Below are 57,671 nucleotides of genomic sequence, written 5' to 3'. Positions count from 1 at the left end.
CAGGGGTAGCTGGACTTGTAATGGGAGGCATTCAAGCTTTATCTCGTTCTACGTACTCTAAATTATTGCCAGAAACGCAGGATACAGCTTCATTTTTTAGTTTTTATGACGTTGCTGAAAAAATTGGTATTGTAATAGGGATGCTAGTATATGGAATTATTGATCAAATTACAGGTAGTCCGAGGTTAGCCATTGTCTTTCTGGGCATATTTTTTGTATTAGCCGTTATTTTATTGAGGAGAGTTCCAAAAAAAGAAGTTCTAAATTAATCAAAGATCTTAGTTGTAATAATGATAATTTCAAAATTGCGACTTTGAGATGGTATAGTAAGCATCCGCTTTTATTTCTTCTTTGTAGGTTTTATTTTGTATCGGATAGTCTTAGAACCTAAATATCTACTATAAATTTTGGTTGTAAATAATTATATTATCACTTTAGTTCCAGCAGCAGTCTTAACATTTTTGTGTTTTAAATTATCAGTATCATGTTATCAATAGTTTTATTTAAACAGATTTGCAGTATCTGTAATGTCTATTTTTGACGAAAAGTAGGATAAAAAAGTATATTTTGGCACAGAGATTGCCACTTTTTACGGTTATGCACATATTGAGGATTAAACATCTCTTTTCTATAAAAAGAGTGCTTTGAAACCTTATATTTGCTATGAGAATGAATTTTTTAATGACAAAAAGACTTAAATAATATATGTCAAATCATAAAATACTTACTATTGACAATCTGTCACTTCAAGAATTTGATTCGGAAGCAGATTTAATTCCATTATTGACTCCCGAAGACGAGGAGGAAATGAATAACGAGGCTTTACCAGAGTTACTGACTATTTTACCTCTGCGAAATATGGTTTTATTTCCTGGAGTTGTAATACCAATTACTGCTGGTCGTGATAAATCGATTAAATTGATTAATGACGCAAATGCTGCAGGTAAAACTATTGGAGTTGTGGCTCAAATTAATGAGGAAGATGAAGACCCAACTAAAGATGACATTCATAAAATAGGAACCGTTGCTCGCATTTTGCGGGTACTGAAAATGCCTGATGGTAATATAACCGTTATCCTTCAGGGAAAAAAGCGTTTCGAAATTGATGCTGTTATTTCAGAATCACCTTATTTAACAGCTAAAATTAAGGAAGTTCCTGAAAAGAGACCTAAGAAAAATGATACTGAATTTGTTGCAATTCTAGATTCTATCAAAGAATTAGCAATCCAGATTATCAAAGAAAGTCCAAACATTCCTAGTGAAGCTACTTTTGCCATCAAGAATATTGAAAGTCAATCGTTTTTAGTCAATTTTGTTACTTCGAATATGAATCTTTCTGTGAAAGAGAAACAAGATTTATTAGCTATTAATGAGTTGAAAGAAAGAGCTTTAGAGACGCTTCGGTATATGAATATTGAGCTTCAAAAACTCGAATTGAAAAATGACATTCAATCCAAAGTTCGTTTTGATTTAGACCAGCAACAACGAGAATATTTTTTGCATCAACAAATGAAAACTATCCAAGAAGAATTGGGTGGCGTTTCCCAAGAAGAGGAAATGGACGAAATGCTGCAGAAGTCTTTGACCAAGAAATGGGATGAAAAAACCAAAAAACATTTCGATAAGGAATTATCTAAAATGCGTCGCATGAATCCACAAGCGCCTGATTTTGGTATTCAAAGAAACTATCTGGAGTTGTTCTTGGAATTGCCTTGGAACGAATATTCGAAAGATATCTTTGATTTAAAAAGAGCTCAGAAAATTCTCGATAGAGATCATTTTGGTCTTGAAGATGTTAAGAAAAGAATGATAGAACATTTAGCAGTTTTAAAATTGCGAAATGATATGAAATCACCCATTATTTGTTTGACTGGACCTCCGGGAGTTGGAAAAACTTCAATTGGACGCTCAATTGCAGAAGCTTTGGGCAGAAAATATGTTAGAATTTCTCTGGGTGGTTTGCGTGATGAAGCGGAAATTCGAGGACATAGAAAAACCTACATTGGCGCCATGCCGGGAAGAATTATCCAAAGCTTGAAAAAAGCAGGAACATCAAATCCAGTTTTTGTTTTAGATGAAATTGATAAATTGTCAAACAGCAATCAGGGAGATCCATCTTCTGCATTATTGGAAGTTTTAGATCCGGAACAAAATAATTCTTTTTATGACAATTTCCTTGAAATGGGTTATGATTTGTCTAAAGTGATGTTTATTGCTACATCTAATAATATGGCTGCAATTCAACCTGCGTTGAAAGATAGAATGGAAATCATCAAAATGTCTGGTTACACGATTGAAGAAAAGGTAGAAATAGCACGTCAGCATTTGTTTCCAAGACAACTGAAAGAACACGGCCTGACAAGCAAACATCTAACTATTGGAAAAAAACAATTAGAAAAAATCGTTGAAGGTTACACCCGTGAATCTGGAGTTCGTGGTCTGGAAGCTAAAATTGCTCAAGTAATCCGTAATGCAGCTAAATCAGTGGCAATGGAAGAGGAGTATAACAAAAAAGTAACAGACGAAGATATCATAAAATCACTAGGTGTTGCAAGGTTAGAAAGAGACAAATACGAGAACAATGATGTGGCTGGTGTGGTGACCGGTTTGGCTTGGACTTCTGTTGGCGGTGATATACTGTTTATAGAATCCTTGCTTTCTCCGGGAAAAGGAACCATGACTATTACCGGAAATTTAGGTACGGTGATGAAAGAATCTGCGACAATTGCTCTAGAGTATATTAAGGCAAATGCAAAACTTTTAGGATTGGACTCAGAGCTGCTTTCTAAATATAATATTCACTTGCACGTCCCAGAGGGAGCCACGCCAAAAGATGGTCCAAGTGCGGGAATTGCAATGTTGACATCATTAGTTTCGTTGTACACACAAAAACGAGTGAAGAAAAATTTAGCAATGACCGGCGAGATTACTTTACGGGGAAAAGTGTTGCCTGTAGGAGGAATCAAAGAAAAAATATTGGCAGCAAAAAGAGCGAACATCAAAGAAATAATTCTGTGTCATGAAAATAAAAGTGATATTGATGAAATAAAACCAGAATATCTGGAAGGACTTTCTTTTCACTATGTGAAGGAAATGAGCGAAGTATTAAAATATGCTTTGACAGATCAAAAGGTTAAAAATGCTAAGGATTTGTAATAAAAACAAGTTCTAAATTTTAAAAATCCAACTTCTAAAACTTGATTTTCAAGCTAAGGAATTTGGATTTTTTTATTTGTAATAAGCACTTTTGAAGGTACAATATTGTATTTATAATTTTATCTTTGCAGCTGCGTTTTACTTATTTAAACTCCTATTTAAAGCATGTTAAAAAAACGATATCTGTTCTTTATACTTTTTGTTTGTGCTGCGTCTTACAGTCAAATAGGAGGGAAGTACACCTATCAGTTTTTGAATTTAGTGACCTCACCAAGGCAAGCAGCTTTAGGAGGAAAAGTGATTACCATTTATGATGAAGATGTCAATCAAGCTCATTTTAATCCGGCTACTATAAATGCGGAAATGGACAACCATTTGGCTTTGAATTACGGGAGTTACTTTAATGAAGTGACATATGGAACTGCTTCGTATGCTTACACATACGATAGACATTTGCAAACTTTTCAGGCTGGTGTCAATTATGTTAATTATGGTAATTTTGAAGGATTTGATGAAAATGGTCAACCTACGGCAGCATTTACCGGAAGTGAAATAGCGCTTTCTTTTGGATATGCCTACAATATTCCTTATACGAATATTCATGTTGGTGCGAGTGCTAAATTGATTTCTTCAAATTTAGAGATTTATAATTCTTTTGGTGGAGCTTTAGATATAGGAGCTCTTTTTATTGATGAAAAAAATGATGTCAATTGGGCTTTGGCCATTCGAAATATAGGAACACAATTTTCAACTTATAATGGTACAAACGAAAAATTACCATTAGAAATTATTGCTGGAGTATCGCAGGAATTAGAAAATGTCCCCATTCGCTGGCATCTCACTTTAGAGAATTTGCAACAATGGAATATTGCATTTTCGAATCCAGAAAGGGCAGAATCAACATTTGATGGAGAATCGACCCAAGAAAAAGTATCTTTTGTAAATAATGCATTGCGACACGTAATTATGGGAGTAGAACTTTTTCCTAAAAGAGCTCTAAACATACGATTAGGATATAATTTTAGAAGAGCCGAGGAATTACGTATTGTAGAGCAACGTAATTTTTCTGGAATTTCGTTAGGTTTTGGACTTAAATTAAATAAACTAAAATTTAATTATTCGTATTCAAGGTATACGTTGGCTGGAAATACAAGCCTTTTTGGTTTGACAATAAATTTTAAAGAATAAAAGATAAAGTTTATAAATAAGTAGTTCTGAATAGTATTTTGAAATATAATTCAGCTGAATTTTAATACAGAAAATGATGAAAAAGATAGTTTTTATTTTGGTTTTGACAGGATTTATTTTTCAGAGTTTTACCAGGTCTCCTGAGAATATTTCAGTTGAAGAAAAGCTTATTATTCAAATTGATGCTGTAAGAAAAGTTATTGATACCAATGCAAAGTACAATAGAGAGATTGCTTTTTTTATTGATATGGAAATTGTATCAGGCAAAAACAGGTTTTTTATTTATGACCTTAAAAATAAAGTAATTATTGATCAGGGTCTTGTTGCTCATGGAATAGGGTCAGAAACAAGAGGTAGTGGAAAACTAAAATTTAGTAATTCATATAATTCTTTTTGTACCTCTTTAGGGAAATATTCGGTAGGGAAATATTATACGGGAGATTATGGTAAATCATATAAATTGTATGGCTTAGACGAAACAAATAGCAATGCTCTGACCAGAAATATAGTTTTGCATTCCTATAAAAAGGTACCCTATATGGAGCAAGAAAAAAAAATTGTAAATAGTTTAGGATGTCCAATGGTAAACGAATTGTATTTCAAAAAAATAGAAAAGATTATTGACACTTCAAAAACAAACATTATTTTAAGTATTTACAACTAAAAATAGTAGATCGAAATCTTGGATTAAAAATTGATTATATCATTTCATAAAAACAATAAATTGAAAAAAATTACTATCGCAATTGACGGATTTTCATCCACTGGCAAGAGTACTTTGGCTAAACAACTGGCCAATCATCTAGGATATGTTTACGTGGATACCGGCGCTATGTATCGTGCAGTTGCATTTTTTGCAATGCAAAACGGATATATAAATGCAGATTCCTTTGATAAACAAACGCTGATAAATAGTTTACCTAATATAAAATTACAATTTAAATTCAATGCTAGTTTGGGTTTTGCTGAAATGTATTTGAATGATGTGAATGTTGAAGACGAAATCAGAACGATTGAAGTATCTAGTTTTGTCAGTAAAGTAGCCGAAGTTTCTGAGGTTCGTGCTAAATTAGTGGAACAGCAAAAAGAAATGGGAATCAACAAAGGTATTGTCATGGACGGCAGAGATATTGGTACCGTTGTTTTTCCAGATGCAGAGCTAAAAATATTCATGACCGCCAGTGCAACTACAAGAGCGAAAAGGCGTTATGACGAATTGGTTGCAAAAGGGGACAGTGTCACTTATGAAGAAGTCCTCAAAAATGTAGAAGAGCGCGATTATATTGATACACACCGTGAAGATTCTCCGTTGATCATGGCGGAAGATGCAATAGAAATTGACAATTCACATTTGAATCGGAAGGAACAATTCGAGCTTGTTGTAGAATTGGTAAATGAACTCACTAAAACGATATAATTAGTTGCAGATTTCATTTTTAATAGTAGATTTACGCCTTGTAAATTTTTTAAAATAAAAAAAAACAATTCATCTCATGGGAATTAAGAATAGATTGGTAATAATGAGTTTTCTTCAGTTTTTTGTTTGGGGAGCTTGGTTGATTACCATTGCAAATTACTGGTTTGGTACCAAGAATTGGGAAGGAACTCAATTTGGATTGGTTTTTGGAACCATGGGAATTGCCTCTTTATTTATGCCAACACTAACCGGAATTATTGCTGACAGATGGGTAAATGCTGAAAAATTATACGGAATTCTTCATATTTTGTATGCTGCAGTATTATTTTATATACCACAAGTTACCACTCCGGAAACCTTTATTTATGTTATGCTTTTGGCAATGTGTTTTTATATGCCAACGATTGCTCTGAGTAACTCTATTTCTTACACGGCACTTAAACTAAACAATAAGGATGTAATTAAAAATTTTCCACCTATTCGGGTTTGGGGAACAATAGGATTTATTGTTGCAATGTGGATTACAAATTTAACGGGAAATAAAGCGACGGAATATCAATTTTACATTGCAGGATTAGCAGCGGTTTTGTTAGGAATTTACTCTTTTTCGTTACCAGAGTGTAAACCGCAACGCTTGTCTAAAGAGAATGCCACGGTCATGGAAACATTAGGATTAGAATCTTTTAAGCTATTTGCTGACTATAAAATGGCCTTATTCTTTATTTTTTCTATGTTTTTGGGTGGTGCTTTGCAGTTGACAAATGCTTACGGAGATGTTTTCTTGGATGAATTCAAACATTTTCCAAAATATGCAGATTCTTTTGTTGTTGAATATTCAACGATTATAATGTCAATCTCTCAAATTTCAGAGACTTTATTTATTCTTGCAATTCCTTTTTTTCTAAGACGTTTTGGTATCAAACAAGTGATGTTAATCAGTATGTTGGCTTGGGTTCTTCGTTTTGGATTGTTTGCTTATGGCAATCCTGTAGATGGTTTATGGATGATTGTTATGTCTTGTGTCGTTTACGGAATGGCATTTGATTTCTTTAATATTTCTGGTTCATTATTTGTTGAAACCAATACTGATCCTAAAAATCGTTCCTCAGCGCAAGGATTGTTTATGATGATGACTAATGGTTTTGGTGCTGTTTTAGGAAGTTTTACTTCGGGATGGGCTATTGATAAATATTTCACAAAATCATTTGACAATACTACTGACTTAGCGGGTTTCTTAGAAACTGAAACGACAAATTCAAAAATGTTAGAATTTATTACTAGTCAAGGAAATACAATTACAGCTGATGGATTATTTAGTCAAGTTGTTTTTATGAAAGATTGGCATACGATTTGGCTGGCTTTTGCGACTTATGCTTTGATAATTGCAATTGCATTTGCTGTTTTATTTAAACACAAGCACAATCCATTAGATGTAGAAAATGTAAGCCATTAAAAAGTGGTAGGAAATTAAATACAACCCGATATTTTTCATTAAATATCGGGTTTTTTAATGCTGAAAAAAAACCAATTCAAGCTAATTAGCCCCGAGTGAAGCGGTATCCTTTTATAGAGCTTCCAGCCTTCAAAAGGCTGGAAGCTCTATAAAAGATAGAGCGGAAAGCGGGAACAATACCTGCAAAAAAAGCCAATTAGTTCGCTCCTGATTCTCAATCGATTATCACAACATAAATATTTTGCTAATTAAGATAAATGTGTTACTTTTGCAGACCTTTTGGTGAATAAGAGTTTCCTTTAGGTAGTAATTAATTATACAAACAACTTCTGTTGTTTTCTAGCACTTTAAGAAACTCGAGAAAATACAGAATACAAATTTTTAATCAGCATGTCTGAACAAGTAAAATCACAAGAAGAGTTTTTAGCAAATTTTAACTGGCATAACTTTGAAGAAGGTATTGATGTAGTTGATCAAAAAAACTTACAAGAATTCGAAGAGCTAGTTTCAAAAACATTTATCGCTACAGATCAAGAAGAAGTGGTTGATGGTACAGTTGTTAGAATCACAGATAGAGACGTTATCGTTGATATCAACGCAAAATCGGAAGGTGTCATTTCATTGAATGAATTCCGTTACAACCCAAGTTTGAAAGTAGGTGATACTGTAGAAGTATTAATTGACATCCGTGAGGATAAAACAGGTCAATTAGTATTATCTCACAGAAAAGCACGTACTATCAAATCATGGGATAGAGTTATTTCGGCGAACGAAACAGGAGAAATCGTTAATGGTTTTGTGAAATGCAGAACTAAAGGTGGTATGATCGTTGATGTTTTCGGAATTGAAGCGTTTTTACCAGGATCTCAAATTGATGTTAAGCCAATTAGAGATTATGATGTGTATGTAAACAAAATGATGGAATTCAAAGTTGTGAAAATTAACCACGAATTTAAAAACGTTGTTGTTTCTCATAAAGCGCTTATTGAAGCTGATATTGAAATCCAGAAAAAAGAAATCATCGGTCAATTGCAAAAAGGACAAGTATTAGAAGGTGTTGTTAAAAACATTACTTCTTATGGTGTCTTTATTGACTTAGGTGGTGTTGATGGATTGATTCACATTACTGACCTTTCTTGGAGTCGTATTAACCACCCAAGTGAAGTATTGGAATTAGATCAAAAATTAAATGTTGTAATTCTTGATTTCGATGATGAAAAAACAAGAATACAATTAGGATTGAAACAATTAAACGCTCACCCTTGGGATGCTCTAGATGCTAAATTAGCAATTGGAGACAAAGTAAAAGGTAAAGTAGTTGTAATCGCTGATTACGGTGCATTTATTGAAGTAGCTGAAGGTGTTGAAGGTTTGATCCACGTTTCTGAAATGTCTTGGTCTACTCATTTACGTTCTGCTCAAGATTTCGTAAAAGTAGGGGATATTGTTGAAGCTCAAATCTTAACTTTAGACAGAGATGACCGTAAAATGTCATTAGGTATCAAGCAATTGTCTCAAGATCCATGGACTGATATCACTGCTAAATATCCTGTGGGTTCTAAACATTCAGGAATCGTTAGAAACTTTACAAACTTTGGAATTTTCGTAGAATTAGAAGAAGGAATTGATGGATTAATTTACATCTCTGACTTATCTTGGACTAAGAAAATTAAACATCCTTCTGAATTTGTAAACGTTGGTGAAAAACTTGACGTAGTAGTATTAGAATTAGATGTTGACGGACGTAAATTATCTTTAGGTCACAAACAAACTACTGCTAATCCATGGGATCAGTATGAAGATTCATTCGCAGTTGGAACAATCCACAACGGTGAAATTTCTGAAATTGTTGACAAAGGAGCTACTGTAGAATTTGGAGATGATATCGTTGCTTTCATTCCTACACGTCACCTTGAAAAAGAAGACGGTAAGAAATTGAAAAAAGGCGAAACAGCTGATTTCAAAGTAATCGAATTCAACAAAGAATTTAAAAGAGTTGTAGCATCTCACACAGCTATCTTCCGTGAAGAAGAAGAGAAAAATGTGAAAGCAGCTACTGAAAACACATCATCTTCTGCACCTGCAAGTAGTAATAATGCTTCGGCATCTACTTTAGGAGATAGTAATGATGTATTAGCAGCATTGAAAGCTAAAATGGAAAAGTCTGAGAAAAAATAATTCTTGATTTTTTGAATATAGAAAGCTCCACAGAAATGTGGGGCTTTTTTTTTGCTTTTTTTTTTACGAGCATACCATCTAAGTTTACCATCCGCAATCGTCCCGCTGTACGGAGTCTCTTTTTATTGTGCAGTACTATAATTTTAAAAACAACATTTTGGTAACACCATAAAAGGGATATTTGCTGCCATCGGGGCTATTTTACTTCATTTTATTTTCTAAATACTATAAAAAATTAATTTCAATTATTTGAAAATTAATTTTTTGTAAATTATTTTCGTTTTTTTAAAACCAAAACTACTTATAGTGCGTAAATGCTTTTATATAACTTAAAAAAAAAATATGAAAACTAGAAAATTATTATCAGTTGCATTTATGGCATTATTATTTGGAGCTACATCATTTGCTCAAAAAAGTGTAATGGTTGGAGGTGCAGCGATGTATCCTACCAAAAATATTGTTGAAAATGCTGTTAACTCTAAAGACCATACGACATTAGTTGCTGCAGTACAAACGGCAGGATTAGTGGAAACGTTACAAAGTAAAGGTCCATTCACCGTTTTTGCCCCAACAAATGCGGCATTTGATAAATTGCCAATGGGTACCGTAGAAACTTTATTAATGCCTGAAAACTTAAAAATGTTGCAAACAATCCTTACCTATCACGTTGTATCTGGAAAGATGAATGCGATGGATATTGCTAAAGCAATCAAAATGGGAAAAGGAAAAGCAACTCTAAATACAGTTAGCGGCGGAACCTTGACTGCTTGGATGAAAGGAAAAAATTTATATATTACAGATGAAAATGGTGGTAAATCGAAAGTTACTATCGCTGATGTGAATCAATCTAACGGCGTTATTCATGTGATTGATGCGGTTGTATTACCAAAAAAATAGTTCGTAAGATTAAAGGTTAATTGTTGGTTGAAAAGGGGCCCTCCAAATTTGGAGGGCTCTTTTGTAAATAAGAAAATCCCAATACTAGACTGGGATTTATCTTAAATTATAATGCTAAAGCAGTACATCAAATAGGAGTTTTATTTAATGGTCTTTCGTATTTACTTAGTAACTATCTTAAAACAGCTCCAAGCTCTGTTTCAAAATTATGTTGCAGTTTACTCATTATTTTGTCAATTTGAGCATCAGTAAGTGTTTTTGAATTATCTTGAATGATGAAACTCAATGCGTATGATTTTTTTCCTTCAGGAAGATTTTGACCTTCATAAACATCAAATAAATTAATGTCTTTTAAAAGTGTTTTTTCTGTCTGACGTGCAACACTATAAATGCTGTCGTAGGTTACGCTTTGGTCAACAAGTAAAGCCAAATCCCTACGGACTTCTGGATATTTTGGAATATCAGTATATTTTATCTTTGCAGAAATTAATTTTAAAATTAAAGCCCAATTAAAATCAGCAAAAAATACTTCTTGTTTTATTCCAAAATGTTTTACTATTGATTTTTTTACCACCCCAAATTCTACCAAAGTATCTTTGTGGCACCCAATTGCAATTCCTTCGGAAAAAATATCAGATGACATCGGTAAATTTTGTGTTTTTTGAATTCCTAATCGTGAAAGAATCCCATTGACATAGCCTTTGAACAAAAAGAAATCAGAAGGTTTTTGATCATTAGTCCAATTTTCCTGATTTCTATTTCCGGAAACAAATAAAGTCAAATGCTTTTTCTCTTCATAGCCAGCAAGATAATTATGGTATGATTTTCCAAATTCAAATAATTTTAAATCGGAATTTTTACGGTTTATATTGTATGATATAGCCTCTAATCCAGAGAATAAAAGTGATTGTCGCATTGTTGACAAATCAGCACTTAGCGGATTCAGCATTGTTACGTTGTGCTCTTGTTTGAGTAATTCGGAAAGTTCTACATAAGAAGCCGTTGTTAGCGAATTAGCCATCATCTCATTAAATCCTTGAGAATTTAATTGTGTGGCAATCAGGTTTTGTATTTTATAGTCTTCGTTTCTCGGAGAATTAGAAACTGTAGCATTCAATTTTTTTGAAAATTTAATGTTATTGTACCCGTAAACTCTCAATATTTCTTCAATTACATCAATCTCTCTTTGTACATCAACCCGATATGCCGGAATTGTTAATCCTAATCCTGCATCAGAAACACTATTAATTTTAATTTCTAATGAAGCTAAAATTTGTTTAATCGTATCTTTTGGTAATTCCTGACCAATGATTTTAGCCGCTTTACTAAAGTTTAAAAACACTGAAAAATCTTCTAATTTTTTAGGATACATATCCACAACATCAGATGTAATTTCACCTCCGGCTACTTCTTGTATTAATAATGCTGCTCTTTTTAGTGCGTATGCGGTAATTGTAGGATCAATTCCTCTTTCGAAACGAAAAGAAGCATCCGTGTTCAATTGATGTCTTTTTGCTGTTTTACGAATACTAACCGGATTAAAATAGGCACTTTCCAGAAAAATGGAGTTGGTATGCTCCGCTACTGCTGATTTTTTTCCTCCAAAGATACCAGCAATGCACAAAGGTCCTTTCTCATCACAAATCATTAAATCTTCTTCGTGTAAAGTTCTTTCTACGTCATCAAGAGTAATAAATTTAGTTCCGGCAGGAAGCGTTTGCACGAATATTTTTCCATTTATTTTTGCAGCGTCAAAGGCGTGAAGTGGTTGCCCTAGTTCATGTAAAACATAATTGGTTACATCAACAATATTATTTTTAGGATTGATTCCAATAGCTTTTAATCGGTTTTGCAACCAAGCCGGTGATGGTTTTACCTCTATACCAGAAATGGTTACCCCGCAATACCTAGGAGCCAGTTTAGACTCTTTGACATCAATATCAATTTTTAATGTTCTTTTATCTACTCTAAAATTACTTACAGATGGTGTGATTAGTTCTACATTAACACCACTTTGTAACATTCCTGCTCTCAAATCTCGAGCAGTTCCCAAATGGCTCATGGCATCAGCACGATTGGGTGTTAATCCAATTTCGAATACTTCGTCATTTTCAATTTTAAAAACGGTTGCTGCTGGAGTTCCTGCAATTAAAGCATCATCCAGAATCATAATTCCGTCATGACCTTCGCCCAGTCCTAATTCATCTTCGGCGCAAATCATTCCGAAACTCTCTTGTCCGCGAATTTTTCCTTTTTTTATTATAAAAGCAACTCCAGCAGCATCATATAGTGTAGTACCAATCGTAGCAACGGGTACTTTTTGTCCTGCGGCAACATTTGTGGCGCCACAAACAATCTGTACTGGTAAACCGGTACCTAAATCGACTGTAGTTATTTTTAATCGGTCAGCATCAGGATGTTGGATGCACGTAAGTACATGTCCTACAACGATGCCTTCTAGTCCGCCTTTAACCGATTGGTATTTGTCAACAATTTCTACTTCCAGACCCAAGTCAGTCAGTAATGCTGCAGTTTCCTCCGATTTCCAGTCTATTTTTATAAATTGTTTTAACCAGTTGTAAGATATTTTCATCCTTTATTTTTAATAAGACTGCAAATATAAGGATTGCAGTTTGGAGTAAGAAACAATTTTTTTGGTTTTTTACAACTCATTTTATTGTTTAATACGGATCATAAATACAGATAATAAAATGTAATTATAAATTTATGTGAATTAAACAATAAAATTAGGTTAAAAAAACACATATTCAAATTTAAAGCTACTACTTGAATGAATTGTGCTATTCTAAGATGAAATAGAAAGCTATATTTGAGAAAATATAAAAATATAGCAATATGGATAACGTAGCACAAAGACCTGAATTTAAGGCAAAATATGATAATTATATCGGAGGAGAATTTGTTGCACCAATTAAAGGTAAGTACTTTGATGTCGTTTCTCCTATTGATGGAAAAGTATTTACACAAGCTGCACATTCCAGCAAAGAAGATTTAGACCTTGCGGTCGACAAGGCTCATGAAGCTTTTCAGACTTGGGGTAAAACATCGGCCACAGAACGCAGCAATTTATTGAATAAAATCGCTCAGGTTATGGAAGATAATCTGGAATATCTTGCTACTGTTGAAACTATTGATAATGGAAAAGCCATTCGAGAAACATTAGCAGCCGATATGCCTTTAGCAATTGATCACTTTCGTTATTTTGCAGGCGTAATTCGAGCAGAGGAAAGTTCAATAGCCGAATTAGATTCGCAAACTGTTTCTATAGCTTTAAGTGAACCTTTAGGTGTAATTGCACAAATCATTCCTTGGAATTTCCCTATTTTAATGGCTATCTGGAAATTAGCTCCAGCATTGGCCGCAGGAAATACTGTAGTTTTAAAACCAGCAGAAAGCACTCCAATTTCGATTCTTGTTTTGATGGAATTAATAGGGGATTTACTTCCTCCGGGTGTAATTAATATTGTAAATGGTTTTGGCGCCGAGTTGGGAAGGGCTTTAGTAACCAATAAAAAAGTATCAAAAGCAGCCTTTACCGGATCAACTACAACAGGGCGTTTAGTGATGCAATATGCCACCGAAAATATTATTCCTGTAACGCTGGAATTAGGTGGGAAATCACCAAATATTTTTATGAAATCAGTAGGTGATGCTGATGATGATTTCTTCGACAAAGCCATTGAAGGAGCTGTTATGTTCGCTTTAAATAACGGTGAAATTTGTACCTGTCCGTCCAGATTATTAGTGCATGAAGATATTTATGATAAATTTATCGCCCGAGTAATTGAAAGAACAGCTGCCATAAAACTAGGAAATCCGTTAGACAGAACTACTATGATGGGAGCACAAGCCTCTTTAGTTCAAAAAGAAAAAATCCTAAGTTATATTAAATTAGGAAAAGAAGAAGGAGCAGAACTTTTGATTGGTGGTGAAGAAAATAAATTAGAAGGAGATCTTGAAGGCGGATATTATATTAAACCAACACTTTTCAAAGGACACAACAAAATGCGTATTTTTCAGGAAGAAATCTTTGGACCTGTTTTGGCAGTGACTACTTTTAAAACAACTGAAGAAGCGATTGCTATTGCAAATGATACTATGTATGGTTTGGGAGCTGGACTATGGACACGTGATGCACATGAAATTTATCAGGTTCCTAGAGCGATTCAAGCGGGTCGTGTCTGGATCAATCAATACCATTCTTATCCTGCAGGTGCTCCTTTTGGAGGATACAAACAATCAGGTATCGGTCGCGAAAATCACAAAATGATGTTAGGTCATTATCGTCAAACTAAAAATATGCTAATTTCTTATGATAAAAAGAGATTAGGTTTCTTTTAGTAGACTTCTGATTATTGGTTAACTTTAAACCTGACAGATTTTATAATTTGTCAGGTTTTCTTTTATCGGAAATAGTTAAATGAATTGAATTAATGTCCTGCAAGGATATAAAATACTTTACAGCTTTTGCAGTAAATTTTACTTACTGAAGATCTTTACATTAATTAGCAGTAATTTACAAACTAAAAACGAATAATTTTTGAAATAATTTAGTAACAAATCAAATTTTAAAAGATGACTAGAAGAATCGATGCCACAGAAAAAGCAATAGAATTAATTAAAATTTTACAACAAAAACATGGGGATTTGATGTTTTATCAAGCCGGAGGGTGTTGTGAAGGAACACAACCGCAATGTTTTGAAAAAGGCGGATTTTATCAACGCATGGGTGACGTATGCATTGGAACCATCGAGAATACGGAGTTTTGGGTTGACAAGGATTTATTTGAATATTGGAAACATGCCCATTTTACTTTGGATGTAATTGATGCCTTTGGTGTAGGTGGATTTTCGTTAGAAACACCAATGAAAAAGACATTCCGAGTAGAATACAGAATTTTTACACCTGAAGAAGAACTATCACTTGAGCCAGTAACCTTTATTGAATGATTAATTTAAGCATAATAATTGGTACTGTTTAGGAGTAATTCCTTCGTGTTTTTTAAATAACCGAATGAAATAATTACAATCTTCAAAACCGGATAAATAACAGACTTCATTAATTTGTATCGATGGATTTTTGAGTAATTGTTTCGCACATCTCATTTTTTCGCTAATCACAAATTCTATAGGACTCATTCCCAATTCTCTTTTGAAAAAACGATAAAAGGAAGCCGTACTCATACAAGCTTCTTCACTCAAATGTTTCATACTGAAATTTTCCTTCAGGTTCAATCGAATATACTCTACCACTTGTGTGATGGGTTTTTTTTGGTCAATAAATAAGCCGTCGTCAATAGCTTTTGCAGTTTGGGTTTGTATGATTCGGATCAATAATTCCTGTAAAGTCAAATCAGCCAGCGCATCTTTGGTAATGGACGTACTCATGCATTCTTTGATTAATTTATTAATGGTCGCTGCTAATTCTACATTATTATAAAAGTAATAATTTTGGTAATTTAATTGCCAAAATTGGTCGTTTCCGCCTTTAGGATATCTTTCGTTCAAAAACTGTAAGGTATCTGTAATCTTAGTTTGCTCGATTGCCAAAGCCAAACACTGTGTTGGATTTTTTCTGGTAGCCTCGGGAAAATCAATTTTCATCTCAACATTTGAAGGAATTACAACCGTTTCTCCTGGTAAATAAATAAAGCTCGGGTCATCAAAAAGATGCATTACTTTTTTACCTCTAAGCATACTGGTCACCACAAAATCATTAAATTTCAAAGGAACTAATGCTGATGATTCATACGTTTCAAAAAGATTTAGTTCACAATGGTTCAAAGAGTAAACCGTTCGGTTCTCCACTAATGTTTTTAACGATTTCTCGTTTGATAAATGTGGTGGGTTGATAAAGGCGCGATTACTATTCATAAATTTAATCTTTAAAACAGGAAAAGTTTAAATTTAATACAAATAACCTAAATTTAGGTGCTATTTATAGAATATTTAAATTAATTCTTCAACATGTTTTTTTATGTTTTCTGCTATTTTTTTGGTTGGCAAATCATTTGCATCCATTCCAAAAGGATCTTCAATTTCTTCGGCAATCAACTCTAAACTTGCTAAAACATAAAAGATAAATACCACAACTGGAATTACATAATATCCCAAACTGAACACATATCCAAAAGGCAAAGTCAGTACATAAATAAAAATAAATTTTTTAATAAAAGCACTGTAAGAATAGGGGATAGGCGTGTTCTTTATACGTTCACAAGCACCGCAAATATCAGTAAAGGAATGAACTTCGGCATTTAAAATAAGGAGCTGATTGCCTGTTATTTTTTTGGAAACATACAAGTCATTAATCTTATGAAACATCATTTTTGCTACTTGATTTGGCTTGTGTTTATGATGATCAATTTCTAAATCCAGATCATCAAAAAGTTGTAAACTAGTATCACGATCATTTAAATGTTTGTGTAAAATAGAAGCATAACTAGGAATTATTTTGCGAAAGAAATTACGATCTTTTTCGTCCTGTAGCATTGCAGATAATTTAATAGATAAATTACGACTATTATTGACCAATGATCCCCACAATTTTCTTCCTTCCCACCAGCGGTCGTAGGCAGTATTGGTTCGGTAGGCTAACAATAATGAAATTACAAAACCCAGCATTCCGTGCATTATTGAAATATTTTTAACGTGGCTGCTATCGGGTAAATGCCAATATTCAATTTCTAAATACCCAATTACACCAGAATAAAGACCAATGATTAGCATCATGGGTATCAATTTCCTAAAAGTATCAGCTTTACTTAAATGAAAAATAAAGCTAATCCAGTCTTTTGGGTTGTACGATGTCATTTTAAATTTTTATCAGCAAAATTAGATTAAAAATGAGTTTTAGTTTCTAAAAAATCAAACAAAAATGATACTTGGCATGAGTTTGTCATTTGAAATTTATTTCAAAAGAATAGCATTTCGAATAATCACCTATTAAATAGAAAGATATCGTTAAAATGTGAGAGTTCCTGCCAATTCTCTGAGTGCTATTTCAGATAGTTTCCCCTGAAATTGAGCATTACTATACCGTACTTTTGCATTCACATAATTCAACTGTGCGGTTCTGAATTCTAAAGTGGTAATGGTTCCAATACGAAATTTATCTAAAGTTATGTTTAAATTTTGTTGTGCAATTGCTTGATTGTTTTCCTCTAAAATAATTAATTCTAAATTAGTCAAATAGGTTTGGTAGGAGGTTGCCAATTGACTATTTAAGACTAAGTTTTGTTGCTGTATTGATATTTTAGAATTTTCAATTTGAATTTTAGCGATTTTTTCATTTCTGTTTTGAGAAAAACCATCAAAAAGATTCAATGTTGCACTGAAGCCATAACTAAAACCTTTGGATTGAGATTGTGAAACAAAACCAAGACTGGATTGACTTTCTGAAAAATTATACGCAGAATTGACTCTGATCGTAGGATAGCGTCCTGCTTTTATTTGCTTCAATTGCAATTCAGCGACTCTTTTATTAATTATTTGAGCCTCTAATTGTGGATTTTGTTTTTCGGCAAGTGCGCTAAGTTCCGAAAGAAGTAAGAGCTGGTCAACTGCTAACACATCAATTACTTTAAAATTTGTTTTAAGATCTCTCGCCAAAATTTGATTGAGCAAAATTTTGCTGTTTGCATACAATTCCTTTTGTCTTAAAAGTGCTACTTGATCCGTATTTAAATCTACTTGTGCATTTAAAACTTCTAATTTAGATGCTTTCCCGATGCTGAAACGATTTTGTGCTAAAGTTAGTCGCTGATTTGAAATAACAATAGTAGTATCTAAAGCCGCTAATTGTTGTTGTTGCTGCACTAAATCATAATAAGCAGCATTTACATCGCTAATCTTAGTAATTAAAGTTAGTTTTAATTGCGCTTCCCCTAGTTTTTGTAATTCTTTAAGTTGGTCCATTCGGGCAAACATTCTAAAACCGTCAAAAATTGTCCAGTCGAGACCCACACCATAACTTAAACTGTTGTTTTTAGCATTATCTAATTCAGTTTGTTCGCCGTCTTGTCTGGTTTGGGAACTATTTTGTACACTATTGTTATCCACAACAGAAGCTGTAATGGTGGGTAACATTCCAGCATTTCCAACCGCTACGTTTGTTTTTTCTATTTTTAAATTATTAGTGGCAATTTTTATTTCGTAATTGTTTTCCAAGGCTATCGTAATTGCGCTTTCTAATGTTAAAATTTCTTGTGCATAAGTGTTAAAAACACCAAGGAAGATTAAAAGAAAACTACGAAATAGTATTTTAGTATTTATCATAATTATTTTTTTGCCACGAATTAAAAATTTTTTAAACTTCTATTTTAGGAGCTTTTTACATGAATTGGCTTAAATGAAATTAATTCGTCTATTTAACTTCATTTTCATATTCTTCAATATGATCAAATTCAGGATAATGTTTTCGTGCTCTTGACCACATTAAATACATAGCTGGAATTACAAATAAAGTTAAGATTAAAGAGAAAATTGTTCCACCAACAATGACAACACCCATCCCAATTCTACTTGTAGAGGCTTCTCCTAAAGATAAAGCAATTGGTAAAGCACCCAGCGATATGGCTAAACTCGTCATTAAAATAGGACGAAGTCTAGATTCAGAAGCTTCTAAAATAGCTTCGAGTTTTGGTTTTCCTTCCTCTCTAAGTTTATTGGCAAACTCAACAATCAAAATTCCATTTTTGGTCACTAATCCAATTAACATTACTGTTCCAATTTGGCTAAAAATATTCCAAGTCTGATCAAACAACCAAAGCGAAAATAAAGCACCTGCAACGGCCATTGGCACTGTTAAAATAATAATTAATGGATCTATAAAACTTTCAAATTGTGCTGCTAATATCAAAAATATCAATAATAAGGCCAATCCAAAAGCAAAAGAGGTATTAGAACTACTCTCTACAAAATCTCTGGATTCGCCTCCTAAATCAGTTGTAAAAGTATCATCAAGTACTTTTGCTTTGATCTCATTCATCGCATCAATTCCGTCACTAATACTTTTTCCTGGCGCTAAACCTGCAGTTACGGTGGCCGACATATATCTGTTATTGTGGTACAATTGCGGGGGATTGCTTTGTTCTTCAATGGTTACAACGTTATCCATTTGAATTAAATTCCCACTGTTGTTTTTAACATACATTGCTGTTAGATCTAAAGGTTTAGAACGATCATCTTGTTCAAATTGTCCAATAACCTGATATTGTTTTCCATTACGCATAAAATAGCCAAAACGCTGTCCGCTTAAAGAAAGTTGCAGGGTTTGCGCAATATCCATTACTGAAATACCTAAACTTTTAGCTTTTTCACGATCAATAGTAACATTGATTTCTGGTTTGTTAAATTTTAAATTTACGTCGGTTACTGAAAATGTTGGGTTTTTTCCAGCTTCGTCCATGAATAGCGGAATTTTTTTCTGTAGTTGTTCAAAATTTGGAGCCTGAATTATGTACTCAATAGGCAGACCTCCACGTCTGTTTACTGCAATGGTAGGCTCTTCAATTACTGAAGTTTTAATTTCAGGATATTTTTTTGATAATCTATTTAATTTCTCGGCTATTTCTTTTTGAGATTTTTCTCGCTCTCCCGTTTCAGTTAGCGCCATTCGAATCATTCCACTATTGACAGAAGCAGAACCCCAGCCGGGAGATGTAATTACTAAAGCAACTTTTTTTTCTGGAATAGAATCATCTACTAATTGTGATAATTCCTGCATAAATCGATCCGTATATTCGTAAGTAGATCCCTCTGGAGTGGTCATTCTCATCACTACAGCACTTCGATCATCATAAGGTGCAGTTTCTTTTTGTAACAGGTTAAAAAAGATATAAATTAATCCAAAACAAGCAATTAGAATCGGAAAACTAATCCATTTTCTTTTCATGAAAGTGCTCAGCGCGCTCGCATAACCACTATTTAATCTTTGGTAGAAAGGCTCTGAATATATGTAAAATTTTGATTTTTTTTGTTCTCCGCCTTTCATCAAATAAGCGTTTAGCATTGGAGTCAGTGTCAATGAAACAAAAGCTGAAATTAAAACTGCCGCACCTATGACGACGCCAAATTCCCGGAATAGCCGCCCGACGAATCCTTCCAGAAAAATTACGGGTAAGAATACCGCAGCCAAAGTAATCGAAATTGAGATTACAGCAAAAAATATTTCATTAGAACCTTTTATGGCCGCTTCAATTGGAGACATTCCTTCTTCGACCTTTTTAAAAATATTTTCGGTTACAACAATTCCATCATCGACAACCAATCCGGTAGCAAGAACAATTGCGAGCAGCGTCAATACATTTATAGAGAAACCAAAAAGATACATGATAAAGAAAGTCGCAATCAACGAAACCGGAATATCAATCAACGGTCTTATGGCAATGGCCCAATCTCTAAAGAACAAATAAATAATCAGGATTACTAATATTATGGAAATCAATAAGGTTTCTGCTACTTCAATAACTGATTTTTTTACAAAAATAGTACTGTCGATAACGATGTTTAATTTGATGTCCTTGGGTAAATCTCTTTTTAATTTATCATATTCTTTGTAGAATTCTTTTGAAATATCCAGATAGTTAGCACCAGGCAGTGGAACAATGGCTACACCCACTAATGGCAATCCAGATTGAGTCATCTTTGTTTCCAGATTTTCAGGTCCTAAAACAGCTGTACCAATATCTCTAAAAAGAACAGTTTTGCCATCTTCGGAACGAATGATAATGTTATTAAATTCTTCTGCTGTAGATAGATTTCCAACTGTTTTTACAGTTAATTCGGTATTATCTCCAGTTATTTTTCCAGAAGGTAATTCTACGTTTTGCTGATTTAATGCAGTTCTAACTTCAGCAACGGAACATCCATAAGAAGCTAATTTAGCTGGATCAATCCACAAACGCATTGCATACCGTTGTTGTCCCCAAATTTGAACTCCACTGACTCCCGGTATTGTTTCTAGTCTTTGTGCAATAACATTTTCTGCATAATCACTTAATTCTAGAGGGTTTCTGGAGTCGCTTTGAACTGTCATCGAAATAATGGCACGACTATCAGCATCTGCTTTAGAAACAACTGGAGGCGAATCTATATCTTCTGGTAAATTTCGTACTGCTTGAGATACTTTATCTCGAACATCGTTAGCCGCAGCTTCAAGGTCTTTATCCAAATTAAATTCAATAGTAATGCTACTACTACCTTGAGTGCTGGTAGAAGTAATATTCCGAATCCCTTCAATAGAATTGATAGCCTTTTCTATAGGTTCAGTAATTTGGGATTCAATAATGTCAGCATTTGCTCCGGCATAATTAGTACGAATAGAAACCTGTGCAGGATCAATCGAAGGGAATTCACGAACACCCAGAAAAGTATATCCTATTATTCCAAACAACACGATGGCTAAGTTGAGAACAATAGTTAGTACGGGTCTTTTAATACTTGTGGTTGATAAACTCATTTTTTTTGAATTATAAGTTATGAAGAATGAATGTAGAGTAATTGCTTAAACTTCAAATTCTTTTCTTAAAACTTTTAAAATTATTTAATTTTAACATTTACTGGAGTTTCATTTTTTAATGACATTACGCCACTCGTAATAAGAGTATCACCAGCTTTTAAACCAGAAAGAACTAAAATAGAAGCATCTGTTCGCGTAGCTGCGTCTATTTTTACTTCTTTGGCCTTACCATTACTAGAAATAAAAACTTTTTTTCCGTTTTGAATTGGAATAATAGCTTCTGAAGGAACAACAATGGCATCTTTAATAACACGCAACGGCAATTCTACATCTGCAAACGTACCTGGCAATAACTCTCCGTTTTTATTATCAGCAATAGCACGGACCTGTAATGTTCTTGTGGCTACAGCAACTTCCGGTTCAATTGCGTATACTTTAGCGGTATATTTTTCGTCAGAGCCAGCAACTTTAAAATGTATAGTTGTATTGGTTTTAATTTCATTTGCGTATTTTTCAGGTATCGAAAACGTGATTTTTAGTTTGCCAATGTTAACTAATTTTGCCACTAAAACGGTTGGAGTAATATAAGTTCCTGGAGAAATAGATCGCAAACCAATTTTTCCGGAGAAAGGAGCTCTCACGGATGTTTTAGCAATTTGTACTTTAATTAATTGACTTTGGGCTTGTGCCGATTTTAAATCTGCGCGTGCTAAATCATATTCCTCCTGACTGATGGCTTCTTTCTGCAATAATAATTTAGCCCTTCTTTCGTTTTCTGAAGCTAATCCTTCTCTTGTTGACGTTTGTCTCAGTTGTGCTCTTAACTCTAAATCATTGACCTTAAAAAGTACTTGACCTTTACTGACGTTGCTTCCTTCTTGAAAATAAATACCTTCTACAATTCCAGAAACTTCACTCCGGATTTCAACTTGCTCATTGGCTTCAATAGAACCTGAAAGGGACAAATTATTGTCAAAAGTTTGCAGTGTAACAACAACCCCGTTGACATTCATCGATTTACTAATTCCTGATTGATCCTTTGAATCGCCACTTTTATTTTTATTTTCATTTATTCGATAACCAATAAATCCAATGATTCCAATTGTTAACAAGGCAAAAACTAGGTATTTTATTTTCATAGTTATAAAGTAAGATTAAGTCTCAGTATTTTTAGTTAAAGACAAATTTAGGTTTTAGAAATGAATTAACTGTCGTGTTGATTTATATTTAACGTTTGTACATACAAATGTTATATCCATAAAAAAAATATATTTCTAAATTTTAAATATTTTAGAAGTATAGCATTAAAAAATTCAGTTTTCAGAAAGCCTACGGTTTGTAGGACTACAAAAAAAAGAAATGGTTTAATTGAATAATAGAAAAAACGGTATTTAACGAAATTAAATCCAACAGTATTGAACAATAAAATTTAAAGTAGCAAAAAATAATATCAGGTTATCTCCGTTTTAGTTTTGCGTAAAAACAAAAGTTGAACATGAAGGTCAAAATAAAAACTTGCGTTAACTAATATAATTCCAAATATTTTTCTTCTTGGTCATTTCGATAAAAACAGCTCTCAAAGCAGCATGTTCTGGTTTTTGCATGCCTGAATCTTCCTTGAGTAATTTTAAAGCATAATTTCTGGCTAATGCCAAAGTGTCTCTATCTCGAACCAGATCAGCAATTTGAAGATTGAGCACACCACTTTGTTGGGTTCCCATTAAATCTCCGGGACCACGAAGCTTCAAATCGACTTCAGCAATTTCGAAACCATCATTGGTTTTTACCATCGTTTCCATTCGGGTTTTACTGTCAGAGCTTAACTTATGGCTCGTCATCAGGATGCAATAACTTTGAGATGCCCCACGACCCACGCGACCACGAAGTTGATGCAGCTGTGATAAGCCAAAACGTTCTGCACTTTCGATAATCATCACACTGGCGTTAGGTACATTTACACCAACTTCAATCACGGTTGTAGCCACCATAATATTAGTTTTTCCCTCCGAAAAGCGTTTCATTTCCGCATCTTTATCCGCTGGTTTCATTTTTCCGTGCAGGATTGAAATCGAATATTGCGGCAGCGGAAAATCTCTAGAAATACTTTCGTAACCATCTGTTAAATCTTTGAAATCCATTTTTTCCGATTCCTGAATCAATGGGTATACAATATAGATTTGCCGACCTAAAGCGATTTCGTCTCGTATGAATTTCCATACCTTCAATCTATTGCTATCAAAGCGGTGTACGGTTTGAATTGGTTTTCTTCCCGGAGGCAATTCATCTATTACTGAAATATCTAAATCGCCATATAAACTCATCGCCAAAGTTCTTGGAATAGGCGTTGCGGTCATTACCAAAACATGTGGCGGAATTATTTCTCCGTCTGATAAAGGGTCAGGAGTTGATTTTTTCCATAATTTCGAACGTTGTTCTACACCAAAACGATGTTGTTCATCAATTACAGCCAGCCCTAATTTTTTGAATTTTACTTTATCTTCCAGTAAAGCATGTGTTCCAATAAGAATTTGTAACGTCCCGTTTTCCAGTTCTTCATGAATTATCCTTCTTTGCGCGATTTTAGTGGAGCCCGTTAGAAGTCGGATGTTGATATTTAAAGTGACTGCTAGTTCAGATAAACCAATAAAATGCTGGTTTGCCAGAATTTCCGTAGGTGCCATCAAGCAGGCTTGAAAACCATTATCAAGTGCTAAAAGCATGCTCATAAAAGCCACAATTGTTTTTCCAGAACCTACGTCGCCTTGCAGCAAACGGTTCATTTGGGCGTTGCTGCCCATATCAGTTCGGATCTCCTTGATAACTCTTTTTTGCGCATTTGTGAGTTGAAAAGGCAAATGGTGCTGATAAAAATCATTAAAATTATCACCTACGATGGTAAAGGGATAGCCTTTAATTTTATGTTTTCTAATCAGATTTTTTGTGATTAATTGCAATTGAATAAAGAATAATTCTTCAAATATTAATCGGAATTTGGCTTTTGCCAAAACTTCTGTGCTTTTTGGAAAATGAATATTGAATAATGCCGCTTTTTTAGGAATCAGTTTCAATTCGTTTATTAAATAATCCGGCAAAGTTTCTGAGAATAACGCTTGCGTTTCCAGAAACAATTGCTGCATCAGTTTATTGATCACCCGGTTTGAAATTCCGCGATTCATCAAAGTTTCTGTCGAAGGATACACAGGTTGCATAGCTGAGCGAAGGCTTTTTTCATGCTCACTCATCAGTTCAATTTCCGGATGTGCCATGTTGAAAGTGCTTCCAAAAGACGTACATTTTCCAAAAATTACACAAATTTCATTCAGCTTTAAACTCTCCCGGATCCATTTGTGTCCCTGAAACCAAACGAGCTCCATTTGGCCGGTATCATCCACAAAAGTCGCTACCAATCTTTTTTGGTTCCGACCAAATTCAACAGTTTTGACACTGATAATTTTACCAATAATTTGAACTTCAGCGATATTATTTTGTAGTTCGTTAATCTTATAATATCGAGTTCTGTCAATGTATCTGTTTGGAAAAAAATTAACCAAATCTACATATTTATATATTCCTAATTCCTTGCGCAGCAATTCACCCCGATTAGGACCAACGCCTTTAAGGTATTCTATTGGAGTAAGTAGGAGATTTTGCATTTAGATTTTTATAGACACGGATTGAACGTATTTGCTTCTCTCGACTTCACTGGAGATAACAAAATGCGAATTAAAATAGATTTTTATTTGAATTAGCGAAGATAGTTTTTTGTTTGGAAATTTAGAAATTAGATTGTTTGGATATGAAACATTAAAATAAATTGGTTGTGCTTTTAGTAAAACTCAGGAGAAATAGCGAATCAAAATATAGAAAATATTTTTTCTATCAGCATTTTCGCACTTAAAGAATCTTTTTCCTAGATAAGTCCAAGATGAAATAAAGTAGTTTTTGACTGATTTTTTTCAACTATTTTTAGTGCTGCTAAAGCATGCTAATTTCAGGACACTACTTTTTAACAAATATCTTTTTGATAAGGGTAACAATTCCCAACACAAGGCCACCTATCACTAAGCCGACTATAAATTCAGTAACTATGGGCGGCAAATTAGGGAGAAAACCATGTAAAAAAGCAATTTCGTGAACAAATATGCCACCTGCCACTAAAAGCAAAGCAATGGTTCCAATAACGGATAAACTCTTGATAACCTTTGGCAAGGCTTGAACCAAAATGGTTCCTAAGGTTTTTGTAAAACTTTTATCTTTAGCACTTATTTGAATAAGTTTTAAACCTGCTTCATCCATACGAACAATTAGAGCCACAATACCGTAAACACCTACCGTTGCTATTATAGCAATAATAGTAACCACAATTATTTGTGATGAAATAGGTTTCCCGACAACGGTACCTAATGCAATAATGATAATTTCAACTGACAAGATAAAATCAGTTACAATGGCTGATTTTATTTTTTCTTTTTCAAAGGCTAAAATTTGGTCTTCTGTTAAGGTTTCGAGTGAAACATCAGATTTTACGTGTGCATGCGGAAAGAAGTATTCGTATATTTTTTCGGCACCTTCATAAGCTAAATAAAGTCCACCAAAAACTAAGATTATAATTACGGCCAGTGGCAAAAAAGCACTTAATAAAAAGGCAACGGGTAAAATGATAATTTTATTTAGGAAGGATCCTTTAGTAATTGCCCATAATACAGGAAGTTCTCGAGAGGAGATAAATCCAGAAGCTTTTTCAGCATTTACGGCTAAATCATCACCTAAAATACCAGCTGTTTTTTTGGCTGCCACTTTACTCATTACCGCAACATCATCCATAATTGCTGCGATATCATCTAATAATGCGAAAAAACCTGATGCCATTTTGATTATTTTAGAAACGGCGCTGATTTTGTAATTGCTTAACCTAAATTTAATCTGCGCGTTATGATTGTTTAATGGTGCGAAGCTAAAACTTTTTTTATTTACTCTATTTATAAATTTGGAATATTTTAATTACAATTTACTTAAAATATTTCTAAGGTATCGATACTGTTTTAAGTACTTTTGAAATAAAAATAATTATGGGAGTCAAGCACGTTTTTAAAGCCAAATTAGATTGGCTTTTTTCTAAAAATAAAGTGGTGCTGTATACTAAAAATCATACTATAACGATTAACGGTAAGGCAATTTTAAATGTTTCGGCGGCTAAAGCTTTCAAAGGCGATGCAGCCTTATACAACCCTGAAGACTTATTATTAAGTAGCGTAGTTTCCTGTCACATGATGTCGTACTTATATGTTTGCAGCCAAAAAGGAATTGATGTGGTTTCGTACACTGACGAAGCAGAGGCAACTCTTGAAGTTTTGGCTGACGGTAGCGGCCGTTTTATAGATATTAAATTGCATCCGAAAGTTGGTATAACTAACAAAGAAAAAATAGCCGAGGCACTCAGCTTGCACAAAAAAGCGAATGAACTCTGTTTTATAGCCAATTCTTGTAATTTTCCAATTCTGCATTTTCCAATATGTGAAATTGAAAATTAAAGTTGGAACGTATTTTTACTTTGTTTGTGGTACGAATTTTAAAATATCAAGTAAATCAGCAGGTTGGTTTAATACCTGTTTTGCTCCATCTGCCATCAATTCTTTGGCTGACCTATAGCCCCAAGACACTCCTACGGCAAACATATTAGCATTAGTAGCTGTTTGCATATCAATACCTGAATCTCCCACGAAAATAATTTCTTCGGCTTTTAATCCTAAATCATTACTTATTTGAATGGCTTTGAGCGGATTAGGTTTTTTTAGTGCTTCTGTCGTCATACCAATTATTGGATCAAAATAGTTAGGAAAAAGAAAAGCCGTTATTTCCTTGGTAAGTGTATCTGATTTATTTGAAAACACACTCAATTTTAGATCATGTGATTTTAATTCGTCTAATAATTCGAAAATCCCATCATAGGCTTTTGTTTTACGGGTACAATTATTCCGATACACATCAACCATTAAATTATAGCAATTATCAATTTGTTTGTCTTCTTTTTGAGTTGCAGGCATGGCTTTGCTAACGAGGTTTCGGAGTCCGCTTCCAATAAAATATTGATAATCTTCGTAGCTGTGAGTTGGGTAGTTTAGGTTTTTAAGTACAGAATTCATTGAGTCTGCAATGTCTTCCAGCGAATTTACAAGCGTTCCGTCTAGGTCAAAAATCACTCCTTTAAATTTCATTTTTCATTTTTTTATTCATCGAAAGAGATACTTATCGACTGTTACTTTATATAATTTTCAAAGGTAGCCATATTGTTTTTTCTAGTTCAGGATTATGTAAAATTTTAGGATGAGATTAATAAAATGGTCTTATTTTCATGTCTTTTAGGACTATTTTATACTTAAATACCTTTTTGGACGATAGCCTTTTTTCCGTTTGACTTCTTAGTGAATTATAAAATATGCGTAAACAGCGGCAGATATGGTCTTGTGTAAAAGTATTGTAATCCTCCAAAAAAAAACACCAATCTTTTGACTGGTGTTTTCAATTTGCTTTTTAGCGATTTTACAGGTTATTTTTGATTAATGAACTAATTCGGTTTGATTTCTAAAAACCAGTTTTCCATCAAAAGCATCTATCAAAACAATGCTGTCTGTTGATATTTTACCAGATAAAATTTCCTTAGATAATTCATTGAGAACATCTCTTTGAATTACTCTTTTCACCGGTCTGGCGCCAAATTGCGGATCATATCCTTTCTCAGATAAATAGGCAATAGCTTCAGGAGTTGCGTCCATCGTGATGCCTTGCAGTGCTAGCATTTTAGTCACGCTTTTTAGTTGTAAGCCTACAATTTGGGCAATGTTTTCAGTGGTCAATGGCGTGAACATCACAATTTCGTCAATGCGATTGATGAATTCCGGACGTACCGTTTGTTTCAATAATGCCAGCACTTCTATTTTTGCAACTTCGGTAGCGGCTTCCACACTTCCTTTTAAATTATCAAATTTCTCCTGTATAATCTGACTTCCCATATTAGAAGTCATGATGATAATCGTGTTTTTAAAATCAGCTAAACGTCCTTTGTTATCTGTCAGACGGCCTTCATCCAAAACTTGCAGCAAGATATTAAACGTATCAGGATGTGCTTTTTCAATCTCATCCAATAAAATTACAGAATACGGTTTTCTACGAACGGCTTCGGTCAATTGTCCGCCTTCATCATAACCTACATATCCCGGAGGCGCACCAACCAAACGGCTTACACTGTGGCGTTCTTGGTATTCACTCATGTCAATTCGTGTCATCGCATTTTCATCATCAAATAAATATTCGGCTAATGCTTTTGCCAATTCGGTTTTTCCAACTCCCGTAGTTCCAAGGAATAGGAAAGTTCCAACTGGTTTCTTCATATCTTGTAAACCGGCACGGCTTCTGCGTACGGCGTCACTCACTGCCTCAATCGCTTCTTCCTGTCCTACGACTCTTTGATGCAATTCGTCTTCCAGTTTCAATAGTTTTTCTCGTTCGCCCTGAAGCATTTTCATCACCGGAATTCCGGTCCATTTTGCCACGACTTCAGCTATATCTTCACGAGTAACTTCTTCTTTTATCAACGAAGTTCCTCCAGTTTGATCTTCGGCCAATTGTTTTTGAAACACATCCAATCGTTCTTGGGCTTCTTTGATTTTACCATAACGAATTTCGGCTACTTTCCCATAATCACCATCACGTTCGGCACGTTCTGCTTCGTATTTAAAGTCTTCAATCTCCGTTTTTACGGCTTGAATATTGTCGACAACATCTTTCTCTGATTTCCATTTGGCGTAGATTTCATTGCGATCTTCTTTTAGGTTGGCTAAATCCATTCCTAAAACTTTGAGTTTGCTTTCGTCTTTTTCTCTTTTAATGGCTTCGATTTCAATTTCCAGTTGCATTACTTTACGATCCAAAACATCTAGTTCTTCCGGTTTTGAATTGATTTCCATACGTATTTTTGAAGCTGCTTCATCCATTAAATCGATGGCTTTATCCGGAAGAAAACGATTAGTAATATAGCGCTGTGATAATTCTACAGCTGCAATAATCGCATCATCTTTTATCTGAACTTTATGGTGTGTTTCGTATTTTTCCTTGATTCCACGTAAAATCGAAATGGCGCTTTCAGTATCCGGTTCTTCGATCATTATTTTTTGGAAACGTCTTTCAAGCGCTTTGTCTTTTTCAAAATATTTTTGATATTCATCCAATGTGGTTGCTCCAATAGCGCGAAGTTCTCCACGAGCCAACGCAGGTTTTAAGATATTTGCCGCATCCATAGCGCCTTCACCACCTCCGGCTCCCACAAGCGTGTGAATTTCGTCAATAAATAAAACAATATCACCTTCAGCAGAAGTCACTTCTTTTACCACGGATTTCAAGCGTTCCTCAAATTCTCCTTTGTATTTGGCACCAGCAATCAATGCTCCCATATCAAGGGAATAAACAATTTTATCTTTCAAATTGTCAGGAACATCTCCATCTACAATTCGGTGCGCTAATCCTTCGGCAATAGCAGTTTTTCCTACTCCAGGTTCTCCCACTAGCATAGGGTTGTTTTTAGTTCTGCGCGTTAGAATTTGCAATACGCGTCTAATTTCCTCGTCACGACCAATAACTGGATCCAGTTTTCCAGATCGAGCCAGTTCGTTAAGATTTTTTGCGTATTTATTTAAAGAATTATAGGTTTCCTCGGCAGAGGCAGAAGTTACCCGTTCTCCTTTTCGCAATTCTTCTATGGCGGCTTTCAGACCTTTTCCGGTTACGCCCTGATCTTTTAATATTTGGGCAGCCTTAGTTTTTGAATCAAAAATGGCTAAAATTAAATGCTCTATCGAAACGAATTCGTCGTTCATTTTTTTAGCAATAATTTCCGCCTCATTTAGCGTGGTGTTAGCGGTTCTGGATAGCATTATTTCGCCACCGGAAACTTTCGGGAAACTCTGAATCGTGCTGTCTAATATTTGAAGAAATAAAGGCACATTTACATTAAGCTTTTTTAAAATAAAAGGAGCCACATTTTCATCGACTTCAAAAATGGCCTTGAAAATATGTTCATTTTCTATTTGTTGCTGTCCTTGGCTTTGCGCCAATTGTTGCGAAAGCTGAATGGCTTCCTGGGATTTAATGGTAAATTTATTTATGTTCATGATGTTATATTGTTTTGTGGTTATTTGACTAACTTTGTAATTCAATATTCAATTTATATTCCAATACAATAATACAGACAAATTGACAGAAATTTCATGATTTTTATCATGTTTGAAAGTCAAAATGTCTTAAAACAAGACAATTATGAGTTTTTTTAAAAATATGTTCAACAGTTCAGAAGAAAAAGATTCAAACGAGAACAAAATTAACTGGAATGAACTAACCGATTTAGGGCAACTAAATGAAATTATCGCTGCGTCGAATGACAAACCGGTAGCGATTTTTAAACACAGTACCCGATGCAGTGTAAGTAGGATGGCGCTGAAACAGTTTGAAAATGAGTTTAATAGCTCAGATAAAGTTACGCCTTATTTTTTAGATTTAATAGCGCATCGCGATATTTCTAATGAAATTGCAACTCGTTTTGGAGTGTATCATCAATCACCACAATTGATTTTAATCAAAGAAGGAAAAGCTATTTATAATGTTTCGCACAGTGATATTGATGCGGAGGAATTGGGGACAAAAGTCTAATAAATGGTGTATTTTTAAATAATTTACCGCAAATTCGCTAATTAGTTACTTCATTAAATTCGCGAATTTGCGGTTTTATTTTTTGGACAAACGGGTTAGATGATTAGTAAGCCTTCATCATTTTGTCTTTTATTTCCTCTAGACAAAGGTTGTTAATACTTCCTTCGTGCGTATGTTTTGTTTCTTTTGGCGATTGAAAAGTTCCATTTTCTAATTGTTCTGCAACCGCTTTATAAGCATCTCTAAAAGGCACTCCTGCAACTACCATTTCATTTAGAGTATCAACGGTAAACAAATAATTGTATTTTGGATCCGAAAGTATATTGTCTTTTACTTTAATGTCTTTAATCGCAAAAATAGCAATGTCTAAACACGCTTTCAGGTTTTGAATCGCTGGAAACAATCCTTCTTTCAATAATTGTAAATCCCTGTGGTAACCACTTGGAAGATTATTAGTGATTAAAGTGATTTCATAAGGCAACGCTTGAATTTTGTTACATTTTCCACGAATCAATTCAAAAACATCTGGGTTTTTCTTGTGTGGCATGATGCTCGAACCTGTTGTAAGATGCGAAGGCAAAGAGATGAAATCAAAATTCTGACTCATATACAAACAAACATCCATCGAGAATTTAGCCAAAGTTGCTGCCACACTGCTCATAGCAAAAGCCACTGTTTTCTCTGATTTCCCACGGCTCATTTGAGCGGCAACCGAATTGAATTTTAAAGTTTCAAAACCCAATTCTTGTGTCGTGAATGTTCTGTTGATAGGAAAAGAACTTCCGTAACCAGCAGCTGAGCCTAATGGGTTTTGGTCCACAATTTTTAAGGCTGCATTTAACATCGTAATATCATCAATCAAAGTTTCAGCGTAAGCGGAAAACCACATCCCAAAAGAAGATGGCATAGCAATTTGAAGGTGCGTGTATCCTGGTAATAACACATTTTGGTGTTTATCTGCTGATTCCATTAGTAAATCAAAAAGGCTTTTTACTTGCACTTTCAATTCTTTAACTACGTCTTTCAGATATAAATTAACGTCTACTAAAACTTGGTCGTTACGAGAACGGGCGGTATGAATTTTTTTTCCGGCGTCACCCAATTTTACTGTAAGTAAATATTCAATTTTGGAATGCACGTCTTCAAAGCTGTCTTCGATTTCGAAATTACCGTTATCAGCGTCTTTTATGATTTCTTCCAAGGCCAAAACCAAAGAAACGGTTTCGGAGTCTGTTAAAAGACCGATTTGTCCTAGCATTTTTGCATGTGCGATAGAACCTAATGCATCATATTTCGCTAGAACTAAATCCAGTTCTCTGTCGTTTCCAACGGTAAAATGTTCAATTTGCTTATCGGTTGGTATTCCTTTTTCCCAAAGTTTCATATATGGATTATTAGATTTTTAGACTGTTAGATTTTTAGCCCCGATAGAAGCGACATCCTTTTTCTGGTCTCGTTTTTTTTAACGAGACCGGGAAAAGAAATAGCGGATAGCGGGATTAGCTCCAAATTATTTTATTGTTTGAAAAAATCAGTTAGTATTTTGATATACAATTGAATTCCTTCTTCTATTTCGTTTATAAATATAAATTCATCTGCAGAGTGTGACCGCAGAGTTTCGCCAGGTCCTAATTTCAAGGATTGACAACTCAAAACCGATTGATCCGAAAGGGTGGGCGAGCCATACGTGGTTCTTCCCAAGGCAATTCCGGCTTGTACTAATCCGTGTGCAACAGGAATTGATGATGCGTTTAAATGCATCGAACGCGGATTGACTTCAGCAGTCAAATGTTTTCTTACGATATCTAAAATTTCCTGATTGTTATAGCAATCATTCACCCTGATATCGACAACCAAATGACATTCTGCAGGAACTACGTTGTGTTGTTTTCCGGCTGTGACTTGTGTTACAGTCATTTTTACAGGACCTAAAACCTCAGATATTTTTTCGAATTGATAACTGTTAAACCACTCGATAACGGGAATCGCATTGTAAATTGGATTGTCCGGATTATTATGGGCGGCGTGACTGGCTGTGCCTTTTACGATAACATCGAGTACCAATAAACCTTTTTCGGCTACGGCCAATTGCATTAATGTTGGTTCACCAACAATGGCACATTCCAGTTCCGGTAAATGTTTCAATACGCTGTTTAATCCATTTTTTCCACTGCTTTCCTCTTCGGCTGAAGCGACCATTACTATATTGTAAGGCAGATTTTCATTCGAATAAAAATGTACAAAAGTGGCTAAAAGCGAAACCAAACAACCTCCTGCATCATTGCTTCCCAGTCCAAATAATTTACCGTCTTTTATGATGGCTTCAAATGGATCGTTGGTATAGCCTTGGTTTGGTTTTACGGTATCGTGGTGCGAATTCAGTAAAAGCGTTGGTTTGGACTTATCAAAATGTTTATTGAAAGCCCAAATATTATTATTCTCTCTTTCGAAAGGGATATTATTTTGTTTAAACCATTTTTCGATTAAAAGGGCTGTTTGGTCTTCTTCACTTGAAAAGGAAGGGGTTTCAATGAGTGCTTTTAATAGGGCAATGGCTTCTTGTGTTAGGATTTCTATGTTTTTCATACTTGTTTTTGCCACGGATTCACAGATTTTTTTTAAGTTGAAATATAAAATTTTATAAAATCTGTGAAATTTGTGTTTAACTCTTTTATAATTTGATACTTGTGTGAATAGCCTTTGAATCTTTCAACATTCTATGATGACCAATTCTTATTTTTTGAACTCCTTTGGTCAAACTATTGAAACAGTTGTCTAATTTAGGAATCATACCGGAATGTATCGCTTTTTCGGCTTTTAATTTGGAATATAATTCTTGATTGATGTTTTCAATTACAGAAGAATCATCTTCGGCATCATATAAAACGCCTGGTTTTTCAAAACAATAATTCAATGTGACATCAAAAAATTCCGATGAAGCAATCGCTAATTCACTGGCAATAGTATCTGCATTTGTGTTTAATAATTGTCCTTTTCCATCGTGCGTGATAGCGCAAAAGACAGGAACAATATTAGTTGAAAGCAACGTTTCTAATAATTGCGTATTCACTTTTTTTATATCGCCCACAAAACCATAATTGATGGTTGGGTGGTTTCTTTTATCGGATTGAATTAAATTTCCATCAGCACCGGAAAACCCCATCGCATTGGTATTGTTACCTTGTAATTGGGCAACGATATTTTTGTTGATTTGCCCTGCATAAACCATCACAACTACATCAAGCATAGCGGCATCGGTGATGCGTCTTCCATCAATTATTTGAGGTACTAAACCTATACTTTCGGCCATTTTGGTAGCTGATTTTCCACCGCCATGAACGAGTACTTTATACCCCTCAATCTTAGAAAAATCAGATAAAAATTGTGATAATTCTGTTGGATTATCAATAATGTTTCCACCAATTTTTATGATTGAAAGTGGTCTCTGGTTTTGGGTTTTTGGTTTTGGACTCATTATTAATATTTTAAAAATATTTTCTTTATTTTCTATTTTCTAAAATCTTCTGCAACACTAATTGTGCTGAATACGTTCTATTGTTGGCTTGTTCGATAACAATTGAATTTTCGCTGTCAATCACTTCATCAGTAACAATTACATTACGTCTTACTGGCAAACAGTGCATGAATTTAGCATTGTTAGTCAGTTTCATTTTATCGGCAGTTACAGTCCAATTTGGATCGGAATTTGTAATTTGACCATAGTCCTTGTAATTGCTCCAGTTTTTGGCATAGATAAAATCGGCATTTTCAAAAGCTTTATCTTGGTCGTATTCAATCTTGGAATCTTTCGTGATTTCAGGATTCAATTCGTAGCCTTCGGGATGTGTAATAACAAAGTCTGCATCTTGTAACTGCATCATTTGCACGAAAGAATTGGCAACTGCTTGAGGTAACGCTTTAGGATGTGGCGCCCAAGTCAAAACTACTTTTGGTTTGTGTTCCGTTTTGTGTTCTGCCATAGTTATAGCATCGGCAAGCGATTGTAAAGGGTGTCCTGTTGCGCTTTCCATATTCACAACAGGCACAGTGGCGTATTTTAGGAATCCGGAAAGTACTATTTCGGCATTGTCTTTTTCTTTGTCTACCAATCCGGCAAAAGCTCTGATAGCAACAATATCGCAATATTGAGAAACTACCGCGGCGGCTTCTTTAATATGTTCCGAAGCGCCTTGATTCATGATGGCTCCATCTTCAAATTCGAGTGTCCAACCTTCGCTGGTAAAATTCATTACCATGACGTTCATCCCTAAATTCAAAGCGGCTTTTTGTGTACTCAAACGCGTTCTCAAACTGGAATTAAAAAACAACATTCCTAAGGTTTTGTTTTTACCCAGTTTTTTGTTTTTAAGTGGTTTTTTCTTGATTTTCAAGGCTTGTTTCACCCATTTGTCGAGCGAATCTATGTTTTGTATGGAGATGTAGTTCATTGTTTTATTTGTTTAATCGGTTATTCGGTTATTTGTTTAATCGATTAACCGAATTAACGATTAACCGCATCAACATGTTATAGAATTTTCGTAAAAGGTATTTCGTTTTTTAAAGCTTTCAAAATAAAATTGTCTTCTAATCCGTTGACAATCCATGTTTCGATAGCTGCGTTTTTGGCAATCGCTGAGGCTTCTATTTTAGATTGCATTCCGCCGGTTCCGTGTGATGATTTCGAATCTCCAATCTCTTTTTCTAATAGTTGCAAATCAGTTACCAATGAAATGGTTTCAGGAACGGCATCATAAATGGATGCTTTGGTGTAAATCCCGTTTGTATTGGTAGCAATAATCAAAAGGTCAGCATTTAATAAAACGGCTGTCAGCGCCGCTAATTTATCGTTGTCACCAAATCGAATCTCATCCGTAGCCACTGTGTCATTTTCATTGATAATTGGAATGTAATTATTTTTGACTAACACATTGATCGTGTTTACGATATTTACTTTGGATTGTTCTTTTTCAAAATCAGAATAAGAAAGTAAACACTGCGAAATCAGCAATCCTAAATCCCTGAAGTTTTCATGATAAATCCGCATTAAATGAGGCTGTCCAATCGAAGCCAAAGCTTGTTTTACAAAAACATCTTTGTCATGGTTGTCTAGTTTTACAAATTGCTTGGCCGCAGCAATCGCACCCGAACTTACAATGATAAACTCGTAATCATCTTGTAAAGAGGCTATTTGCATCCCGATATCCTCAATTTTTCCTCTCGAAATGTGATTGGTTTCTTTGGTTAAGGTGTTGCTTCCTAACTTTAATAAAATTCTTTTTTTAGCCATTTTTTTAACCGCAAAGTGCGCAAAGTTAATTTTTAAACTAAACGTTGATAAACGCTAAGTTCGCAAAGTTTTGTGTTAATATTCTGAATTCTTACTTTTTCAATATGCAATCTAAAATCGTTAATCTTCAATCAAAAATCTTTTTATCGGATTTGTCCATTGCCGTAAATATACCACTTATTAGTAACTAAATGTTGCAAACCAATTGGTCCGCGTTGGTGTAATTTATCTGTACTTATTGCCAATTCGCCACCTAAACCAAATTGTCCTCCATCAGTAAATCGGGTAGAGGCGTTTTGATAAACAGCTGCTGTATCTACATTTTCCATGAATTCTTGAGCAACTGCATCATTCTTTGTGATTATCGAAGCCGAATGCCCGCCACAATATTTATTAATTTTGTCAATTGCTTCTTGATCTGAATTGGTTGTTCCAATGACAATTTTATAATCTAAAAACTCTTCGTACCAAATTAAATCCGATTCAATCTGAGGAACGTTTGCAATTTTTGAAATGCTTTCATCTCCCAAAACAGTTACGTTTCTTTGTTGCAATTCGGTGATTATTTTCTTTGCAAAAGCTTCCCAATTGTCAAGATTAGTATCAATTAAAACTTTATCTAAAGCATTGCAAACAGATATATTTGAAGTCTTTCCATTTATTATTATGGCAAGTGCATGGTTTAAATCAGCTTCTGCGTTTACGTACACAAAATTATTTCCTCGTCCACTTATAATCACTGGACAAGTTGCATGTTTTTTTACAAAAGCAATTAGGTTTTCACCGCCACGAGGAACGATTAAATCCACTTTTTGCGTTGGTTTCTCCAAAAATGCCTGCGTCTCTTCCCGATTGTAATTCAAGTATTCTACCCATTCTGTAGCAACATTGTTTGCTGCTAAGGCTTGATGCCACAGTTCCACAATTTTTAAGTTGGATTGCAAGGATTCTTTTCCCCCTTTCAATAGAATTTTATTTCCGGATTTAAAAGCGATTCCACCAGCTTCAACAGTGACATCGGGTCTGGATTCATAAATTATCATTATGGTTCCAAAAGCCGCTGTTTTATTGATGATTTTCATTCCGTTTTCATGGTCGAAATTAAAACGCTCCACACCAACAGGATCTTCTTGATTTGCTAATTGTTGCAGGGATAAAATCATGCCGTCAATTTTGGCATCATCAACCAATAACCGTTTTTCCATTGCCAAGTCATCACCAGAATAATTATTGATATCCTGCTGATTTATAGTCTTAAGATTGGCTCTTTCTTGTTCAAGAAGTTCGGCCATGCGACTTAAGACTGCATTTCGCTTTTCTATTGGTAATACGTGGTTCATTGTTTTTGGTTTACTATTTTAAAAAATATCTAAACATTTAAGTCATGTAATTTTAAGAACTTAAATGACTTATATGTTAAAAAAATTATTTCAATTCGGCCAATGTTTCTTTTAAAGCGATAATAAAGGTATCGATTGCTTCCTTCTTGATTGTCAATGGTGGAAGAATTCTTAATAAGTTTTTATTACTTGCACTTCCGGTAAAAACATGTTTTTCGATAATTAATTTTTTTCGTAATGCACTTACGTCAAAATCAAATTCAATTCCTAACATTAATCCTCTTCCTTTTATTTGGATCACTTCAGGAACACTTTTAATTTGTTCTTGAAAATAAGCTGAAATTGCAATAGCATTATCAATTAATTTTTCTTTTTCTATAATATCTAAAACGGCTATTCCTGCTGCGCATGATAAGTGGTTTCCGCCGAAAGTAGTTCCTAGCATACCAGAAACTGCAGCAATATGATTTCCAATTAAAACACCTCCAATTGGAAAGCCATTTCCCATTCCTTTAGCAATTGTAATAATATCAGGTTTAATATTATGGTGTTGAAAACCAAAAAACTTACCGGTTCTGCCATACCCAGCCTGTACTTCGTCTAAAATAAGAACAACTTCATAAGTTTTACATAATTGTTCCAATGCTTGAAAAAATTGCGTTGAAGCTTGGTCTAAACCGCCTACACCTTGAATTGATTCTATTATGACTGAGGATACATCTCCTCGCTTTAATTCATTTTCTAAAGTTTCTACATCATCAAACGGCAAAAAAGTGACTTTTTGTTGCTTGTTTAAGGGGGCATTAATTTTTTCATTATCAGTAACAGCAACAGCAGCAGATGTTCTTCCGTGAAAGGAATTCTTAAAGGCAATCACTTTTGATTTTCCGTTTATGAAAGAGGCTAATTTTAATGCATTTTCATTCGCCTCAGCTCCAGAACTGCATAGAAATAAATCGTAATCATCACACCCGGAAAGCTTGCCTAATTTAGTTGCTAATTCTTCTTGAATTGGATTTTGTATTGCATTAGAATAAAAGGCTAAATGATCCAACTGATCCTTAAGTTTTGCTACATATTCAGGATGTGTATGGCCAACAGAGATTACAGCATGACCACCATAAAGATCTAAATATTCGATTCCTTTGTCATCTGTAATGATGCAATCCAGCGCTTTTACTGGTGTGACATCATATAATGGGTAAACGTTAAATAAGTTCATTTTTTTTAAGTTTAATCGGTTAATGGGTTATTTGTTTATTTGGTTAACCGTATTAACGATTAACCAAATAAACTTCTAGAACCCGCTTGGTTTCAAATGCAATCCTGTGGTTTCATCTAATCCAAACATTAAATTCATGTTTTGTATGGCTTGTCCTGAGGCTCCTTTTGTTAAATTATCAATTACTGAAGTGATCAATAACCGATTTCCTTTTTTCATTAAACTAATAATACATTTATTCGTTTGAACTACTTGTTTCATGTTGATTCCAGTGGTCGTTATGGTTACGAAAGGTTGGTCTTTGTAAAAAGCCTCATATTTAGCCACTACATCTTCAATATTTTCTTCGATTGTTGTGTATAAAGTTGCAAAAATCCCTCTGGCAAAATCACCTCTGTTGGGTACAAAAATCAATTCGTTTGTGTAATCTGCTTGCAATTGAATGACACTTTGGTTTATTTCGCCCAAATGTTGGTGTTCAAAAGCTTTGTAATGAGACATGTTGTTTGATCTCCAACTGAAATGTGTCGTTTCCGAAGGTGAAACTCCGGCTCCCGTACTTCCGGTTGTAGCATTGATATGAACGTCAGTTGTAAGCATTTCGTTTTTGGCCAAAGGCAATAATGCCAATTGAATTGCTGTTGCAAAACAACCTGGATTAGCGATAAATTGAGCGTTCTTGATCGCTGCTTTATTCAATTCAGGTAAACCGTAAACGAAAGTTTTACTATCGAAATCTTTGTCTTTTGTCAATCTGAAATCATTTCCTAAATCGATGATTTTGGTGTGACTCGCAAATTGATTTTGCTCTAAAAATGATTTTGATTTTCCATGACCCAAACACAAGAAAACAACATTCACATTTGGATTTACAGTATCGGTAAAATTCATTTCGATATCACCCATCAAATCATGATGCGCAACATGAAGCGGTTTTCCAGCATTTGTTGTGCTGTAAACAAAATCAAGTGTAGCATTGGGATGGAACATCAATATTCTGATGAGTTCGCCTGCAGTGTAACCTGATCCACCTATTATTCCAATATTAATCATAATTATAGTTTTTTGCGAAAAAGTTAGTGTCTAGTTTTTTTGCGTGAGGGATAGCAGCGGCATCCTTTTGTGGCGCGATAGCAGAACAAAAGATACAGCGTATAGCCCGACCCGTAGTTTTTACGGAGGGTCACGCCCATATTATGATATTAATCGTGCGTCAGTTTGTTTACAGATGAAAATATGTTTTGGGCATTCCCCAGAATTTTGATAAATCCTTTTGCATCGTCAGATGTCCAAGCGTTGTTCATTTCGCCATATTGTCCAAAACTGGTGTTCATTAAATCATTTTCAGATTCAATTCCGTCCAAAGTAAAGTGATAAGGTTTTAGCGAAACGATAACGGTTCCATTTACAGTGGTTTGCGTGTCCTCTAAGAAAGCCTCGATGTTACGCATTACAGGATCTAAGAATTGTCCTTCATGAAACAACATTCCGTACCAGTTTCCAAGTTGTTCTTTCCAGTATTGTTGCCATTTACCCAATGTATGTTTTTCTAATAAATGGTGCGCTTTGATAATTATTAATGGGGCAGCGGCTTCAAAACCTACTCGTCCTTTAATTCCTATTATTGTATCGCCTACGTGTGTGTCTCTGCCTATAGCATATGCGCTGGCCAATTTTTCTAATGTAACGATATTTTTTGTTGGGGTGTCCAATGTTCCGTTAATGCCTACTAATTGTCCTTTTTCAAATTGTAGAGTGACTTTCTCTTCTTCTGTCTTTTGCAATTGAGAAGGGTAGGCTTCACTTGGCAATGATTGGTTTGAGGTCAATGTCTCTTTACCGCCTACGCTTGTTCCCCACAATCCTTTATTAATGGAATATTGTGCTTTTTCCCATGAATAATGAACTCCGTTTTTAGACAAATAATCCACTTCTTCTTGTCTTGATAATTTTAAATCGCGAATAGGAGTGATGATTTCAATTTCGGGAGCAATGGTTTGGAAAATTAAATCAAAACGAATTTGGTCATTTCCTGCGCCAGTACTTCCGTGGGCGATAGCCTCTGCACCTACAGATTTTGCATATTTAATCGCTTCGATAGCTTGAAAAACACGTTCGGCACTTACGGATAATGGATAAGTGTTGTTTTTTAATACATTTCCATAAATCAAATATTTGATCGCTTTATCATAATATTTATCTACAATGGTAAGATTTGCATGTTGCGCACTTCCTAATTCGTAGGCTCTTTCCTCAATAGCGGCTAGTTCAGCTTCATCAAATCCGCCTGTATTTATAAGAACGGTATGAACTTCGTATCCTTTTTCATTTTTTAAATATTTTAGACAATATGAGGTATCTAATCCTCCACTGTATGCTAATACTACTTTTTTCATGATATTATTTTTTTTCTCCCCCCAGATCCCTCCGAAGGAGGGGTAGCCATTACTGGTAAAGGGGCGTTTTTTGTTATGATTATTTTTTTAAGAATAAGGCTTGTTTTATTGATTTTAATCGGTTTAATACTCTAACATTAAATGGGTGTTTAGGAGGATCTTTGGGTTTTTCTTTTGGGTCATAAAGCATTCCGGTGCACAAACACATTTTGTTGTCTTTACTTTTTAGGATTTCATAATTGGTACACGTTTGACATCCTTTCCAAAAAGTAGGGTCTGTCGTCAATTCTGAAAAAGGAACTGGTTTGTAGCCCAGATCCGAATTGATTTTCATTACCGCTAAGCCAGTTGTTATTCCAAAAACTTTGGCATCCGGATATTTCTTTAATGAATAATCAAAAACAAAGGATTTGATTTTTTTAGCTAAACCTAAATTTCTGTAATCAGGATGAACAATCAACCCGGAATGGGCTACAAATTTCCCGTGTTGCCAACTTTCGATATAGCAAAAACCGGCAAATTTTCCGTCGATTAATGCGATAACAGCATCCTTGTTTTCCATCTTTTTTTGAATGTATTCAGGAGTTCTCTTTGCAATTCCAGTACCTCTCAATAGTGCGGATAATTCTATAGTTTCACATATTTCTTGTGAATATTTATAATGTTCTTCCTGAGTTGTTATGATAGAAATATTCATTTCAAAAGCTGAATTTTTGAGTTATAAAATGATTTGTAGTTTTGTATTTGAAATATCTTTTTGCCAAATTCAAATATAATATTGAAATCAGTCCTTGTTGGGTAACTAGAAGAACCAAACTTAAATAGAAGTAAGTCCCTAGATATATTTAGATATGAAAATCCAATGGAAAATAATGTTGATTTCAAAACGGGAAAATGAAAAATGAATAATAAAACAAACAGCTTTTGGGTACTATAGTGATAGCATCCGTACTTCGGGAGAAGTAGAAGGTCTGTTTGTCCGAGACAGAGAAGTTATATATAAACTTGTTTTATTCATTGATGCAAAAATACACTTATTTTTATAACACAAAGCTACTTTTGAGTTTTCTAACAAAATTTTAATGTATTGTTGATTTTTTGATAAAGAAAAAACTCTCTGATCTTTTGATTATCAAGGAGTTTTATGCTGTTGAATTAAGTTGAAGGTGTTAGTTTCTAAATTTATTTCGACTTATAATATCTTTAATTTTTGCTTTTAAGTCTTCTCCGGTATCATAAACCATTTGTTCACTGCTAAGAAAAGGAATTGGACTTCCGTCAAAATAAGAGTAGTAATTATCGTCAGAAGCACGTCGGTCTCCTTTGTAAGTGGCATAAATATTTTCGAAAATGAATTCGCTGGTCAAAGGAAAAGATTGTAATAATTGATTGCTTCTAAGATTAACATAGTCAATTTTTGCTGTAATTTGGCACGACTTAAATTGTCTGAATTCATAAATTCTGGCGGATACAGTTTTGAGATGATCGACCATCACGACTTTGCCTTTTTCGTCTAGGACTTCCTTTCCGTTAGTATCAATCAGTTTTTTGACACCGTCTTTGATAATACGTTCTTTTACAAATTCTCTTTCATTAATCTGTTCCGGTGAAATATAAATTTGTCTAAAATTGATTATCAATCCGTAATCATAATTTATTCCTTTTTGTTTATTACTATGATAAACAGTCCATTTGTCGTTTAATCCTAATGTGCTGAAATCTAATAAATCATTTTGAAGACGAGCCGGAATGATCATGTTCGTTTCGTTTTTGGTGTAAACCGAAACATAATCTGAGCCTTTGAATTTTGCCTCATCCATCAATAGCAAAACATCTTTGTAATTTGGATTAATTTGGTTCAAATAATCCAAATCATCATATGCTTTTCGGTAGTTCATCTTGTCTGATGTAGCCAGTAATTTTTTGGCATTAGCGTAAAAATAAGCTGACAACGCATTTTTACTATCAATTATCTGGTCGTTATAATTGTCAAATGCGAAAAAGGCATTCCGTCCTTCTTTAATTAGTTTCAAAGGAAGTAAAGGTTTAATTTTTTCCTGACGGGAATTCAATTGTAAATATGTATTGTACAATTTTTCCAATTGTGCGGGATTAGCATCTTTTGCTAATAAATATATGGCATTAAGATCTCGATCTTTTGCTTTGGCGAATGCCTCTTCGAGCAAGTAAATATAGTCCTGTTTGCCTTTTTTATCTTTGTTGGTTTGCAAATTAGAAATAGCATTATCAATTGCTTGATCGTAATTTCCGGAGCTTATTAGATTTTGGGTTTGCTTTACACCACAAGACGAAACAATTATAAAAAGGGATAATAAAAGAGTAATTTTTTTCATAAGCACTACGATTATGTTTGTGATGTTAATTTTACTTTTTTTTATAAATTGATCATTCTGATTTGCAAATAAAACCAAAAATAATGCCATAAAAAAACCCAACAAAAATAGTACAATTGTTAGGTTTTAGAAATGGGTATTTTAATTTTTATTTTCTCACAAATGGAGGAAGTAATTTACTGGAAACTTCACCAAAACCAATACGAACATCGCTATTTTGGCAATATCCCTTGATGATTACGGTATCGTTATCATTGATAAATTTACGTTCCGTTCCGTCATTTAATTTTATTGGATTTTTTCCTCCCCAAGTTAGCTCTAACATAGAACCAAAACTGTCTGCTGTTGGTCCTGAAATAGTGCCAGATCCCATCATATCGCCAGAATTTACACGACAACCGTTAGAAGTGTGGTGTGCTAATTGCTGACTCATAGTCCAGTACATGTATTTAAAATTTGAACGAGAAATTACTGTTGCTTCTGATTTTTCAGGTTGAATGGCCACTTCTAAATTAATGTCAAAAGAATGTTTTCCTTTTTGTTGTAAATAGGGAAGGGGGGTTGGTTCCTGTTTTGGTCCTTTAGTTCTAAAAGGTTCTAAGGCATCCATTGTTACGATCCAAGGAGAAATTGAAGTAGCAAAGCTTTTTGCTAAGAATGGACCTAGCGGCACATATTCCCATTTCTGAATATCACGAGCGCTCCAGTCATTCAATAATACCATTCCAAAAATATAATCTTCAGCTTCGCTTACTGAAATATTTTCGCCCATGATATTGACATCTGTGGTTATAAAAGCAGTTTCGAGTTCAAAATCAACGGAACGAGAAGATCCAAAAACCGGTGTGGTTTCGTCGTTTGGCAGCGTTTGCCCCATTGGTCTATGAACTGGTATTCCTGAAGGAACTATTGTAGAACTTCGTCCATGATAGCCCACTGGAATATGAAGCCAGTTGGGTAACAAAGCATTTTCGGGGTCGCGAAACATTTTCCCTACATTTGTGGCGTGTTCTTTACTGGAGTAAAAGTCTGTGTAATCACCAATTAGAACTGGTAATTGCATTTCAATTTCTTCCATTTTAAAGATTACGATATCTCGGTCTTTTGCATTACTTTGTAACTTTGAATTGGTCACATCAAAAAGTTCTGCAATTCGGTTTCGAACCAAACGCCATGTTTTTTGACCATCAGAAATAAAATCATTTAACGTATCCTGCATGAACATATCATCTGTAAGTTCTATTCCTTCAAAATAATTTAATTGCTGCAAAGCTCCCAGATCAATGGCAAAATCACCAATTCGTGTTCCCACGGTTACTACATTTTCTCTAGTAAGAAAAACCCCAAAAGGAATGTTTTGAATTGGAAAATCACTATTATTATCTACTTCTAGCCAGGATTTTCTATTGGTATCGTTAGCTGTTATTGGCATATTTTGTTAATTGTATTGTTAAAAAATTACTCATCAAATATATTATAATCTAACTATTAACCAAACGTTTTTTTGTATTTTTGCATCAAATTAACGAAAATCAAAAAAATGCAACGCGACGAACAAATTTTTGACCTTATTCTAGAAGAACAAGAAAGACAAATTCACGGATTAGAACTTATTGCATCAGAAAACTTCGTAAGTGACGAAGTAATGGAAGCAGCTGGTTCTGTTTTAACTAACAAATATGCTGAAGGATATCCTGGCAAAAGATACTACGGCGGTTGTGAAGTAGTTGATATTGTTGAGCAAATTGCTATTGACAGAGCTAAAGAATTATTTGGTGCTGCTTATGCAAATGTACAGCCTCACTCAGGCTCTCAAGCAAATACAGCAGTTTACCATGCTTGTATTAAACCTGGAGATAAAATTTTAGGTTTTGACTTGTCTCATGGCGGGCACTTAACGCATGGATCACCGGTAAACTTCTCAGGACGTTTGTACACACCATCTTTTTATGGTGTTGAGAAAGAAACAGGTAGATTAGACTATGATAAAATTCAAGAAATAGCGACTAAAGAGCAACCAAAATTGATTATCGCAGGAGCTTCGGCATATTCTCGTGATATGGACTTTGAGCGTTTCAGAGTCATTGCAGATAGTGTTGGCGCTATTTTATTGGCTGATATTTCTCATCCTGCGGGTCTTATAGCTAAAGGATTGTTGAACGATCCACTTCCGCATTGTCATATTGTTACCACTACAACGCATAAAACATTACGTGGTCCTCGTGGAGGATTAATTTTGATGGGTAAAGATTTTGAAAATCCGTTTGGTTTAACCACACCAAAAGGAGAAATCAGAATGATGTCTTCCTTATTAGACTTAGCTGTATTTCCTGGAAATCAAGGAGGTCCGCTAATGCATATTATTGCTGCAAAAGCAGTCGCTTTTGGAGAAGCTTTGAAAGATGAATTTTTTACGTATGCATTACAGTTACAAAAAAATGCTAATGCTATGGCGGATGCTTTTGTAAAAAGAGGCTATGAAATCATTTCTGGTGGAACAGACAATCACATGATGTTGATTGATTTAAGAAACAAAAACATTTCTGGAAAAGACGCTGAAAATGCATTGGTAAAAGCAGAGATTACTGTAAATAAAAATATGGTTCCATTTGATGATAAATCACCATTTGTAACTTCAGGAATCCGTGTAGGAACTCCGGCAATTACCACACGTGGTCTTGTTGAAGCCGACATGGAGAAAATAGTAGAGCTGATTGATAGAGTACTAATGAACCACACTGACGAAGATATTATTGAAGAAGTGGCTAATGAAGTAAACGAAATGATGAGCGAAAGAGCTATTTTCGTGTACTAATAAATACGTCCTAAAGTTTTAAAGTCGAAAGTCGAAAGTCTTTGAATAGAATTTAATATTCTGTCTTACTTTTGGCTTTCGACTTTTGACGTTATGACTTTCTAACTTTAAGACTAAAATTATGTCGGTACTAAGATTAAAATTACCAACGGATCCCAGATGGGTTAATATTGTAGAGAAAAATATCGAGGAAATCTTGACAGATCATGCTTGGTGCGAACAAAAAGCAGCTACAAATGCCATAACTATTATCACCAATAATTCGGAACATCAAGATTTAGTGAAGGATTTATTGGCTTTGGCCAAAGAAGAAATTGATCATTTTGAGCAAGTACACAATATTATTATCAAACGTGGACTCAAATTAGGTCGGGAACGCAAAGATGATTACGTGAACGAATTGTATTTGTACATGAAAAAAAACACTAATGGAAATCGCATTTCTGCTTTAGTGGAACGGTTATTGTTTTCAGCGATGGTAGAGGCTAGAAGTTGTGAACGTTTCAAAGTACTTTCAGAGAATATCAACGATCAAGAATTGTCTGTTTTTTATAGAAATTTAATGGAAAGTGAAGCAGGTCATTATACCACTTTTATAACCTATGCGAGGAAATATGGTGCAGGTATTGATGTTGAGAAAAGATGGAGAGAATGGCTAGAATTTGAGGAAAATGTTATAACAAATTATGGAAATAATGAAACAATTCATGGTTAGACCTTGTTTGTGCATTTTTTTGTAAAACTAAAAATAAATTTTATAACTTTTAATAAACTGTTAATCAATTACTTATATTTAAATAATTTTTAATCCACATTGTTGCAGTTCTAAAATATCTAATTTTATCACTAATTAATAATTTTTCATTTACATTTATCCTCTTAAATTTAATTATAACACGCATTTATTGGTATGAGGCTTAATTTTAATTATGATGGAAACATTGCTTGTAGGGCCATATTACATGAGCAATTAGAAATTTTAGGTATTAAATATCAACTTTTAGACTTAGGGCAAATTGAAATTGTAGATACTATTTCAGCCGAAAATTTGAATGAACTTAAGGATGTTCTCAAAAACTATGGAATTCAAATTATTGATAATCCAAAAGGACAACTTATCCAAAAAATAAAAGACGCAATAATAGAAATTGTTTATGATAAAGATAAATTTCCTGACATTACAATATCTCAATATTTATCCGATAAATTAAATTTTAGATATGGATATATTACAAACATCTTTTCAGAATACACTTATACATCTATTGAGAATTTTATTATTATTCAAAAGATTGAAAGAGCAAAAAAATTAATTATCGAAGAGAAGCTGACTTTAACTGAGATTTCTTACGAATTAAACTATAGTAGTGTTGCTTATTTATCTACTCAATTTAAAAAAGTGACAGGATTAACTCCATCATTATTTAAAAGAATTGTAAGCAAAAGAAGAAAATTATCGAATAAAGAATAACCAAAAATCAAAATAACCCCCAATATTATATGATTACACACCATGATCCAATGCATATTCTTCTAGCTGATGATGACGAAGATGATCGCACTTTTTTTAGTGAAGCTTTGCAGGAACTTAAAATGAATAATGATTTAACTTTGTTTAAAGACGGAAAAGATTTGATGGATTATTTAGAACATCCAGACAGTCAATTGCCTCATGTTTTATTTTTGGATTTAAATATGCCTGGCAAAACAGGATTGGATTGTTTGAATGAAATAAGAGCTAACAGTCGCTTCAAAGAAGTCTCTATTGCTATTTATTCTACCTCTTCTTCGGAGAAAGATATTGAAGATACTTTTATCAAAGGAGCTAATATTTATATAAAAAAGCCTAATGATTTTATACTGCTAAAAAAAGTAATCAAGGAAGTGGTGAACATGAATTGGCAATTTCATTCATCAGGACTAAATTTAGAAACTTTTTTCTTTAGCATATAATAAAGTACATGAAAATTTTGATGCTTTATAAAAATTCTCAAGTATTTAAAATAGCAATGGCCATAGCAATTGTTGTGGTTTTTTACGTTGGTTCTATGTTTTATTCCCAAATGGAAAAACTGGACGCAACAGTTGAATTGATTGCAAATTCTAATGAAACTCAAATAGAATTAGAAAAACTTTTGTCAATTCTCAGTATTTATGAAACTCGATTGCGAAGTTATATTATCACCAAAGAAGAAAGTTACATAGAAGACAGGTTTTTAAGCCGAGGAGAAATCGAAGAATGTATTAATAAACTAGAAGCACTTACCGCTAATAATTATGTCAGAAATAAAGATATTGAGCGGTTAAAAACAATTATTGATTATCGATTTAAGTTGTTCTGGCAAACGTATATTATTGTTAACAGTAAAAATTCCGGTCCTTCGGATTTAAATGCTAAGTTACTCGAAAGTAGTCAAGCTACTCAAGAAATGAAATCATTTGTCAATGAAATTATTTTCTCCGAGAGTAGGAAAACAAAATTTCAAAATGATAATCATCAATTTGAACTTCGGTACTCCCTTATTACTGCTTTTTTACTCATTATAATGTCACTTTTGATTTTGTTTTTTTCTTTTAGAAAAATGAATGTTGACATTGACCAACTCAAAAAAGCGAATGATGCCTTAAAATTAATTAACGAATCCTATAATTCAGCGGAGAAAACAGCTGGTTTTGGACATTGGAGAGTCAATTTAGAAACAAAAAAATATACTTTTTCAGATAATTTATTTCGCTTGATGGGAGTAGAACCCCAATCTTTTGAACCCACATTTGAAAACACCCAAAAGTATATACATCCGGATGATTTAGAATATGTTACTACAGTTCACAAGGATTCTTTAATCAATCACCAGCCAACTTCAATTATTTTTAGGTTTGTAACACCAAGCGGAGAAATAAAATATATTATGGGCGTAGGCAGTTTCACTACTAATGGTAATGGAGATTTAATCAAAATTGGAGTGAATTATGATATTACAAATCAATACAAAAAAACACTTGAACTGGAAAACAATAACAAAGAACTTAAATATATTAATACCGAACTAGAGGCGTTTAATAATATTGTTAGTCATGATTTACAAGAGCCACTTCGAAAAATTCAAATGTTTATTTCAAGGCTCGAAGAAAAGGAATTAGACTTGATATCGAAACAAGGAAAGGAATATTTTTCTAAAGTGCGTGTTGCGGCTAACAGAATGCAAACCTTATTGATTGATTTAGTTAATTATTCTAGAACGATAAAAGGAGATAAAGTTTTTGAAAAAACAGATTTAAATATCGTTTTAAGTGAAATAATCCGAGATTTATCTTCAAATATTGAAGAGAAAAAAGCCGAAATACAAATTGGTAAATTACCAACCATCACCGCAATACCTTTTCAAATTAAACAGCTTTTTATTAACTTAATTTCCAATTCACTAAAATACAGTAAAGAAGACTGTATTCCAAAAATTAGTATAACAGCTAAAAGTATTACAGATAAAGAGCTTCAAGATTATAAAATTAGTAATAAAGACGATTACCATAAAATAGTAATTTCGGATAACGGTATTGGTTTTAAACAGGAGTATGCTGAAAAAATATTTCTTTTGTTCAAACGTTTAGAAACAGATTCTAAATACTCGGGAACAGGATTAGGATTGGCCATTTGCAGCAGAATAGTTGACAACCATAAGGGCTTTATAAAAGTAAAAGGAAAGCCAAACATAGGAGCTAAATTTTTTATTTTTATTCCAAAAGAAGTACCTTATAATAACATCAAAAAAGATAGTATTGAAGTTGTAACCAGTAATTAGAAAATATTTAGAATCTAATAAATAAGGCCTTCTTAAAACTCAAATATTCTAGCAAAAGAACAGAATGAATTTGCTAAGATATTTTTTAGAATAGATTTTAAATAAAAAAGGGCGTATTGTACGTTTTCAGTACGTACTTCATACTATTTGCATTGTTCTAAATACATTTATTCTTTTCTAAAAACACGAATTTTTTGATTAAAGATATCGATAAAACGATTTATTTTAGTATTCTTACTGTTGATTTTTTAAAATGTTACACTAAAAATATTTTAGATTTATTGACAAAATAATAAAAAATACTATTGACTAATTAATAAGCTTTGTACTTTATAAAAAATTAAATTTTAAAGTGTCTTTAGAACAAATAGTTAACCAAATCAAGAGTATACAGCAGGAAAGAAGCGCAATGAGACTATTTTTTTTATACAAAATATTTTAGTAATTCTGTATTTTTCTGGTTTGAATTTAATTTAAAAATAGATATTGTTGTATATTTATAGAAAGAAATTGCACTAATATACAAAGTAAAATAAGAAGCGAAATGAGTTTGAAATCACGATTATTATTTTGTTTGTTACTCTTAAGTTTTCTTTCGTGTTCTAAAAATAAAACAGAGGAAATTAAACCCACAATAGGTGAAGTAACGGAAAGTGTATACGCATCTGGGGTGATTAAAGCGGAGGGACAATACACGGTGTATGCCATCGTAAACGGCACATTACAAAAAGTAAATGTTATCGCCGGGCAATCAATAACTAAAGGTCAGTCATTATTTGAACTAGAAAGTGATAAAGCGGAATTAAATACGGAGAATGCTCGATTAGCGTATCAGTTAAGTCTGGAAAGCAGCAGATACATTCAAGATAAAATTGCCGAAATGGAAATGAAAGTCCAATCAAGCAAAGATAAATTGACGCTTGACGAATCCATTTATAACCGAAATAAAAACATTAGGAATCAAGGTGGAATTTCGGAAGTTGATTTTGAAAGAGTCGAATTAGCCTATAAAAGTTCTAAAATTAATTATGAATCGGCTAAAAAGCAATTGGCACAACTCAAAGCCCAATTGAAGAATGATCAAAGCAGAAGTAGTGTCAACTTGCGAATAAATCAGAAGTCTCAAAGTGATTTTAGTGTCAAAAGTGCTTTTTCTGGACAGTTGTTTGATGTCTTGGTGAAAGAAGGAACGCTAATTACGCCACAAACGCCTTTGGCAATAATTGGACAATCTGATTCGTTTTTACTGGAACTGGAAGTAGATGAAAATGATATGGTTCGTGTGAGCACGGGACAAAAAGTATTAGTGACCATGGACAGTTATAAAGGACAGGTTTTTGATGCTGTCATCGATAAAATTTACCCGATAATGAATGAGCGTTCCCGTACTTTTAAAATTGAAGCACATTTTATAAAGCCACCAGAGAAACTCTACCCTAATCTTACTGCCGAAGCCAATATTATCATTCAGATGAAGCAAAATACCATAACGATTCCAAAATCATATTTAATTGAAGGCAACTATGTTTTAGTAAATAAAGACGAAAAACGCGAAGTAAAAACGGGTTTGAGTGATTATCTAAAAGTGGAAATACTATCCGGTTTAACCTCGGAAGAAACGATTTATAAACCCAAATAATGAACTTTAAACTCATTTTAAACATTGCACTGCATTTGCTTCGGGCGCGATTGAAGCAAACGATTGTAGCTGCTATTGGAGTAACGTTCAGTATTGCCATGTTTATTGCTTTGGTTAGTTTTATGAATGGGTTAAACGATTTACTGGATGGCTTAATGCTCAATAGAACGCCACATGTGTTGCTATATAACGAAATTAAACCTTCAGAAAATCAACCGGTATTTTTGTCTAAGGAGTTCAAGAAAAAAAACAATTTTGTTCGTTCGATAAAACCGAAAGATCGTGGAAAATCCATTTACAACAGTAAAACAATTTTGGCAGTTTTAAAACAAGATCCACGCGTTATTGATGTCGCACCAAAAGTGACTTCTCCTGTTTTTTTTAACTCGGGGACGATTGAAATCTCAGGAATAATCAATGGAATTGATGTTATCTCCGAAGATAAATTATTTAAAATCAGCGATTATATCATTGAAGGAAAAGTAGCTGATTTGCTTCAGAATAACAGTATTATTATCGGGAAAGGCTTGTCAGACAAAATGTTGTTGACCAAGGGTGATATTATCAAAATTACAACTTCTAAAGGAAACTTAGCTTCACTTAAAATTGTGGGTATTTCCGAAATTGGAATTGCTGAAATTGATAATGTGATGAGCTATACCTCTTTGGCGACAGCCCAAAAAATTCTGGGTGAACCTACAAATTACATCACGGATATTCAGTTGAATTTGTATGATATGACTACAGCGCCTGCTGTTGCAAAAGAGTTTCAGAGTTCCTTTAATCTGGATACGATCGATTATCAAACTGCAAATTCTCAGTTTGAAACCGGAAGCACGGTTCGAAGCATTATTTCGTATTCCGTTGGAGTAGTGTTGCTGATTGTTGCCGGTTTTGGAATTTATAATATTCTGAACATGATGATTTATGAAAAAATGGACAGTATTGCGATTTTGAAAGCAACCGGATTTTCCGGTAATGATGTGAAATGGATTTTTGTTTCGCTTTCCGTAATTATTGGACTTGCCGGAGGATTGTTTGGTTTGCTGTTTGGATATGTTTTTTCTTCAATTATTGATGTGATTCCATTTGAAACGTCTTCATTACCCACAGTGAAAACCTATCCTATTAATTACAATCCACTATATTATAGTATCGGGATTACTTTTGCATTGTTTACAACGACCATTGCCGGACTTTTTCCTGCTTTGAAAGCCAGTAAAGTAGATCCGGTAGAAATCATCAGAGGGAAATAAAGATGGAAAATAATACAGTTTTAGAGACAATTGGACTAAGTAAATATTTTTACGACCCTGTAAAATTTCAGGTATTGAAAGAAATTGAAATGCGTATTGATCACGGAGAGTTTGTTTCGATAGTTGGCAAATCAGGCTGTGGTAAATCGACTTTGTTGTATTTGCTTTCTACGATGGATACTGATTATGACGGTCAGATATTGATTCATAACGAACTTGTTACAGGAAAGACTGACAGAGAATTAGCATTGATCAGAAATGAAAAAATAGGTTTTGTGTTTCAGTTTCATTATTTACTGGCCGAATATAATGTGCTAAAAAATGTAATGCTTCCGGGGATGAAATTAGCGAAATATTCGGATAAAGAATTAGAGCATCGCGCCATGGAACATTTGAAAACACTAGACATGGAAGATCAAGCGCTGAAAATGCCCAATCAATTGAGCGGTGGACAAAAACAGCGTGTAGCAATTGCACGTGCTTTGATCAACGATCCATTGATTATAATGGGGGATGAGCCTACAGGAAATTTAGATAAGAGAAACAGTGATTTGGTTTTTGATATTTTTAATAAGTTGACTCAGGAGAAAAACCAGACTTTATTGGTGGTTACCCACGACACTGATTTTGCCCAAAAAACCAATAGAATTATTACTATGGAAGACGGAAAAATAATTTTATAAATTATGTCACTATAATTTCATGTTTGTAGAGCAATCCTTTTATTCCTTCTAAAGCAAAAATGGCTTTCTTTAATTTTGTTGTTTTGGGATCAATTGTATAATTGTAACTGGTTTTAAAATTCGTTTTGTTAGCAATTGCTTTTGTAAATTCAGAACGGTATAAATCGCAGTTTTCAAAAACGACTTCGGTCAAATCAGTACTCATAAAATCTACGGCAATGATACTGCAATCGCTGAATGAGGTTCCTTTCATCTTTAAAGTATAAAATTTGGAGAAATCCAAAACACAATCATTAAACGCAATTTCGAAAATCAACTTATCGCACATGGCAAAATTCACATCTTTGATTTCGCATCCATTGAAAGTTACTGTTCTAAAGGCTACATAATTTATTTTGGCGTCGCTAAAAGTACAATTATTGAAGATACAATCTATAAAAGTTACCGCTACAAAAACACACTTTGAGAAATTGCAATTGGTAAACGTACAGCACTCAAATTCCTTAAAGTTGACTTCTTCTTCCTTATACGTAATGTCTTTGTATTCTATATCTAGAAAATATTCTGCCATTTTAGGTTTTGAATTCAGTTTTATTGCTTTCTTTTCACCACAAAGAAACAAAATTCGAAATTGTTAAATTGAATAAATTAGTCTTATTATTTTAGAATATTAAACTCTTTCATGATCCGCTTTCCAGTGACGAATCGCTTTTTTAATTTCCTTTCCCGAAAGATTTTCATTCAGCGCTCTTTGAGTTAACGCTGAAAATTCATCATCAGAAGCAAAACGCAACGCAAATAACTGATCATCATTTAACTGATGTTCAAAATCTTCTAATCTTTTTCCGGTAAGAGAAAAATAACGGTACCTCAGTTCCAGATGAACCATTCTGTTTTGTAAAGTCAAAGCATAATGTTGGCGTAGCATGAAAGCGAGACAAAATAGCACTAGAAAGATAGCGCTAATAAATAGCCAGAGTAAAGAATCTTCTTTAGTACAACTAAAATAAATACTGAAGCCCAGAAATGTCATGATTATTGGATAATAAACAAAATGGTGTGGCGAATAAAACCGAATGTGATTTTTAAAAGATTGTGCTTTCATAAAATTAATTTAAAAATGGTTGCTCTAATACCTTAACGTATAAACAACTAGAGACGCTCTATTTTTGGAGCGAAATAATGTAAATCATTATCCTTACTTTATGGCTGCAATAACGCATATTTTAAGATAAGTTCAACAATTTTATTAGAATATCACAGCAATCGGAAAATTTTAATTGTGATCAAAACTTGTATATAGCTGTGTAAAAATGATAATATACGCAAAATAGGACAAATTGAAGTGTGTCGAAATTTTCATTGTGGTAAAGAAATTGATAAACAAGCACCATTTTTGGAAAAAGGCAAAGTATATTTTTTTGAACTCAGTAGCTTTATATTTTAATTAATTATAATATTTTTACCTATTTATAATAGTACGGCGACTGATTTTCCTAAACAAGGATGATTATTTCTATTATTTAATTATTGCTTCTTCAAAAACAACCAGAATACAAATGATCAAGCGGCTATTAATTAAAACACTATTGCGAACCCTAAAACTAATAGATTCAAACAAACAATTGTTTTTGGTAAAAAAGGTGATGGGTTTGTCCTGACTTTCTGATTACCTTTGCATCATGTCAAAAAATTTTCGTCCAAACCCTAATTCGTTCAAAAATACTTTTTGCGTATTTGATGAAGTTGGTATAGCCGCTATAAATGGTCTAAAAGTTCAGTATGACAGCAAATCGGGAAGTAAATATTATTACACTACGACAGGAATGTATCGATTGTCAAATCACTGGGGACGATTGGCTAATAGCAAATGGCGTTTAGAACCATTAGAACCAGAAACGATATCTAAAATTAAATTAGGCTATGCTTCTTGGGATCATTTTTATCCGGATAATGCTTTAGAAGAACTATATTATTTAGAAGCAAATTATCTAAAGAAAACGGTCAATTATCAACATAAAAATAATCCGCAGTATGATAAAAAAGCGATCTTAAGAACCAGTTTTGAAACAACAAAACGGATCAAGCAAATCCGAAATTTATTCAACCTTACTTCGTGGGCGAAGTATTTTGATTGTGATGATATTGATCTTCTGAGAGAAAAAATTATCAATCAACTAATTTTTACCCACAAAACCTTAGAGGAAATAAAAAAAGAATACATTTAATATTGCGCTAAAAATAATTTAAAAGATTATTATTTGCAGTTGATAACAAGATTTTTTATTTTCAATCATCCGAAGAAATTAGTAATAAATCATTGACTGTTATTGGTTTAGATAAATATCCCAAGATATTTTCATGTGATTTTGATTTGTTTTTGTCTTCAACGGCAATAGAAGAGCTCACGATGTAAACAATAATTTGTTTGTTAAACTTACATTTTAGTAAATCCATTTGTTCCATAAATTCCCAGCCGTCCATTATTGGCATATTTATATCTAAAAGAATGATGTCCGGCAGTATTTCATCGTTTTCTACAGCGAGATACAAATGATCTATTGCTTCTTTTCCGTTTTTGAAAGAGGAAACGGCAGAAAACTTTTCAGATCTTTGAATTATTTTATTTACAATAATTTGATATATTGTATCATCGTCGACTATCCAGATGTCTTTTTTTGTCATTGAATATAGATTTTAAATGTTGTTCCAATATTGGGTTCGCTTTCCACGGTTATATTTCCTCCCATAGCATCAATTTGATTTTTAGTGATAAATAATCCAATTCCTTTTGAATCAGAATTTGTAGAGAACGTTTTGTACATACCAAAAATTTTATCGGCATTTTTAACTAGGTCGATACCAATACCATTATCGGTAATTTGGAGGACTTTCATGTCGTTTTCTATTATCCAATCAATATTGATAATTGGATTTCGAGAAGAATGGCGATATCTAATCGAATTTGAAATAATATTATACAATATACTTTCCAGATATGCGGGGTTGTAATCAATCATGGTTTGATCCGAAATGGTACTTATTATTGTCACTTTATGAGAAATAATTTGTTCCGAAAGGACATTTTTTATTGTCTGAATGTATTGCTTTAAATTCAAAGACTCTGAAACTAACCCAATATTTGTTCGTATGTTTATGACTTCATTTAGGTGGAGCATGGTTTCATTAAGAGAACAGGACACTTTTTGTAATAATTTCATCATTTCATCTCTTTCTTCCTCTGATTCCGAAGAAACAATTAGACCTATTATAGAGGCAATATTACTGGTATGTGACCGTAAATTATGAGAAACAATATACGAAAAATTCAACAGCCTTTTATTTTGTTCAATTACTAAATTAAGAGAAGAATTTAGCTCTTTTTCTGCTTCTTTTGTTTTGGTAATGT

47 protein-coding genes (2 of these 47 cut by a window edge) are annotated in these 57,671 nt (G+C 33.7%); 21 read left to right on the top strand and 26 right to left on the bottom strand.

Features of this window, described 5'->3' with window-relative positions; all coding sequences use genetic code 11:
• The 8 genes from ACEN2F_RS00730 to ACEN2F_RS00695 form a co-directional block, all read left to right on the top strand.
• Window positions 1-269, top strand: the end of a protein-coding gene (locus tag ACEN2F_RS00730; protein WP_441734765.1) for an MFS transporter. Its footprint begins 1,057 nt before the window's first position; the window shows 269 of its 1,326 coding nt (coding positions 1,058-1,326); the start codon falls outside the window, past its left edge; the stop codon is at window positions 267-269.
• A 436-nt stretch (window positions 270-705) separates the two neighbouring features.
• Window positions 706-3,156 (top strand): endopeptidase La, encoded by a 2,451-nt coding sequence (lon, locus tag ACEN2F_RS00725; RefSeq protein WP_441734762.1) that lies wholly within the window; start codon window positions 706-708, stop codon window positions 3,154-3,156.
• A gap of 165 nt (window positions 3,157-3,321) precedes the next feature.
• Window positions 3,322-4,344 carry a type IX secretion system protein PorQ gene (gene porQ, locus ACEN2F_RS00720; RefSeq protein WP_441734760.1) on the top strand — a complete coding sequence of 341 codons (1,023 nt, stop codon included), beginning with the start codon at window positions 3,322-3,324 and terminating at the stop codon, window positions 4,342-4,344.
• A gap of 73 nt (window positions 4,345-4,417) precedes the next feature.
• Entirely contained in the window at window positions 4,418-5,008 is a 591-nt protein-coding gene (locus ACEN2F_RS00715; protein WP_441734757.1) for a murein L,D-transpeptidase catalytic domain-containing protein, read from the top strand.
• Window positions 5,009-5,068: 60 nt separating this feature from the next.
• Window positions 5,069-5,761, top strand: coding sequence for a (d)CMP kinase (gene cmk / locus ACEN2F_RS00710; RefSeq protein WP_441734755.1), 693 nt, complete (start codon window positions 5,069-5,071; stop codon window positions 5,759-5,761).
• A 76-nt stretch (window positions 5,762-5,837) separates the two neighbouring features.
• A complete protein-coding gene (locus tag ACEN2F_RS00705; RefSeq protein WP_441734752.1) occupies window positions 5,838-7,214 on the top strand; it encodes a nucleoside permease in 1,377 nt (458 codons plus the stop codon).
• 390 nt (window positions 7,215-7,604) lie between these two features.
• Window positions 7,605-9,392, top strand: a complete 1,788-nt coding sequence (gene rpsA, locus ACEN2F_RS00700) for a 30S ribosomal protein S1 (protein ID WP_441734750.1) — start codon at window positions 7,605-7,607, stop codon at window positions 9,390-9,392.
• Window positions 9,393-9,734: 342 nt separating this feature from the next.
• Window positions 9,735-10,289 (top strand): fasciclin domain-containing protein, encoded by a 555-nt coding sequence (locus ACEN2F_RS00695; protein ID WP_441734748.1) that lies wholly within the window; start codon window positions 9,735-9,737, stop codon window positions 10,287-10,289.
• A 172-nt stretch (window positions 10,290-10,461) separates the two neighbouring features.
• On the opposite strand, the gene pheT is transcribed toward ACEN2F_RS00695, so the two are convergent.
• Window positions 10,462-12,882: a phenylalanine--tRNA ligase subunit beta gene (gene pheT / locus ACEN2F_RS00690; RefSeq protein ID WP_441734745.1), complete on the bottom strand. Its 2,421-nt coding sequence runs from the start codon at window positions 12,880-12,882 to the stop codon at window positions 10,462-10,464.
• A gap of 263 nt (window positions 12,883-13,145) precedes the next feature.
• Here pheT and ACEN2F_RS00685 point away from each other — a divergent pair, with 263 nt between their 5' ends.
• A complete protein-coding gene (locus ACEN2F_RS00685) occupies window positions 13,146-14,651 on the top strand; it encodes an aldehyde dehydrogenase family protein (RefSeq protein ID WP_441734743.1) in 1,506 nt (501 codons plus the stop codon).
• A 234-nt stretch (window positions 14,652-14,885) separates the two neighbouring features.
• Entirely contained in the window at window positions 14,886-15,260 is a 375-nt protein-coding gene (locus ACEN2F_RS00680; RefSeq protein WP_441734740.1) for a DUF779 domain-containing protein, read from the top strand.
• Here ACEN2F_RS00680 and ACEN2F_RS00675 read toward each other — a convergent pair whose 3' ends face one another.
• The 7 genes from ACEN2F_RS00675 to ACEN2F_RS00645 form a co-directional block, all read right to left on the bottom strand.
• On the bottom strand, window positions 15,261-16,184 hold the full coding sequence (locus ACEN2F_RS00675) for an AraC family transcriptional regulator (protein WP_441734738.1): 924 nt from the start codon (window positions 16,182-16,184) through the stop codon (window positions 15,261-15,263).
• A gap of 75 nt (window positions 16,185-16,259) precedes the next feature.
• Window positions 16,260-17,123, bottom strand: coding sequence for a bestrophin family protein (locus tag ACEN2F_RS00670; protein WP_441734736.1), 864 nt, complete (start codon window positions 17,121-17,123; stop codon window positions 16,260-16,262).
• A 150-nt stretch (window positions 17,124-17,273) separates the two neighbouring features.
• Window positions 17,274-18,584: a TolC family protein gene (locus tag ACEN2F_RS00665; RefSeq protein WP_441735912.1), complete on the bottom strand. Its 1,311-nt coding sequence runs from the start codon at window positions 18,582-18,584 to the stop codon at window positions 17,274-17,276.
• 91 nt (window positions 18,585-18,675) lie between these two features.
• A complete protein-coding gene (locus tag ACEN2F_RS00660) occupies window positions 18,676-21,771 on the bottom strand; it encodes an efflux RND transporter permease subunit (protein ID WP_441734733.1) in 3,096 nt (1,031 codons plus the stop codon).
• 80 nt (window positions 21,772-21,851) lie between these two features.
• Window positions 21,852-22,910 (bottom strand): efflux RND transporter periplasmic adaptor subunit, encoded by a 1,059-nt coding sequence (locus tag ACEN2F_RS00655; protein WP_441734731.1) that lies wholly within the window; start codon window positions 22,908-22,910, stop codon window positions 21,852-21,854.
• A 381-nt stretch (window positions 22,911-23,291) separates the two neighbouring features.
• A complete protein-coding gene (recG, locus tag ACEN2F_RS00650; protein ID WP_441734730.1) occupies window positions 23,292-25,424 on the bottom strand; it encodes an ATP-dependent DNA helicase RecG in 2,133 nt (710 codons plus the stop codon).
• A 346-nt stretch (window positions 25,425-25,770) separates the two neighbouring features.
• Window positions 25,771-26,640, bottom strand: a complete 870-nt coding sequence (locus ACEN2F_RS00645; RefSeq protein WP_441734727.1) for a DUF808 domain-containing protein — start codon at window positions 26,638-26,640, stop codon at window positions 25,771-25,773.
• A gap of 200 nt (window positions 26,641-26,840) precedes the next feature.
• Between ACEN2F_RS00645 and ACEN2F_RS00640 the strand changes: the two genes are divergently transcribed.
• On the top strand, window positions 26,841-27,302 hold the full coding sequence (locus tag ACEN2F_RS00640) for an OsmC family protein (protein ID WP_441734724.1): 462 nt from the start codon (window positions 26,841-26,843) through the stop codon (window positions 27,300-27,302).
• A 15-nt stretch (window positions 27,303-27,317) separates the two neighbouring features.
• On the opposite strand, the gene ACEN2F_RS00635 is transcribed toward ACEN2F_RS00640, so the two are convergent.
• Window positions 27,318-27,986: an HAD family hydrolase gene (locus tag ACEN2F_RS00635; RefSeq protein ID WP_441734722.1), complete on the bottom strand. Its 669-nt coding sequence runs from the start codon at window positions 27,984-27,986 to the stop codon at window positions 27,318-27,320.
• Window positions 27,987-28,328: 342 nt separating this feature from the next.
• The gene (clpB, locus tag ACEN2F_RS00630) at window positions 28,329-30,935 is read right to left on the bottom strand and encodes an ATP-dependent chaperone ClpB (protein ID WP_441734719.1); all 2,607 of its coding nucleotides are present in this window, start codon (window positions 30,933-30,935) and stop codon (window positions 28,329-28,331) included.
• Window positions 30,936-31,080: 145 nt separating this feature from the next.
• Between clpB and ytxJ the strand changes: the two genes are divergently transcribed.
• Window positions 31,081-31,470, top strand: coding sequence for a bacillithiol system redox-active protein YtxJ (gene ytxJ, locus ACEN2F_RS00625; protein ID WP_441734716.1), 390 nt, complete (start codon window positions 31,081-31,083; stop codon window positions 31,468-31,470).
• Between the two features lie 103 nt (window positions 31,471-31,573).
• Here ytxJ and argH read toward each other — a convergent pair whose 3' ends face one another.
• The 12 genes from argH to fahA all read right to left on the bottom strand — a co-directional run bounded on the left by argH (window position 31,574) and on the right by fahA (window position 45,501).
• On the bottom strand, window positions 31,574-32,854 hold the full coding sequence (gene argH, locus ACEN2F_RS00620) for an argininosuccinate lyase (RefSeq protein ID WP_441734713.1): 1,281 nt from the start codon (window positions 32,852-32,854) through the stop codon (window positions 31,574-31,576).
• Between the two features lie 131 nt (window positions 32,855-32,985).
• Entirely contained in the window at window positions 32,986-34,056 is a 1,071-nt protein-coding gene (locus ACEN2F_RS00615; protein WP_441734710.1) for a M20 family metallo-hydrolase, read from the bottom strand.
• Between the two features lie 85 nt (window positions 34,057-34,141).
• Window positions 34,142-34,945 carry an acetylglutamate kinase gene (gene argB / locus ACEN2F_RS00610; protein ID WP_441734707.1) on the bottom strand — a complete coding sequence of 268 codons (804 nt, stop codon included), beginning with the start codon at window positions 34,943-34,945 and terminating at the stop codon, window positions 34,142-34,144.
• A 25-nt stretch (window positions 34,946-34,970) separates the two neighbouring features.
• Window positions 34,971-35,918 (bottom strand): N-acetylornithine carbamoyltransferase, encoded by a 948-nt coding sequence (locus ACEN2F_RS00605; protein ID WP_441734704.1) that lies wholly within the window; start codon window positions 35,916-35,918, stop codon window positions 34,971-34,973.
• 77 nt (window positions 35,919-35,995) lie between these two features.
• On the bottom strand, window positions 35,996-36,757 hold the full coding sequence (proB, locus tag ACEN2F_RS00600) for a glutamate 5-kinase (RefSeq protein WP_441734701.1): 762 nt from the start codon (window positions 36,755-36,757) through the stop codon (window positions 35,996-35,998).
• A gap of 143 nt (window positions 36,758-36,900) precedes the next feature.
• On the bottom strand, window positions 36,901-38,097 hold the full coding sequence (locus tag ACEN2F_RS00595) for a glutamate-5-semialdehyde dehydrogenase (RefSeq protein ID WP_441734698.1): 1,197 nt from the start codon (window positions 38,095-38,097) through the stop codon (window positions 36,901-36,903).
• A gap of 85 nt (window positions 38,098-38,182) precedes the next feature.
• Window positions 38,183-39,319 carry an aspartate aminotransferase family protein gene (locus ACEN2F_RS00590; RefSeq protein ID WP_441734695.1) on the bottom strand — a complete coding sequence of 379 codons (1,137 nt, stop codon included), beginning with the start codon at window positions 39,317-39,319 and terminating at the stop codon, window positions 38,183-38,185.
• A gap of 75 nt (window positions 39,320-39,394) precedes the next feature.
• Window positions 39,395-40,372, bottom strand: coding sequence for an N-acetyl-gamma-glutamyl-phosphate reductase (gene argC / locus ACEN2F_RS00585; RefSeq protein WP_441734692.1), 978 nt, complete (start codon window positions 40,370-40,372; stop codon window positions 39,395-39,397).
• Window positions 40,373-40,521: 149 nt separating this feature from the next.
• Entirely contained in the window at window positions 40,522-41,715 is a 1,194-nt protein-coding gene (locus tag ACEN2F_RS00580) for an argininosuccinate synthase (protein ID WP_441734689.1), read from the bottom strand.
• 79 nt (window positions 41,716-41,794) lie between these two features.
• Entirely contained in the window at window positions 41,795-42,412 is a 618-nt protein-coding gene (locus ACEN2F_RS00575) for a GNAT family N-acetyltransferase (protein ID WP_441734686.1), read from the bottom strand.
• 472 nt (window positions 42,413-42,884) lie between these two features.
• Window positions 42,885-44,069 carry a hypothetical protein gene (locus tag ACEN2F_RS00570; protein ID WP_441734684.1) on the bottom strand — a complete coding sequence of 395 codons (1,185 nt, stop codon included), beginning with the start codon at window positions 44,067-44,069 and terminating at the stop codon, window positions 42,885-42,887.
• Between the two features lie 148 nt (window positions 44,070-44,217).
• Window positions 44,218-45,501 carry a fumarylacetoacetase gene (fahA, locus tag ACEN2F_RS00565; RefSeq protein WP_441734681.1) on the bottom strand — a complete coding sequence of 428 codons (1,284 nt, stop codon included), beginning with the start codon at window positions 45,499-45,501 and terminating at the stop codon, window positions 44,218-44,220.
• A gap of 108 nt (window positions 45,502-45,609) precedes the next feature.
• Between fahA and glyA the strand changes: the two genes are divergently transcribed.
• The 8 genes from glyA to ACEN2F_RS00525 all read left to right on the top strand — a co-directional run bounded on the left by glyA (window position 45,610) and on the right by ACEN2F_RS00525 (window position 54,262).
• Window positions 45,610-46,884, top strand: coding sequence for a serine hydroxymethyltransferase (gene glyA, locus ACEN2F_RS00560; RefSeq protein WP_441734680.1), 1,275 nt, complete (start codon window positions 45,610-45,612; stop codon window positions 46,882-46,884).
• A gap of 121 nt (window positions 46,885-47,005) precedes the next feature.
• Window positions 47,006-47,599, top strand: coding sequence for a tRNA-(ms[2]io[6]A)-hydroxylase (locus ACEN2F_RS00555; RefSeq protein WP_441734677.1), 594 nt, complete (start codon window positions 47,006-47,008; stop codon window positions 47,597-47,599).
• A 195-nt stretch (window positions 47,600-47,794) separates the two neighbouring features.
• Entirely contained in the window at window positions 47,795-48,355 is a 561-nt protein-coding gene (locus tag ACEN2F_RS00550; RefSeq protein WP_441734674.1) for a helix-turn-helix domain-containing protein, read from the top strand.
• A 29-nt stretch (window positions 48,356-48,384) separates the two neighbouring features.
• Window positions 48,385-48,837 (top strand): response regulator, encoded by a 453-nt coding sequence (locus ACEN2F_RS00545; RefSeq protein WP_441734673.1) that lies wholly within the window; start codon window positions 48,385-48,387, stop codon window positions 48,835-48,837.
• A gap of 56 nt (window positions 48,838-48,893) precedes the next feature.
• Window positions 48,894-50,684: an ATP-binding protein gene (locus ACEN2F_RS00540; RefSeq protein ID WP_441734670.1), complete on the top strand. Its 1,791-nt coding sequence runs from the start codon at window positions 48,894-48,896 to the stop codon at window positions 50,682-50,684.
• A gap of 544 nt (window positions 50,685-51,228) precedes the next feature.
• Window positions 51,229-52,323: an efflux RND transporter periplasmic adaptor subunit gene (locus tag ACEN2F_RS00535; RefSeq protein WP_441734667.1), complete on the top strand. Its 1,095-nt coding sequence runs from the start codon at window positions 51,229-51,231 to the stop codon at window positions 52,321-52,323.
• Window positions 52,323-53,579, top strand: a complete 1,257-nt coding sequence (locus ACEN2F_RS00530) for an ABC transporter permease (RefSeq protein ID WP_441734665.1) — start codon at window positions 52,323-52,325, stop codon at window positions 53,577-53,579. The genes ACEN2F_RS00535 and ACEN2F_RS00530 overlap by 1 nt, the downstream gene beginning before the upstream one ends.
• 2 nt (window positions 53,580-53,581) lie before the next feature.
• Window positions 53,582-54,262 (top strand): ABC transporter ATP-binding protein, encoded by a 681-nt coding sequence (locus ACEN2F_RS00525; protein ID WP_441734662.1) that lies wholly within the window; start codon window positions 53,582-53,584, stop codon window positions 54,260-54,262.
• Between the two features lies 1 nt (window position 54,263).
• Here the strand turns inward: ACEN2F_RS00525 and ACEN2F_RS00520 are convergent, their stop codons facing one another.
• The gene (locus ACEN2F_RS00520) at window positions 54,264-54,833 is read right to left on the bottom strand and encodes a pentapeptide repeat-containing protein (RefSeq protein ID WP_441734660.1); all 570 of its coding nucleotides are present in this window, start codon (window positions 54,831-54,833) and stop codon (window positions 54,264-54,266) included.
• A gap of 99 nt (window positions 54,834-54,932) precedes the next feature.
• Window positions 54,933-55,367: a DUF6526 family protein gene (locus ACEN2F_RS00515; protein ID WP_441734658.1), complete on the bottom strand. Its 435-nt coding sequence runs from the start codon at window positions 55,365-55,367 to the stop codon at window positions 54,933-54,935.
• A 577-nt stretch (window positions 55,368-55,944) separates the two neighbouring features.
• Here ACEN2F_RS00515 and ACEN2F_RS00510 point away from each other — a divergent pair.
• The gene (locus ACEN2F_RS00510) at window positions 55,945-56,490 is read left to right on the top strand and encodes a hypothetical protein (protein WP_441734656.1); all 546 of its coding nucleotides are present in this window, start codon (window positions 55,945-55,947) and stop codon (window positions 56,488-56,490) included.
• 61 nt (window positions 56,491-56,551) lie between these two features.
• Here ACEN2F_RS00510 and ACEN2F_RS00505 read toward each other — a convergent pair whose 3' ends face one another.
• Window positions 56,552-56,947, bottom strand: coding sequence for a response regulator (locus ACEN2F_RS00505; protein ID WP_441734654.1), 396 nt, complete (start codon window positions 56,945-56,947; stop codon window positions 56,552-56,554).
• Window positions 56,944-57,671: the 3' portion of a PAS domain S-box protein gene (locus ACEN2F_RS00500; RefSeq protein WP_441734652.1), read on the bottom strand. Its footprint extends 2,116 nt past the window's final position; the window shows 728 of its 2,844 coding nt (coding positions 2,117-2,844); the start codon falls outside the window, past its right edge; the stop codon is at window positions 56,944-56,946. The genes ACEN2F_RS00505 and ACEN2F_RS00500 overlap by 4 nt, the downstream gene beginning before the upstream one ends.

Origin of the sequence: Flavobacterium sp. W20_MBD1_R3, from assembly GCF_052119725.1 — a bacterium.
Lineage (GTDB): Bacteria > Bacteroidota > Bacteroidia > Flavobacteriales > Flavobacteriaceae > Flavobacterium.
This window is presented reverse-complemented; position numbering and strand designations above follow the sequence as displayed.

Excerpts from the sequence above, each read along its gene's own strand:
- lon (WP_441734762.1), top strand. The coding sequence starts at position 706 with ATGTCAAATCATAAAATACTTACTATTGACAATCTGTCACTTCAAGAA.
- porQ (WP_441734760.1), top strand. The coding sequence starts at position 3,322 with ATGTTAAAAAAACGATATCTGTTCTTTATACTTTTTGTTTGTGCTGCG.
- ACEN2F_RS00715 (WP_441734757.1), top strand. The coding sequence starts at position 4,418 with ATGATGAAAAAGATAGTTTTTATTTTGGTTTTGACAGGATTTATTTTT.
- ACEN2F_RS00705 (WP_441734752.1), top strand. The coding sequence starts at position 5,838 with ATGGGAATTAAGAATAGATTGGTAATAATGAGTTTTCTTCAGTTTTTT.
- rpsA (WP_441734750.1), top strand. The coding sequence starts at position 7,605 with ATGTCTGAACAAGTAAAATCACAAGAAGAGTTTTTAGCAAATTTTAAC.
- ACEN2F_RS00695 (WP_441734748.1), top strand. The coding sequence starts at position 9,735 with ATGAAAACTAGAAAATTATTATCAGTTGCATTTATGGCATTATTATTT.
- pheT (WP_441734745.1), bottom strand. The coding sequence starts at position 12,882 with ATGAAAATATCTTACAACTGGTTAAAACAATTTATAAAAATAGACTGG.
- ACEN2F_RS00685 (WP_441734743.1), top strand. The coding sequence starts at position 13,146 with ATGGATAACGTAGCACAAAGACCTGAATTTAAGGCAAAATATGATAAT.
- ACEN2F_RS00680 (WP_441734740.1), top strand. The coding sequence starts at position 14,886 with ATGACTAGAAGAATCGATGCCACAGAAAAAGCAATAGAATTAATTAAA.
- ACEN2F_RS00675 (WP_441734738.1), bottom strand. The coding sequence starts at position 16,184 with ATGAATAGTAATCGCGCCTTTATCAACCCACCACATTTATCAAACGAG.
- ACEN2F_RS00670 (WP_441734736.1), bottom strand. The coding sequence starts at position 17,123 with ATGACATCGTACAACCCAAAAGACTGGATTAGCTTTATTTTTCATTTA.
- ACEN2F_RS00660 (WP_441734733.1), bottom strand. The coding sequence starts at position 21,771 with ATGAGTTTATCAACCACAAGTATTAAAAGACCCGTACTAACTATTGTT.
- ACEN2F_RS00655 (WP_441734731.1), bottom strand. The coding sequence starts at position 22,910 with ATGAAAATAAAATACCTAGTTTTTGCCTTGTTAACAATTGGAATCATT.
- recG (WP_441734730.1), bottom strand. The coding sequence starts at position 25,424 with ATGCAAAATCTCCTACTTACTCCAATAGAATACCTTAAAGGCGTTGGT.
- ACEN2F_RS00645 (WP_441734727.1), bottom strand. The coding sequence starts at position 26,640 with ATGGCATCAGGTTTTTTCGCATTATTAGATGATATCGCAGCAATTATG.
- ACEN2F_RS00640 (WP_441734724.1), top strand. The coding sequence starts at position 26,841 with ATGGGAGTCAAGCACGTTTTTAAAGCCAAATTAGATTGGCTTTTTTCT.
- ACEN2F_RS00635 (WP_441734722.1), bottom strand. The coding sequence starts at position 27,986 with ATGAAATTTAAAGGAGTGATTTTTGACCTAGACGGAACGCTTGTAAAT.
- clpB (WP_441734719.1), bottom strand. The coding sequence starts at position 30,935 with ATGAACATAAATAAATTTACCATTAAATCCCAGGAAGCCATTCAGCTT.
- ytxJ (WP_441734716.1), top strand. The coding sequence starts at position 31,081 with ATGAGTTTTTTTAAAAATATGTTCAACAGTTCAGAAGAAAAAGATTCA.
- argH (WP_441734713.1), bottom strand. The coding sequence starts at position 32,854 with ATGAAACTTTGGGAAAAAGGAATACCAACCGATAAGCAAATTGAACAT.
- ACEN2F_RS00615 (WP_441734710.1), bottom strand. The coding sequence starts at position 34,056 with ATGAAAAACATAGAAATCCTAACACAAGAAGCCATTGCCCTATTAAAA.
- argB (WP_441734707.1), bottom strand. The coding sequence starts at position 34,945 with ATGAGTCCAAAACCAAAAACCCAAAACCAGAGACCACTTTCAATCATA.
- ACEN2F_RS00605 (WP_441734704.1), bottom strand. The coding sequence starts at position 35,918 with ATGAACTACATCTCCATACAAAACATAGATTCGCTCGACAAATGGGTG.
- proB (WP_441734701.1), bottom strand. The coding sequence starts at position 36,757 with ATGGCTAAAAAAAGAATTTTATTAAAGTTAGGAAGCAACACCTTAACC.
- ACEN2F_RS00595 (WP_441734698.1), bottom strand. The coding sequence starts at position 38,097 with ATGAACCACGTATTACCAATAGAAAAGCGAAATGCAGTCTTAAGTCGC.
- ACEN2F_RS00590 (WP_441734695.1), bottom strand. The coding sequence starts at position 39,319 with ATGAACTTATTTAACGTTTACCCATTATATGATGTCACACCAGTAAAA.
- argC (WP_441734692.1), bottom strand. The coding sequence starts at position 40,372 with ATGATTAATATTGGAATAATAGGTGGATCAGGTTACACTGCAGGCGAA.
- ACEN2F_RS00580 (WP_441734689.1), bottom strand. The coding sequence starts at position 41,715 with ATGAAAAAAGTAGTATTAGCATACAGTGGAGGATTAGATACCTCATAT.
- ACEN2F_RS00575 (WP_441734686.1), bottom strand. The coding sequence starts at position 42,412 with ATGAATATTTCTATCATAACAACTCAGGAAGAACATTATAAATATTCA.
- ACEN2F_RS00570 (WP_441734684.1), bottom strand. The coding sequence starts at position 44,069 with ATGAAAAAAATTACTCTTTTATTATCCCTTTTTATAATTGTTTCGTCT.
- fahA (WP_441734681.1), bottom strand. The coding sequence starts at position 45,501 with ATGCCAATAACAGCTAACGATACCAATAGAAAATCCTGGCTAGAAGTA.
- glyA (WP_441734680.1), top strand. The coding sequence starts at position 45,610 with ATGCAACGCGACGAACAAATTTTTGACCTTATTCTAGAAGAACAAGAA.
- ACEN2F_RS00555 (WP_441734677.1), top strand. The coding sequence starts at position 47,006 with ATGTCGGTACTAAGATTAAAATTACCAACGGATCCCAGATGGGTTAAT.
- ACEN2F_RS00550 (WP_441734674.1), top strand. The coding sequence starts at position 47,795 with ATGAGGCTTAATTTTAATTATGATGGAAACATTGCTTGTAGGGCCATA.
- ACEN2F_RS00545 (WP_441734673.1), top strand. The coding sequence starts at position 48,385 with ATGATTACACACCATGATCCAATGCATATTCTTCTAGCTGATGATGAC.
- ACEN2F_RS00540 (WP_441734670.1), top strand. The coding sequence starts at position 48,894 with ATGGCCATAGCAATTGTTGTGGTTTTTTACGTTGGTTCTATGTTTTAT.
- ACEN2F_RS00535 (WP_441734667.1), top strand. The coding sequence starts at position 51,229 with ATGAGTTTGAAATCACGATTATTATTTTGTTTGTTACTCTTAAGTTTT.
- ACEN2F_RS00530 (WP_441734665.1), top strand. The coding sequence starts at position 52,323 with ATGAACTTTAAACTCATTTTAAACATTGCACTGCATTTGCTTCGGGCG.
- ACEN2F_RS00525 (WP_441734662.1), top strand. The coding sequence starts at position 53,582 with ATGGAAAATAATACAGTTTTAGAGACAATTGGACTAAGTAAATATTTT.
- ACEN2F_RS00520 (WP_441734660.1), bottom strand. The coding sequence starts at position 54,833 with ATGGCAGAATATTTTCTAGATATAGAATACAAAGACATTACGTATAAG.
- ACEN2F_RS00515 (WP_441734658.1), bottom strand. The coding sequence starts at position 55,367 with ATGAAAGCACAATCTTTTAAAAATCACATTCGGTTTTATTCGCCACAC.
- ACEN2F_RS00510 (WP_441734656.1), top strand. The coding sequence starts at position 55,945 with ATGTCAAAAAATTTTCGTCCAAACCCTAATTCGTTCAAAAATACTTTT.
- ACEN2F_RS00505 (WP_441734654.1), bottom strand. The coding sequence starts at position 56,947 with ATGACAAAAAAAGACATCTGGATAGTCGACGATGATACAATATATCAA.